Raw genomic sequence first — 53,713 nt, forward strand, 5'->3', positions numbered from 1 at the left:
AGTCGATGGACCCCGCGGTCGACACCAGGGCGACGGTCTGCAGGTCGCCGATCATCCCGTGCTCAGCGATCTCGGGGAATTCCGCCTCCATGCCGGTCTCCTCCCTCTCGTGCCGGATGCTAGCTCCGGCCGCGCGCGCGGCACCAGACCTGTCTACGTATCCGTGGCCTCCGGCACAGGCTCGGACTCGGGCTCCCGACCGATGACCTGTTTCGGGAGGTTGCGCGAGAAGAACACCGCCCCGAGCGAGACGATCGCGAGCGTCGTGAACGACAACCGCAGCGCCTCGAGTTGCGCCGCACTGTAGATCGAGGTCAGCTGACTGCTCTGGTCTGCTGTGAGGCCGGCGTCGCTCGCGATCTTCGGAACATCCGCGACGGGTACCACCGCGACCCCGCCCTTGGTCTCCGACTCGACCTGCTGCTGGACGCTCTCGGGCAGTGTGCTCGCCGCGACGGCACCCGTGAACAGCGTTGTCAGCGACGCGATCATCACCGAGCCGATCAGGGCCGTGCCGAGCGAGGAGCCGAGGTTCTGGAAGACGCCCTGCACGCCACCGGCCTCGCTCAGCTCGTCGTCGCCCACCGCCGACATGGTGACGTTCCCCAGCTGGGACGCGAGCAGGCCGAGCGCCGCCCCCGCCAGGAACATCCCGGTGCCGAAGATCCAGTTGTTGAGCTTCGTGTCCACCGACCCGAGCAGGACGAGGCTCGCGAGCACCAGCCCGAACTGACCGAGGCGCGCGATCAGCTTGGGCGAGAGCCGACGGGCGAGAGCGGTGCCCAGGATCGAGAACAGCACCAGCGCGACGGAGAGCGGGAAGATCCGCAGCCCGGTCGCGAGCGCGTCCAAGCCGAGCGAGAGCTGCAGGTAGATCGGCACGACGAAGAACAGTCCGGCGGTCACCGTGTACTGGATGCCGAGGCTGCCCACCCCGGCCCGCAGCTGCCGCAGCCGGAGGATGGCGGTGTTGAGCAGGGGCGCCCTGCCCTGCCGGATCAGGCTCCGCTGACGGAGGAAGAACCACCAGAGCAGCACGGCGCCGAAGCCGATGATGAACGGCACCGGGGAGATGCCGAGGATGTTGATGTCCTGCTGGGACGGCAGGATCCAGCCCCAGGTCTTGGTCTGCAGGAGGCCGAACACGATCAGCACGAGCGCGGCGGCCGAGAGCAGCACCGACAGCACGTCGATGCGGACGCGCGACCGTTCGCCGCTGTCCGACACCACGGTGCGGAACAACAGCACGATCGCCATGATGACGACCTCGCCGGCGAAGACATACCGCCAGCTGGCGTAGGTCGTGAGGAAGCCGCCGATCAGCGGCCCGACCGCGACGGCCACTCCGGAGGACGCTCCGATCACGGCGAACGCCGTCACACGGGCGTGACCGCTGTAGTTGTCGGCGATCAGCGCCGCGATCGCGGGGATCACGAGCACGGCGCCCAGCCCCTCGATCACCGACCAGCCGAGGAACAGCACGACGATGTTCGGCGCGAGCGCGGTGGTGCCCGACCCCACCGCGTAGACGATCGACCCGATCACCAGCGCCCGGCGCCGGCCCCAGACGTCTCCGAACTTCGCCCCGAGCAGCATGAACGCCGCCATCGTCAGCGTGTAGAAGGTGATGCACGCCTGCATCGCCGAGATCGTGGTGCCGAGGTCTTTCACGACCGTCGAGATGGAGACGTTCATGACGGTGCTGTCGAGTGTCATCACGAACTGCGCGGCGCCGAGCACGGTCACAGCGCCCCAGCGTCCCGCCATGCCCGCTCCCTCCGGCGAATCTGCCCGATGGTAGCCCGCTGCGAGCTCGCCGCACCAGACCCGCCCTCAGCGGTGGGCGCGTCGGTGGTGCACGTGTCAGCGCTGCAGGAGGCGCAACTCCTCCGGAGCGGGGAACGGAAGCGGGTAGTACAGCTGCTCGGCCCCGACGGCGCCGAAGTCGTCCTTCTTCGCCACGATGCGATCGGGCGACACCTCGGCCAGTCGCACCCGCAGCCATGAGCCGTCCGGCCGGCGCAACTCGTACAGCTCCGCCAGGTAGCCGATGCCCGTGCGCTCGAGCATCTCCTCGGCCTCCAGCCAGTCGACCGGACCGCTCAACTCCCGGCCGAGGAGGTCGACCGGGACGAACCGGTCGCCCGCCATCCGGATCCAGCCGATCCGCTCGCCGTCGTGGCGGCGATGCTCGATCCAGTCCGTGCGCTCCACGTCGACCACCCTAGCGGGACGGGAATCCCCGCACCCGCAGACGTCTGGCCACTCCGCCCCTGGCGGAGCTACCATGAGCGCCACCCAGGAGGTGCGTCATGACGGCCATCGCGATCCCGCTCAACGAAGAAGAGCTCTACGACGCGGGCCGGGCGGCCCGCTCCCAGGTGCCGCGTTCCAGCCAGGCCGACTACACCCCGCCTCCCGGGCGCGACCCGCTCGGGATCCTGCGCCGCCAGCACGAGAACCGGCTGCCGAACCTGGTGAAGCTGCGCGTCGAACGCATGGGCTCGTCGGCCTTCGCGTTCTACCGGGGCACCGCAGCCATCCAGGCCGCCGACCTGGCCGCGGGGCCGCGCGCCGGAGCGGACATCGTGATCTGCGGCGACGCCCACATCAGCAACTTCGGCATCTACCGCTCGCCCGAACGCTCGATGGTGTTCGACATCAACGACTTCGACGAGGCGGCGATCGGTCCGTTCGAGTGGGACATCAAGCGGATGCTGACCAGCGTCGTGCTCGCCGGTCGATCGCTCGGGCTGGGCGGCTCCACCCTCCGCTCGATCGTGCTCTCGTCGGCGGCGATGTACCGCAATTCGCTGCGCAACGCGCTGCAGTCGTCTCTGTACGGACGCTACTTCCGGGTGACCAGCCTGGTCGACAGGCAGATCCTCAGCCCCGACAGCGAGCGCATGATCAAGCGCACGCTGAAGGAGTCGGAGAAGCGCACCAGCGAGCGGGTCGCGAGCCGCACCCTCGAGGAGGGCGGGGAAGGTCTCCAATTCGTCGAGAACCCGCCCATCCTCACCCGGTTGGAGCCGGAGGTCCGCGTGCTCGTCGATCAGGTGTTCGAGGCCTACCGCACGACCGTGCCGACGAACATCGCCCTGATGCTCTCGCAATACGACGTCGTCGATGTCGCCCGCCGGGTCGTCGGCGTGGGCAGCGTCGGCACCCGGTGCTTCATCATCGCGCTGCGCGACGCGACCGGGGACATCCTCATCCTCCAGCTGAAGGAGGCCAACGAGTCGGTCGTGTACGAGTTCGGCGGCATGCCGTCGGTCGGCGGCTATCTGGACGCCGCCATCCTCGCCGAGCACCAGGGTTATCGTGTGGTCGGCTGCCAGCGCATCCTGCAGGCCGTCTCCGACCCGTTCCTCGGTTACCTGACGGTGGAGGGCCACAGCTTCTACATGAGGATCTTCCGCAACCGCAACGCGTCCTTCGAGATCGCGGACATGAACACGACCCAGTTCAGCGAGTACTCCCAGGCGTGCGCGATCGTGCTCGGCCGAGCGCACGCGCGCTCGCCGCAGGCGCAGTTCGTCTCCGGATACATCGGGACCGGCGGTGCGTTCGTGCGCGCGGTCTCGGAGTGGGCGCACGCGTACGCCGCCCAGGCGGAGGCCGACTACGCGACCTTCGTCGACGCCGCCCGCGCTGGGCACTTCGCGTAGGCGGGCCGCCGAGGGGCGCGTAATCGCCCCCAAAACGCGCATGTGAGGGCGTCAAGGCGCCCCTCGGCGGAGGGCAGAGCGCGAGCGCGGGTCAGTCGAGGTCGTGCGCGGTGCGGATGGTGCGCTCGGGGTCGTACGCCTGCTTGATCGCGCGCAGCCGCTCGAGCGTCGCGTCGTCCCAGAACCGGCCGGGGGCGGCGGCGACCTCGCGGAAGTTGGAGTAGTCTCGCTCGCTCGTCCACGGCGCGAGCGCCGTGCGCACCGCGGCGACCTCGGCGGTGAGCACCGGCACCAGGGCGGGGTCGGCGAGCAGACCGACCGCGTAGACCACGAACCTTCCCGGCAGGTGGTCGACGGCGCCGCCGCCCTCGGCCGGGCGACCCGCCGCGCCGCCGAGGTGACGCAGGTCGACCGCCAGCAGGGCGCTCCCGGACTCCGGCCCGACGACACCGAGCAGCGCGTCGATCGCGGTTTCGGGGAGGTCGTCGATGATCATCCCGTCGCCGAGGGCCGGCACCGGCTGCGGCGGGTCCATGTGCACGAGCCCGAGCTGGGATGCCGGGAGCACCCCGAAGGTGTCGATGGCCGGTTCGAGCGCACGCAGCGGCTCGAGGACCGCGGCGGCCTCGGCTTCTGGCAGGTCGATGGCGCCGTCGACGCCGACGAACGACTGACCGCGCAGGAAGTCGGGCAGGTCGGGCAGCGGCGGAATGCGCAGCAGGCGCACGCAGGTGGTCGCGTCCTCGGTCAGGTCGCGGGTCCACTCCTCGTACGCCCGCAGGACCTTCCCGGCTCGCGCCAGGGGGAAGAGCAGCATCCCGGCGTAGACGGTGGCGACGGGGAACACCCGGAACGTGAACGCGGTGACGATCGCCGTGGTGCCGCCGCCCCCGCGCAGCGCCCAGAACAGGTCGGGCTCGGTCTCCGCGGTGACGTGCCGCTGCCGACCGTCGGCGGTGACGACGTCGAACGCGGTGACGGCCGAGCAGCCCAGGCCGCGCTTGCGCGCCATCCAGCTGAAACCGGCCCCGAGGAGGTATCCGGCGACGCCGACGTCCGGTGACGAACCGGCCAGTGCGGCGAGCCCGTACGGCTCGAGCGCCGAGGTGACCTCGCCCCAGACGACGCCGGCTCCGACGCGGACGGTCTCGGCGGCGGGGTCGACCTCCACGCCGCCCAGCCGGGACGTGTGCAGCAGCACGGTGCCGCTGAGGTCGCCGAGCGGTGCGGCCAGGTGGCCGGTGCTCTGCGGGACGACGCGCAGTCCGTTGTCGCGGGCGAAGCCGACGACGATGGCGATGTCGGAGGCGTCGACCGGAACGACGACGGCCTCGGGATGCTGGTCGACGGCGAGGTTCCACGCCTGCCGCTCGGCGTCCCAGTCGGGGTCCGCAGTGGTGACGAGGCGCCCGGTGAGGCGGTCGGCGAGGTCGCGGAAGCGCTCCGGGACGGCGGTCTCGATAAGAGACATGGTGGTGCTCCTGTTCGGGTTCTCTGCTGGTTTCTGGTGTGCCGCCGGGCCTCGGGCGCTCGGCGACGCCCACAGGATGCTGCATCGGACCGGATGCGCACCAGTCTTTGCTGACGATTGCTCACTTGAGCACGGGTGTGTGCGCACGCGCAACCCCAAGCCTCCCGACTCATCGCCGAGGGGCTGGTCGTGCCCCTCGGCTGCCGGGAAAGGGGTTCAGGGGGTGGCGAGGAAGGCGCGGACGGCGGTCAGCACGGCGGGGGTGTCGAGATGGAGCCCGTGGCGGGCGTCGAACTCGAGCAGCCGCGCGCGCGGAATCGCCCCGGCCAGCAGCCGGGCCTGCCCGATCGGGGTGAGAGCGTCCGCACGCCCGTGGACCACCAGGGTCTCGGCGCGGATGCGGCCGAGCACCTCCCGCGCGTCATGGTCGCGGCTCGCGGCGAAGTGGCCGCGCAGCGCCGGGCGCGATGCGACCCGGTCGAAGAAGCCGGCCACGGCCTCCGGATTCGCCTCGGCCCAGTCGGCGTCGAAGAACAGCGGCAGCATGCGCGCACGGTCGCCGCTGAGCAAGTCGGCGACCACACGCGGATCGCGGCGCTGCTCCGCCTCCGCCGCCTCCGCCGCCCCCCCGGCGTCCCGCACGCGGTCGCTCGCGGTCGTGCCGACCAGCACCAGCTTGCGCACCCGGCCGGGATGGTCGGCGGCCAGCCACTGCGCCACGCGTCCTCCCATCGAGTGCCCGATGACATGTGCAGCCGCCACTCCGGCCGCGTCGAGCACGGCCAGACCGTCGTCGGCGAACAGGCGCGTGCTGTAACGGGCCGGGTCGCCCAGGCCGCTGTCGCCGATGCCGCGGTGGTCGAACACGATCACACGGTGCTCCGACGCCAGCGCGCGGGCGAACGGCCCCCAGCCGTTCATGCCGGTGGCCTGACCGGCGATCAGGAGGACGGGGACGCCCGTCCCGCGCTCCTCGAACGCGATCGGCACGCCGTCGTCGGCGGTCGCGAAACGGGGCACGGCGTGTGAGTCTAGCGGGCGGCACGCTAGCATCGCGGCATGCACGTGCGACTCCGCCCGCCGACGGCGGCCGACGCCGATGCCGCCTTCGCGATGATGCGCGACCCCGAGTCGGTGCGGATGGCCGCGTTCACGGCGGCCGACCCCGACGATCGGGAGGCGTTCGACGCGCGCTGGAGCCGGCATCTGGCCGACTCCGGCATCCTGATGCGCGCCGTCGAGGCGGACGGCGAGTTCGCCGGGACGGTCGCCGCCTTCACGATCGACGGCGACCGGGAGGTCACCTACTGGATCCGCCGCGCGCTCTGGGGCCGCGGCATCGCGACGGCGGCTCTGATGCTGCTGGTCGCGGCGGAGCCGACGCGCCCGCTGCACGCGCGCGTCGCCGAAGCCAACCTCGGTTCGCGGCGCGTGCTGGAACGAGCCGGTTTCACCCGGGCCGGCAGCGAGACCTCCTATGCAGCCGGTGCGGGGAAGCCCGTGGTGGAGCTACTGCTCGAGCTCCACTGACGGCCGTCCGGCCGGCCACGCGGGTCAGACGCGCGCCGAGCGCACCGCCCGGGCGCTCCACCGCCCGTCGGCCCGCTCGACCCGGATCGGATGCTCGAACGCCGTCGTCACGGTCTCGGTGGTCACGGCCTCCTCGATCGGTCCCGCGGCGACGATCCGGCCGTGGGACAGCAGCAGGGCGTGGGAGGTGGTCTCCGGCAGTTCCTCCAGGTGGTGCGTGACGAGCACGCTGGCGAGGTCGGGCGCCGAGGTCGAGAGACCGTCGATCGTCTCCAGCAACTGCTCGCGCGCCGCGACGTCGAGACCGGTGGTGGGCTCGTCGAGCAGCAGCAGTCGGGGATCGGAGATGAGCGCTCGGGCGATCAGAGCGCGGCCGCGCTCCCCCTGCGAGAGCGTCGGCCAGCGCGCGTCCCGGCGATCGTCGAGGCCGATGGCCGCGATCAGCTCGCGGGCACGCACCGACTCGCGGGGCGCGGCCTCCCAGCGCAGCGGCGGCTCGAGCGAACCGGTGAGCCCGGTGAGCACCACCTCGGTGACCGTCAGCGGCGACCGCACCGGATGCCGCGGATTGACGTGACCGATGTGCCTCCGCAGCTCCTGCAACTCCACCCGGCCGAGCCGCCGGCCGAGCACGTCGACCGTGCCTGAGGTCGGGAAGGCGACGGCCCCGCAGAAGCCGAGGACGGTGCTCTTGCCCGCGCCGTTCGGACCGAGCAGCGCCCAGTGCTCGCCTGCCCGCACCTCGAACCGGATGTCGTCGAGGATGTGCCGCCCCTCGCGCCGGAACGTCACGTCGCGCAGCTCCAGCACCGTCTCCATGGCTCCATACTGGCGCAGGTAACGGTTGGGTCTCGCACGGCACTTCGTCACCGGATGCCGAGGAACCGCTCAGGCTCGCTTCGTACGCTCGCCCGCTATGGGGATCCAGCCGCTCAGAATCGGACCGTTCGCGCGTCGCCGGCTGGAACGTCGCGCCCGGCAGGACGCCGAGGCGACGGGGTCGTCTCGCGACGCGGCGTCGGCAGAGGGCCTCCCCGCCGTCGCCACTCCCACGATCACCGCACTGCAGGCCCGCGCCAACGCGTATGCGCGCCGCGAGGAGCAGCGCTTCTTCGCCCGCTCCCGCCGCGACCTCGCCGAACAGCGCGGCCTCGCCCGAGCACTGGCCGCCGACCTGGACGCCTACGACGAGCGGCTCGACGGCCTCCCGCCCGACGAGCGGACGGCCTCCCGGATCGCCGAGGGCGACGGGGTCGCCTTCCAGGAGCTGCGCCGGCTGCGGCGCAGGATCGCACAGCGCAACGCCCGTGCCGAGCAGCTCGGCGCGAGCATCAACGCCCGGTTCACCGCCGCGCGCTTGCGGGCGAGCCGGCATTTCGACCGCTCGGACGAGAAGATCGCCGTCTACTGGCGTGCGTACCTGCGTGCCCTGACGCCGCCGCCCGGTGCCGTTCGAGCCCCCGCGTTGCACCGCGCAGACTCGCTCGTCGGGCGCGAGACCGCCGTGGACAGCTGGCGGCCCATCGAGCCGGTCGGAAGCGCCGAACCGGTCGCGAGGGCCGAACCGAACGAGCCCGTCGCAACCGTCGAGCACGTCGCAACCGTCGAGCCCGTCGCAACCGCCGAGCCCGTCGCAACCGTCGAGCCCGTCGCAACCGGCCGTCCCCGCGGAGCGTCGTCCGCACCACCCGTACCGTCCGTCGAACCAGGGAGCCCGAATGCGCGAACGTGACAGGATCACCGATTACCGGGTGCCGCCGACCCGCGGGCTGCGGCGCCGCCTGCTGTGGCGGTTGCGGCGCATGCGCGGCGCGGTCGACGTGGAGACGCTCGAGGTGTTCGAGCACGAGCTCGCCGCGTTCGAGCGTGCGGGCGTGGCCGACCTGGAGCGCCAGCGCACCCGCAACGTCGCCGCCTGCTCCGCGCGGCTCGCCGAGGCGCAGTCGCGGGTGGAGCTCGTCCGCCGTGCGCTCGAGCGCGCCGAGGCCGACATCCGCCGCGCCGAGCAGGACGCCGCCCGCCTGGACGCCAAGCTCGCCGGCGGCGACCCTGAACTGCACAGCTACGCCTAGGAGGACCCGTATGCCGAGGGACATCGTCACGAAGCCGCGCCGGGTCCGCCCGAGCGTCGGCCACCTCTCGCCACTGGCGCACGTGCTCGTGTACGTGCTGCTGGTGGCGATGCTCGCCGTCGACTACATCCTGCTCGCCCAGGCTCTGACGCTGCTGCTGCGCAACGACAGCCAGTACGGCTCGATCGGTCTGCAGATGTACGTCATCACCCTGGGCATCTCGCTCGCCGTGGTGTCGCTGCCGCACGTGGCCGCGATCCTGCTGCGCCGGGTGCAGGCACGCGTGATGCACCGCGGCTGGATCCCCGTCGCCGTGGGGCTGCTGCTGCTGTGGGCCGCCCTGCTCGCCGCGATCACGATCGCCCGGATCAAGGCCGGCATCGACGCCGCGGGCGCGGGAGGCCTCACCGGCCTGGTCGGCGGATCGACCTCCGCCGCGCCGGCGTTCTCGTGGTCGGCTCCGGACACGATCATGGCCTTCCTGATGCTGGGGGTCCTCGCGACCTCCGGAACGATCAGCTTCGTGGTCGCCTGGCTGACCACGCGCCCGCTGCTCGTCGCCGCCGAGAAGGCGCACGCGCAGGTGGGCCGCCTGCGGACGCATCGCGACCGGCTGCTCGCCGAGGCGGTCAGGGCGGAGGAGGGCGCGCGCCACGCCGCCGGCCTCGACGCGCAGGATGCGGTGCGCTTCGCCGGCGCCCACGCCACCTTCCACGCGCGGCTCGACGTGATCCGCGCGCGCATCGCCACCCGGCTGGCCCAGCGGGCACGCGACCCGGAGAGCACCAGCCAGATCATCCGCGAGCTGCGGGCGCGGCGCGTGGTCGAGGCGTCGACGCCGCCGGCGGCCGTGCCGGGCACCTCGGCGGCCGCTGCCGTCGAGCCGGCGACCGGAGGGCCGCAGCTCCGGGAGCCGGAGACCGTGCAGGCTCCCGCGGTCGACGGGTCGCCGACGACCTGGGGGTTCGAGCGGTGACCGGCCTCGCGAAGGCGGGTCGAGCCGGTCTGCTGCGCGCGGTGATGGCGGGGGCCGCTGTGCTCGTGGTCGGCGGCGGTCTCGCCGCCTGCACCTCGGCGACCGCCGCCGGCGGCGCCTGCGACCAGTCGCACAAGCGCAACCTGGGCGTCGTCGCCGGAAGCACCGCGAACGCGCCGGCGGTCACGGTTCCCGCCAGCGCGTCCGCACAGCTGAAGGCGGTCGGCGAGAGCAACGGCAGCGTGACCGTCGTCATCCCGTCGGGCACCCCGCAGACGATGGGGACCACCTCGATCGGGTCGAGCGCACAGGACGCCATCGTCTGCCAGAACGACCAGCGCACCAAGCTCACCCAGATCACGTCGTATCTCTCCGGGCTCAAGGCCGCGTCGCCGCAGGTCGACTTCCTCGGCGCCATCGACCAGGCCGCACGCGACCTCGGCTCGAATCCGCTCGGGGTGCTCGTCTTCGGCAGCGGCCTCCAGACGGCCGACCCGCTGAACTTCGCCGGGAGCGGCCTGCTCTACGCCGATCCGGCCCAGGTCGTCTCCGACCTGCGGTCGCGCAACCTGCTGCCGTCCGATCTGAAGGGCGTCACGGTCTACTGGTCGGGGATGGGAGACACCGCGGGAGCCCAGCAACCGCTGACCGTTCCAGCGCGCAGCAACCTCGCCGCGATCTGGACGGCCGTCATCAAGGCGGCGGGCGGCACGCTCTCCCTGCTGCCCGAGCCGGCCTCGGGAGGCGCCGAAGCCGGGCTGCCGGCCGTGACGCCGGTGCCGGTGGAGGCCGTGAGCACCAAGACGGACTGGTCGCGTCCGCTCGTCCTGCGCAACAGCGACCTGCGGTTCGTGAAGGACACGGCGACCTTCGCCGATCCGGCGGCGGCGCAGCAGCTGCTCGGCTCGCTCGCCCCCTCGATCGAGCAGAGCGGCGGAGTCATCACGATCACGGGCACGGCCTCCAAAGACCAGGCCACCGACAACACCGCTGACACCGCACTCTCGCTGCGGCGGGCGAACGCGGTCAAGGCCGCCCTGGTGGCGCTGGGCGTCCCGGACGCGAAGCTGGCGACCGCCGGCGTCGGCTACGAGTGGTGCGGCTTCACCAGCGAGACCGACGCCTCCGGCGCCTACTCGGACGCCCTCGCCGAGCAGAACCGCTCGGTCGTGCTCACCTCCGCGGGCGTCTCGCTCTGCGGCTGACGCCGCTCCCCGCGCGACATCGCCGCCGAGACGGCGCGAACTCGGCTCGGATCCGCCGGGAGGGTGGAGAATCAGCCGTCTCGCAGCCGGCGGTCACACGGTCGGGGCGGGCGTGGGCACGGGCGTGGAGGTCGTGGAGTGCTTGGCTGCGAGGTGGGCGATGCGCGTAGCGGTCACGCTGTCGCCGCTGCGCGCGCCGAGCACCGCGATGCGGTCGCCCACGGCGAACGAGGAGACGGTGGCCGGGCTCTTCGGCGTGCCGTAGGCCGTCGACGAATCGACCGTCACCGTGATGGTCGCGCCCGCGGCCGACCGGACGGTCCAGGTGTCGCCGGAGATCGCCGTCAGCGTTCCGACCGTGCCCTTGGCGTGCGTGCGGGCGCCGGCGCCCGTCGCGGCGTGCTTCGCCGTGCCGCGCAGCACCTGGTTCGAGGCGGCGGGGACCGCGGTGTTCGCGGCCGCGACAGCGGCGGAGACGCCCCACGCGGTTCCGCCGGCCACCACCACGACCGCGAGGACGGCCGCCGCCACCCCGAGGCCGAGCGTGTGGCGACGGACGAAGGACGGGCGCGTCTGCGACTCCCCCGCCTTCATTCCGTCGGTGACCGCCATCCCGGGCGCCGGGGTCGTGGGCGCCCAGGTCGTCGGGGCCGGCGTCGGCGCGGGTGCGGCGTGTTGCTGCGCAGCCGGCCAGGCCAACGGGGTCGTCGGGAGGCCGTCCGGTTCGTGGTGCGCGTCCTGCTCCCACGGCAGCGGGGTCGTCGGGAGGCCGTCCGGTTCGTCGTGCGCGTCCTGCTCCCACGGCAAGGGCGTCGTCGGCAGGTCGCCGTTGTCGCTGTGGTCCATCTGCTCGCTCTGGTCGTCGCGGTCGCGCGGCTCGTCGGTGTCCATGCGCCAACGGTCTCAGCGTCAGATCAGGAGCGCGCTCGGGACATGTCAGAGGAACGTAAAGTCACCCGGAAGACCGCTCCGCCGCCGTCCGCCGGTCCGGCGTCGATCGTCGCGCCGAGCCGGCCGGCGAGGCTGTGCGCGATCGAGAGTCCGAGCCCGGTGCCTACCGGACGTGCGCCGCGGTAGCGCGCGTGGAGGGCGCCGCGATCGAACGCCACCGGTGCGTCCTCGGCGCTCAGTCCGGGCCCCCTGTCGCGCACGGACAGCTCGACGAGCCCTGGGAGGCCGCGCGCGGTCACGACGATCTCCGACTCCGCCGGCGCGACCCGCAGCGCGTTCTCCACCAGCCCGTCGAGAATCTGCCGCAGCCGCATCTCGTCGGTGAGGACCCCGAGCGGAGCCGGTGGCAGGTCTGCCCGGAGTGCGACTCCGGCCCCGCCGCTCGCGCCCGACCAGGCCCGCAGCACCGCCGCGACGGTGTCGCGCGCGTCGAACTGCTGCGGCACGATCGTGAAGTCGTCGGCCTCCAGCCGCGCCAGCTCGAGGAGGTCGTCGACGAAGTGCCGCAGTCGCTCCGACTCCGCCGAGAGCGTCCGCCCGGCCTCCGCGACGCCGTCGGGCGGGATGACCCCGTCGGCGAGCGCCTCCGCGTACCCGCGGATCGCGGTCAGCGGCGTCCGGATCTCGTGCGAGACCGAGAGCAGGAACTCCCGCTGCCGGTCCTCGCTCGTCGCCAGGGCCGTGTCGAGCGTCCGCAGCGCCTGCGCGATGTCCTCGATCTCAGCGACCGGCTGCGCGTCGATCGGAACGCGCCGCCGCCCTCCGGCCAGCGCCCTGGCGCCGTCCGCGAGCCGTCGCAGCGGCCGGCCGAGGAGGCGCGCGAGCAGCACGCCCGCGGCCGTCGCGACCACGAGGCCGATGACCACGGCGAGCAGGATGCCGCGCAGCAGCTCGGCGTCGCCCGCGGCGATGTCGGCCACCTTGCGCACGCCGACGATGCCGCCGCCGTCCGCGCCCGGGATGCCGACCAGCACCGCGTCCCTGCCGTTCAGCGTCGTGGTCGTGGAGACCGCGCGTCCGGCGCGCAGCTCGCGCACCACGGCGGGGTCGACGAAGGCGCGCGCAGCGCCTGTGACCGCGCCGTCGGGCGAGACGACCGCGAACCGGTCGCCCACGACCGCCGGCCGAACGGCACCGGCCCGTCCGGATGCCAGCAGGGCGGCGGCCTGGGTCTTGAGCTGCTGGCGTGCCTGGTTCTCCTCCACGGTCTGCACCACCTGCACCGCGACGAGCGCCGTCACCAGCACGGCGATCAGCGCCACGGCGAACGTCACCAGCACGAAACGTCCGCTCAGCGAGCCGAGCAGGCGCCGCCGCGGCGCCGGCCCGGTCACGCTTCGTCCGCGACGCTGTAACCGACCCCGCGCACGGTGCGGACGATGCCTGCGGCGTCGCCGAGCTTGACGCGGAGCTGGGCGATGTGGACGTCGACGGTTCGGCTGCTGGAGTAGTCGGCGACCCCCCACACCGACGAGAGCAGCTGCTCCCGGGTGAACACCCGGCCCGGCTGGCTCATCAGCCGGTCGAGCAGGTCGAACTCGGTCGCGGTGAGATCCACGCGCCCTGCCGCGGTCTCCACCCGCCGCCGGGAACCGTCGAGGTGCACACCGCCCACGCTGCGGGTCGGGGCCGCGACGGGTCCGGCCGCCCGGCGCACCATCCCCTTGAGCCGGGCGACGAGCTCGCGCGGCGAGAACGGCTTGGTGAGGTAGTCGTCGGCGCCGAGCTCGAGACCGAGGATCCGGTCGACCTCGTCGTCGCGCGCGGTGACGAAGATGACCGGCGTCCAGTCGTCCCTGGCTCGGAGGGTGCGGCAGACCTCGATCCCGTCGAGCCCGGGGATGCCGACGTCGAGCACGATCGCGACCGGCCGCAGGCGGTCGATCGCGGCGAGCGCCTGCCGGCCGTCGGTCTCGACGTGGACGCCGAAGCCCGCACCTGTGAGGTACAGCCGCTCCAGTTCCACGATCGCGGCCTCGTCCTCCACGACGAGCACCAGACCTCTCTCCTCGCCCACCCGTCCATCTTGACGGTTCGGGCACCCGCGCCACGCCGTTTCCCTGCCGCCTTACCGATTCTTTACATTCCGCTCTCACACCCCGAACCCGGAGGAGGTCGGATGGGCGCATGATCTTCTCACTGCGTTCTCCCGCCGGCCTCGCCATCGCCTTCGGTGCGGCGCTCGTGCTCGCCGCCGGCACCGCCGCCGCGACGGCCGCGGGCGTGGCGGCGTCTGCGCCCGCACGCGTCGACACCGCGGGGTTCCCCTCCGGCGGCGCGAATCCCGGCATCTTCACCGACACCTGCACCCGGTCGAGAACCGCGCCGGACGATCCGATCATGATGCCGGGGATGACCGGGATGTCGATGCAGCACGACTTCTTCGGCAATCCGGCCGTGCGCGCGTCGTCGACCGCCGCGACGCTGCGGGGCGGGTCCACGACGTGCTCGACCTCCGCCGACGCCTCGGCCTACTGGACCCCGGTGGTCTTCCAGCACGGCCGGGCGCTCACCCCGCAGCGCACGCTGTTGTACTGGCGCTCGCCCGGCCCGATCGCCTCGTCGACGCGCTCGATGCCGGAGGGCATCAGCCTGATCGCGGGGAACGAGACGGCGACCGCGCCGCAGAGCACCTCGGTCGTGGACTGGACCTGCACGACGACGGCCGGCCAGCGGGCGCCGCGGGGCGATCTGCCGCACGACTGCCCGGCCGGATCGCAGCTGCGGCTGGTCATCACGTTCCCGGACTGCTGGGACGGGCACACGATGGACGGCCGCGACCGCTCGGGCGCGGTGTACTCGACGGCGTCCGGGTGCCCCGCGTCGCACCCGGTGCACATCCCGCAGCTCGTGCTGCATGTCAGCTACCCCACGAGCAGCGTTGACGGCATCACCCTCTCGACCGGGCCGCAGACGCAGGGGCCCCCGGTGACGGGGCATGCCGATTTCGTGAGCGGCTGGCAGCAGGGCCGCATGGATGCCGACACGGCCGCCTGCGTGACCGCTCAGGTGCGCTGCGGCCCGGTGAGCGGCGCACAGGCCGCGCCGCGCGGCGGCAAGCCCGGCGACCGGTGAGACGGACCCGGAATCCGTCGCACCGAAGTCTGTACATTTCCATAGAAACGCAACACAATGACATTACATGAGCCACCCTCATGTAATCCGGACACCCGATCAACGATTACGCATCTTCGTCTCGTCGACGCTGCAGGAGCTCGCCCCCGAACGCCGCGCCGCCAAGACGGCGATCGAGCGGCTGCACCTCGCCCCGGTGATGTTCGAGCTGGGCGCACGCCCGCACCCGCCCCGCGAGCTCTACCGCGCCTACCTCCAGCAGTCCGACGTCTTCCTCGGCCTCTACTGGGAGCGCTACGGATGGGTCGCCCCCGACGAGCACGTCTCCGGGCTGGAGGACGAGTACAACCTCTGCCCCGACGACGTGCCGCGCCTGCTCTACGTCAAAGCGCCGGCCGAGCGCGACGAGAGGCTCAGCCGGCTGCTGAACCGGATCCGCGACGACGACCGCGCCGCCTACAAGTACTTCGAGACGCCCCGAGAACTGGCGGAACTCGTGGCGGCCGACCTGGCCACGCTCCTGGCCGAGCGGTTCGACCAGAGCCGGTCCGACCTCCTCGGCGCCGGCGCGGCGGGAGGCGCGGACGACGCCGGCGGCGCAGGCGGTGCGCCCGCAGCGCTCGCGGAACCGCGCTCGGAGCCCGATCCGGCGGTCGCCGATCCGGTGCGCCTGCCGACACCGCTCACCGACCTGGTGGGCCGCGAGGCCGACATCGCCGAGCTCCGCAGGCTGCTGAGCTCCGGCGCGCGCTTCGTCACATCACCGAGAGGTCGAGCCCGCGCGCTTGATAGATGCCCTCGACGACTTCGAAGAGCCCGTGCTTGGCGACCAGCTTCGACTGACGCCAGAGGCTCGGGTTGACCGAGGTGGGAGCATCGCCGTCGACGAAGTCGTACGCCGACGCATCCCAGACCACGGTGCCATCGGCATCGCGGATCACCGGGTCGGCCAGCGTGCCGAGGAAACCGCGGTCGGCGTCGTCGAAGTCGGCGGTGTCGTCGAACGGCAGCGCGCCGAGAAGCGCGGCGTTGGCCTCGGCGACCGATGGCGTCGGATCGTTCTGCTTCATGACGAGCTTCTCCTCCACGTCCACACGGCCCTGCGTCGCACCGTTACCGCAGAGATTTCCGTAGGGGCGGGGGCGGCGTCAAGACCCCGAGGGCCGCCGGGCAGCAGTGGTCGTCGGCCGGGTCGGTCGACTCGGGATGGGCGGGCAGGCCGGCGGCGTCGAACTGCCGCAGGTTCTGTGCGAGCAGTCGTTGCCCGACTCCGCGATCAGCGGGAGGCGAGCAGCTCCAGGACCTCGCCGGTCGTGCCGAGCTCGCCCAGCTTGGGGAACTGGTAGGCGACCGAGGCGTCGTGCGCTTCGGCGACGTCGGTCATCGCGTCGGTGACGAACGCCACGTGGTAGCCGAGCTCGTACGCGGAACGGGCCGTCGACTCGACACCGGACGTGGTGGAGACGCCGGTCAGCACGATCTGCGTGGCGCCGGCCTCCCGGAGCCGGGCGTCGAGGTCGGTCGAGCCGAAGGCGCCGAGCGTGCGCTTGGTCACGGTGATGTCGCTCGGCTGCTGGTCGAGCTCGGGCAGCAGAGCGGTCGCCGCGGCGGGGAGGGTCTGGGCTCCGACCCGGCCGGTCGCCTTGCCGCGCTCGGTGCGGCCGGGCGCCGTCCCGTCGACGTTCACGAGCACGACGGGGAGGCCTGCGGCGCGGAAAGCGGCGGCGAGCCGGGCCGAGTTCGCGACGATCTGCTCGATCGGGTGCGCGGTGGGCTGACCGAGGATGCCGGTCTGCAGGTCGATGACGACGAGGGCGGGGGTCGCTTCGAGTTCGATGCTCATGATGGGTCCTCTGCGGTGATGCGTCCAGCGGGATGCGAACGTCAGTGGCCATAATAATCAGCTCAACTGATGGTTTGCTCACGCTATGATCGGCGCATGACCAGCACGACGCCCCCGGCCGCCGAGCCACTCGGCCCGCTCGTGAAGAAGGTGCACCTGAGGCTGCTGGAGCTCTCCGACGAGGCGCTCGCCCCGTCCGGGTTCGACCGGCGCGAGTACGCCGTGCTGCGCGCCCTCATCCCCCACGAGCCGCTGTCGCAGCAGGCCCTGGCGGCGCTGCTCGGCGTCGACCAGACGACGATGGTCGCCGTCATCGACTCCCTGGAGGCGAAGCAGGCCGTCACCCGCCGACCCGACCCCGCCGACCGCAGGCGCAACGCCATCGAGGCGACGCCGGCCGGCCGCGCGGCGTTCCGCCGTGCCGAGCACGACTTCCTGGCCGCCGAGCGCGCGTTCCTCGCGCCGCTGGGCGATGCCGGCGCCGAACGCTTCCGCGCGGCCCTCCACACCCTCCTCGAGAGTACTCCCGCCGCGCCGAAGGGCGCGTAAACGCCCCTAAAACGGCGTTTTAGGGGCGATAAGGCGCCCCTCGGCGGCCCCTCGGCGGCCCTTCGGCGGCCCCTCTACTGCGGGTGCGGCGTCTCCCCGCGTTCGAGCATCGCGATGAGCTTCGCGAGGCGGTTGCCGCGGCTGATCGCGCTCGGTGCGGTCATCAGACGATGCAGCACCGAGTACCGATTGGCCGCGTTCAGTGTGGCGAATGCGGCGGCGGCCGCCTCCGACACCTCGAGCGCGGCGGTCAGGTCGTCCGGGATCTCCGCGGTGCGCGGGCTCGCGTAGGCGCGCTCCCACCGGCCGTCGGCCTTCGCGCGCTCGATCTCGGCGTGGCCGCGTTCACGCATCCGGCCCTCGGCGATCAGTGCCTCCACGAGCCCGATGTTGCGCTGCGACCAGAGCGAGGCCGCCCGCCGCGGTGTGAACCGCTCCAGGAACGTGGTCTCGTCGCGGCTGCGTTTCTGCCCGTCGATCCACCCGCTGCACAACGATTCGTCGACCGCCTGCGCATAGCTGAGGGAGGTCGGCTGAGTCGTGCCCTTCTTGGCCAGCACCAGCCACACGCCGTCGGAGCTGTCTTCGTGCTCGTCGAGCCAGGCACGCCAGGCGGCGGCGTCCGCCACGATCAGTTCGTCCAAGCCCGGCTCCCCGCGTCGATCCCCATGCCCGAACCCTAGCGTCGGCGACCGACACCCGGCGGGCGGACACCATCATGCACGTCGGCGCACCGCCCGGCCTCACACGTGCAGCAGCACCAGCACGTGGTACACGACGAACGCCGGCCAGACGATCGCCTGCAACAAGCCCCAGACGACGCCCCAGAACGAGCCGTCGGAGACCGAGACGAAGTACACGGCCGCGCCGATGTACGCGATGAAGAAGAAGAACCCCCACTGCGCCGATTGCACGACCACTCTGCCACGACCGCTGTCACCCATGCCGCCTCCCCGATCCCGGGCTCCCCGGCCCGTGCCGCCAGGGTAGCGAGCGGAGGCCGAAGCGGCCACACCCCTGCGAGGCGACCGGGTCGCTGCGCGAAACGCGCAGGCTCGCGGATGTCACAGAGCACGCGGCTGCGTCGTCTGACGGTGTGACATCAGGCCAGACGGAAAGGGGCAGACGATGCGGGTACTCGTAGCGGGAGGAAGCGGCGTTCTCGGGAGGCGGCTGGTTCCTCAGCTCGTGCGCAACGGCCACGCCGTGACGGCCACGACGACGAGCGCGGCGAAGCTGCCGACGATCGAGGCGATGGGAGCCGAGGGCGTCGTCATGGACGGACTGGACGCGGCGTCGGTCGGCGGCGCTGTGGCGTCGGCGGAGCCGGAGGCGATCATCCACCAGATGACGGCGATCAACCCGGCGCACGCCGGCGATCCCGACCTCAAGCATCCCGACCGGTGGTTCGCCGACACGAACCGGCTGCGCACCGAGGGCACCGACCATCTACTGGCCGCCGCGCAGGCCCAGGGCGTGACGCGCTTCCTCGCGCAGGGCTACGCCAGCTGGAACGGCATCCGCGAGGGCGGCTGGGTCAAGACCGAGGAGGATCCGCTCGACACGTTCGCGGGCACGCCGACCGCCCCGGTCATGGCTGCGATGAAGCACGTCGAGGATGCGGTGACGGCCTACGGCGGCACCGTGCTGCGCTACGGCGCGCTCTACGGCCCGGGCGCGACGGACGACCAGGTGGAGATGGTCCGCAAGCGGCAGTATCCCCTCGTCGGCCGCGCGCAGGGCTACAGCTCGTGGATCCACCTGGACGACGCGGCGTCGGCCACCGTCCTCGCACTCGAGAAGGGCGCGACCGGGGTCTTCGACATCGTCGACGACGAACCGGCGCCCGCCAGCGAGTGGCTGCCGTACCTGGCGAAGGTCGCCGGCGCCAAGCCGCCCCGCCGCGTCCCGGTCTGGCTCGCCCGTGTCGCCGCTGGCGATCAAGCCGTCATGATGATGACGGAGGGTCGCGGCTTCTCCAATGCCAAGGCGAAGCGCGAGCTCGGCTGGACGCTGCGGTACCCGTCGTGGCGGCAGGGGTTCGAGGAGGGACTGCGATGACACGGCCGGACGAGAGTTTCGAGGACCTGCGGCCGCTGCTGTTCTCGATCGCCTACCGCATCCTCGGCAGTGTGACGGAGGCCGAGGACGCCGTGCAGGAGACCTGGCTGCGGTACGAAGCGGCCGGCGTGCGGCCGGCGTCGCTCAAGGCCTACCTCTCGACGATCGTCACGCGCGTGTCCATCGACGTCCTGGGGTCGGCCCGGGTGCGGCGGGAGACGTACGTCGGTCCGTGGTTCCCCGAGCCGCTGCTGTCCGATCCGTACCAGGATCCCGAGCGCGCAGCCGAGCTCTCCGACTCCCTCTCGATGGCGGCGCTCCTCCTGCTGGAGCGGCTCACCCCGCTCGAGCGGGCCGTCTTCGTGCTGCGCGAGGTCTTCGCGTTCGACTTCCCGGAGATCGCTGCGGCGGTCGGCCGGTCGGAGGCGGCGTGCCGCCAGCTCGCTGTGCGCGCACGACGGCACATGGACGAGGGCCGGCCGCGCTTCGACGCCGACCGTGCCGAGCGGGAGGCCCTGGCCGGCCGGTTCTTCGACGCGTTCCGCGCCGGAGACGTCGAGGCTCTGCGCGCCCTCCTCGTCGCGGACGTCGACATGGTGGGCGACGGGGGCGGCAAGGCTCCGCAGTGGGCGCAGCGGATCGTCGGCATCGAGAACGTCGCCCAGGTGCTGGTGGCGATGTCGGGACCGTTCCTCACGATCGGCGGCACCGTCGAGCCGACCACGATCAACGGCCAGCCGGGCGCCGTGTTCCGCGACCGCGACGGCGGCGTCATCAACGCGATGACGCTCGACATCGTCCCGGAGGGCATCCAGACCATCCGCAGCGTGATCAACCCGGACAAGCTGAGTCACGTCGGAGCCGTGGGCGACGCCTGGTCGGTGGTGCGGGAGGCCAATCGAGCCAGGCTCGCCGCCGGCGGCGACCCCCTGCCTCCGCTGGCGAAGCGACGCGTCTCGGAGTGAGCCCGGCACGATCCCGCCACGAACGCTGGCGTGGGTCGTTCCGCCCGGACCGCTGCCCCCGCTACTCTCGCCTCATGGCCTCCGTACCGCTCTCCGACGCCCAAGTGCGCGAGCTGCGCGAGAAGTACGCGTCCGGTGCGCGGCAGGTGCAGCTGGCAGAGGAGTACGGCGTGCGCCAGAACACCGTCTCGAGCCTGGTCACGGGCCGGTCGCGGCTGGAGGCCGGCGGTCCGATCCTTCCGGGCAAGTCGCGCAAGGTGACCAGCGAGGAGGTCGTCGCGATCCGGGAGGCCGTGGCCGCCGGCAACCCCCGTTCCGAGGTCGCGGCACTCTACGGGATCTCGCATCAGATGGTGTCGAACATCGCCTCCGGCCGCGCTTTCGCCGACGTCGGCGGTCCGCTCACGAGCGCGACACCCTCCCGGGCGCGGCCGCTGACGGTCGACCAGGTCGAGGCGATCCGCGAGCGGCTGGCCGCGGGCGACGACCGCGCGGAGGTGGCGAAGGCGTTCGGCGTCTCGCACTGGACCATCTCGTCGGTGGTGCGGGGCGCCACGACGGGGGTGACCGAGACCACCGACGACGACGTCGTGCAGATGCGCAGGCTGCACTCCGAGGGCGTCTCGCAGACCGAGATCGCCCGGCGGTTCGGCACGAGCCAGCAACGGGTCAGCCTCATCGTCCGCGGGAGCAGTCACGCGGCACACGGCGGCCCCATCGCCGAGGCGCACCGCCGCCGGCTCGGCGACGACGAGGTGCGGAGCATCCGCGAGGCGTACGCGTCGGGTGCGTCGCTGGCCGAGCTGGCCGAGCGGTACGACGTGGCCGCCGCGCTGCTGCGTTTGGTGGTCACCGGCCGCACCTACGCCGACCGTCCCGGTCCGATCGCTCCCGCCGAGCGCCCGCCCGAGGCCGGGCGGCGATGATCGCGGGCTCCCGCGCAACGCGTTCAGGCGGCTGGACGCTGCCGCTGCTGCTCGGCGGCGCGCTGCTGCTGACGGGGTGCACGGGGACGACGGCACCCCGGGCGACGGCCGAGGCGAAGGAGGTGGCGGGCACGAGCCACCGGGCCGCTCCGGTGTCCCCCGCCCGGACCACCCCCGCGGCACCGCCGACCGCGAGCGCCTTCGCCGACGCGTTCCAGTACCTCCCGCCCGCCGGCACCGTCATGGGCACGGGAACGCTCACCGACGTCGACGGCCACGCCCGCGGCGATGTCACGGTGAGCGTCGCCGCCGACCTGCGCTTCCAGGTCTCGATCGACGGCTTCGCCACGACCTCCGGTCCGGGCCTGGTCGTGGCGCTGAGCGTCGACCGGTTCGGGCCCGCGGCCGGGGAGCCGACCGTGCCGGCGGTCGATGATCCCGTGGGAACGCTGCAGGCGACGTCCGGCGACCAGGTGCTCCCGTTCGACTCCAGCGGTCGGCGCGACCGCGGTGACCTGTCGTACTTCAACAGCGTCGAGCTGGTGAGCGACGGCGACGTCATCGCGGAGGCGCCCATCGCGTGGACGATCCCCGCCTTCTACCCGGGACTCACGCTGAAGGACTCCGGGCCGGCGCCGTACGCGCGCGGCACGGTCACCTCGTTCGACGGCCTGCCGGCGAGCTACACGGTGTGGGGGAACGACAACTCGCAGGCGGTGGCCACGCGGTTCGGGATCACCCTCGATCAGCTCTTCTACCTCAACCCGCAGCTGCGGCGCGGCGACACGGAGCTCCTGCGGGACACCCGCCTCAACCTCAGCGTCGCCTACCGCTGAACACGCATGAAGCACGGTACCGCCGATCGAGCGGCTCAGCGAGCGGCCGGCGGGGAGACCACCGCCCGCGCTCGGCGGTCATGCGGCCGACGCTCCTGCGTCCGCGTCACGGATTCGCGTCGCGGTTCCTGATCGTGAAGACCAGTTGCGCGGACGGTCCGAAGACCGGGAGCGCACGCGCGGCCGCGGGAAGCGGCAGCACCGCCCGGATGACGTCGCGGTCCGCCGGATCGGGGCTCAGGGTGAGTTCGTCCGTCATCTGCCCGAGCTGGTTGATCGCGCCCGGCACGGCGCTGTTCCAGCCGGTCCACGCCCCGAACCGGCCGTCGGCCGACCGGCCGATGTCGACGATGAGCACGTCCTGCCAGTCGCCGACCTGCTCCAGGTTGCTGCTGAAGTCGAACACGCCGTTGCGGGTGATGACCTGGTAGACGCGCAGGGTGAGGGCGTAGCGGGAGAGGCCTTCGCTGAGCTTCGCGTACTCGCTGCCGTCGCCGGCGTGCGCGGCGGCGGTAGCGAGGTCGTGGGCGACCGACGCGACCGTCGCCGCGGCGACGTCGGGCAGTGTGGGATCGAGCGGGTTCTGCAGGGATCCGTCCATAGAGCCGCCGGAGGCCGTCCCAGCGCGCTCCTCGTCGCCCGCGCCGAACGACTCCACGAAGCGCTGCCACCACCCGGCGTGCGCCGGCCGGAACGCTGGGTCGCCGTCCCGTGACTCGGCCGGCCCGATCGGGGTCGCGGCCGCCGGAACCGGGTCGTCGCCCACTCCCGGGGTCACGTTCGTCGGCGGGAGGTCGCTCGGCGGCTCTTTCGAGAACAGGAACGTCCCCACCAGCGGGATCGGGGCATCGACGGTGTCGTCGCCGGGCGCCCCCGGCGCGTGCTGGGCGATCTCCGCGTTGAGCTGCACCGGGTTGTAGTGCGCCGCCTTCTGCTCGGTGATCAGCACCGACAGGCCGCGGATCGCGAGCTGGAGGTCGGCCTGCCAGGCGATATCCGGGTGCGCGGCGATCGCCGATGCCGGAGGGAGCCCGCTCAGCTCCACCTGCACCGACCAGTGCCCGAACAGGAACCGGGCCAGGTTCTGGTAGCCCTCCTCCGAGTTGACCTCGCCGTACGGGCCGGAGTGCGATTTGTAGACGAAGGCGCGATGGGCCCCTTTGACGTAGGCGTTCTCGATGAGCACGAGGCCGTCGCTGCGCGGTCCGACACCGAGCTTGGCCAGGTTGTAGTCGGCAGAGTCGGTTCCGATGATGCAGAACACGTCGTCGACGTCGAACACCTCCGGTGGGATGACGCGCGGGTCCCAGGTCTTCCCGATCGGCCGGTCGCCGAACGTCTTGCCCGGCGTCAGGTAGCCGTACATCTTAGGCGGCGAGAAGATGTCCGACCCGGCCGGACCGAACGTCTCCATCAGCCAGTTCAACAAGCCGCCCGTGAAGACGATGCCGCCGTGCGGTGTGGCGTAGGTGCAGAACTTGGCGACCAGCTCCCTGGCCGGGATGCGGCCGTCCTCCTGGCAGACCTTCTGCATCATGCAGCGCGCCACCAGCCCGCCCATCGAGTGCGCGACCAGGAAGACCTTCGGCGCGCCGGTCTTCTCACGCACCTGGAGGACCAGGTCGTAGAGCTCCCGCGCCGCCTGCTCGATGTCGAACCCTTGCGCGCTGGTGTGCTCGCGCACGAGATCCTCCGTCCACGCGATCGCCCGGTCGAACAAGCTCCCGGTGCGGGGCGTCGGGGCTGCATAGGTGGTCGCGGCCTCGTCGTAGAAGCGATGGATCCAGATCGACTTCTGCGGCAGTGTCCCGTCGGGAGCCGTCGCGAGAAGCTCCTTCTGGCTGCCGCGCACCAGCACTCGGTAGTCGCGCTCGCCCAGGAGCCGCAGCAGCGGCCCCTCGAACTGGTAGAACTTGGGGTCGCCGTCGCCGTTGACGCGGGTGTGGGTGGCGCCTTCGTTGAAGCCGTAGAAGGGATCGTTGACCGTGGAGTCGATCTGACTGGTCGGGCCGGCATACCCGCGGCAGTAGACGATCGGAAGCTCGTTCACGGTGTCACTGTCGCGCACGGCGCCCGCCGCGGCAAGACCACGCCGTCCACCACCCCTCCCTCGCGACGGGATTCGTCACGAATGTCGACATTCGTGGCACGAAACGTGAGATTCGTGACGAATCCCGCGCGAGAGGGCGGCTCAGCCGCCGATGCGGATGAGCTTCTTGTTGACGAACTCGTCGGCGCCGAAGCGACCGAGCTCGCGGCCGGAGCCGGAGCGCTTCACGCCGCCGAAGGGCAGCTCTGCGCCGTCGGCGAGGACGACGTTGACGAAGACCATGCCGGCTTCGATCTGGTCGGCGACCCGCAGCGCCTGCTCCTCGTCGGTGGTGTAGAGGTACGAGCCGAGACCGAACGGGGTGTCGTTCGCGATCCGCACGGCGTCCGCCTCGTCCTTCGCACGGAAGACCTGAGCGACCGGGCCGAAGAACTCCTCCTTGGAGGCCGGGTTGTCCGGCGTCACGTCGGTGAGCACGGTGGTCTCGAAGAACGCGCCGTTGCGGCCGCCGCCGCGCACGAGGGTCGCGCCGGCCGCGACGGCCCGCTTGACCTGGTCGTCGAGACCTTCGGCCGCCTTCAGCGACGACAGGGGGCCGAGCGCCGAGCTCTCGCTCGTCGGGTCGCCGGCCTCCACTTCTGCGAGCTTGGCGGTGAACTTCGCCAGGAACGAGTCGTAGAGCTCGTCGGCGATCACGAACCGCTTGGCGGCGTTGCAGGACTGGCCGCTGTTGTCGAGCCGCGCGTCGACCGCGTTCTGCACGGTGGCGTCGAGGTCGTCGGTCGACAGCAGGATGAACGGGTCGGAACCGCCCAGCTCCAGCACGACCTTCTTGAGGTTGCGGCCGGCGATCTCGGCGACCTTCGCACCGGCACGCTCGGAGCCGGTGAGCGAGACCCCCTGGACGCGCGGGTCGGCGATGACCGTCTCGATCTGGTCGTGCGACGCGTAGATGTTGACGTAGGCGCCCTCCGGGAACCCGGCGTCGAGGAACATCTTCTCGATCGCGGCGGCCGACTCCGGGCACTGCTCGGCGTGCTTGAGCAGGATGGTGTTGCCGATGATCAGGTTGGGGCCGGCGAAGCGGGCCACCTGGTAGTACGGGAAGTTCCACGGCATGACCCCGAGCAGCACGCCCAGGCCCGAACGGCGGACGATCGCGGAGCCGGTGCCGTCGAGCAGCTGGATCGGCTCGTCCTTGAGGAACTCGGTCGCGTTGTCGGCGTAGTACTCGTAGATCGCTCCGGCGAAGTCGACCTCGCCCAGCGCCTGCTCGACCGGCTTGCCCATCTCGCGCACGATGATGTCGGCCAGCTCCTGGCGACGCTCGACGTGCAGCTGACCGACCCGGCGCACCAGGGCAGCGCGCTCCTCGACCGTGGTCTTCTTCGACCAGGTGCGGTAGGCGTGGTCGGCCGACGCGATCGCTGCTTCGAGATCGGCGTCGGTGATGGTGTCGAAGGTCTTGACCGTCTCGCCCGTGGCGGGATTGGTCACGGCGTAGCTCATGTTGCTCCTTATTCCTACAGTGACGGGGTCGTGGCCCTGGGTGATCGTGGTGGGAGGCCCTCGGGAGAGTGCCCCGTAAAGACCCTACGGGTCCGCCGCGGCTCGCGCTACGAGGGGCGTCCCCTCACCGGAAGATCCACGTGACCAACGCGGATCGAAGGGCGCGTAAACGCCCCAAAAAGGGCGCTTTAGGGGCCCCAACTCGCCCTTCGAGGGCAGTATGCGGCCCTCACGTCAGATCCGGGTGCCGCGGCGACAGGGGTGGGAGGCCGCGGCACCCGTGGTCGGTGGCCGGACGCCGGCTAACCGAGCGCTCGGGCCTTCAGATGGTCGAACTCCTGCTGCGTGATCGCTCCGGAGGACAGCAGCTGCTGCGCTTTGGCGATCTCGTCCGCCGGGCTGGTCGACGACGTCACATCGCGGATGTGCGCGTCGACGGCGGCCTGGGTGTCGGCGGCCTCCTTCATGTTGCGCTCCGCCATCCCGCGTCCGCGGGCGATGAGGTAGACCAGCGCGGTGAGGAACGGCACGAAGACCAGGAAGATGATCCACACCGCCTTCCACCAGCCATTGAGCTTGTGGTCACGGAACAGGTCGCCGATGATCGCGAACAGCGCGAACAGATACGCGACGAACGCGAAGCACCAGAAGAACGTCCACACCACGCTCCAGAAGTTGTTCATGATGGCCCTCCCCACTGCGGCCGGCCAACTGCCGGCGACGGGAATGTAACTCCTCGGCCCACCGTCTGGCTACACCCGATCGCGTGGAGCATCCTGTTCGCCTGTCCGACCCGGCCGGCGGTAGCTTTGGACCATGGCCGACCTGCCCGACGCGCTCCCCGCCGATTACGATCCCGCGCACGTCTTCCGCGTCGTGGCGATGCCCGTCGAACGCGGCTGGGGCATCTGGCTCCGGGCCGCCGACGACGGCATCATCCACAGCTTCGGGCTGGGGGTACCGCCGGAGAAGCCGTTCCGGCCGGATGTGCTCGACGTCCTGGGGCCGATCCTCAACCTGCAGTACCGCCTCGCCTACATGGACGACGCGGCGTGGGATGAGATCGACAACCACTGGTCGGCGGTCGTGTACGAGTACACCCCGCGCTGAGGCGCGTCAGTCGACCCACCTGCGAAGGGCAGGCGGCGAGTGGGAGGATGACACCGTGACCGAATCGATCCTCCTCATCACCGGCACCTCGTCCGGCATCGGCCTGGCCTCGGCCGTGGCCGCCGCCCGCGCCGGGTTCACCGTCGTCGCCACCATGCGCGATCCCGACCGCTCCGACGCCCTGCGCACCGCGGCCTCCGCCGCCGGTGTGACGCTCGACATCCAGCCGCTGGATGTCACCGATCCGGCCTCCGTCGCGGCGGCCGTCGACTATGCGGCCTCGACGTACGGCCGGTTGGACGCCCTGCTCAACAACGCGGGGGCCGGTCATCTCGGCACCATCGAGCTCGAGTCGGTGGACGACGTGCGCGGCGTCATGGAGGTCAACTTCTTCGGCGTCGTCGCGATGACCCGCGCCGCCATGCCGCTGCTGCGCGCGAGCGGCGGCCGGGTGCTCACCGTGTCCAGTGTGGGTGGCGTGGTCGGCCAGCCGTTCAACGAGGCGTACTGCGCGGCGAAGTTCGCCGTCGAGGGCTTCATGGAGTCGCTGGCCCCCGTCGCGGCGACGGTCGGCGTGCGGGTGAGCGTGATCGAGCCGGGCGCGGTGACGACCGAGTTCGTCGCGAACGTCGGCGGCCGCCGCTCGGTCGAGGGCACACCGTACGCGGGCGCCCTCGACGCCTACCTGGAGCGCACCGCTGCCGCGTTCGACCCCGCGAACGCCCAGACGCCCGAGGGGGTGGCCGACGTCGTCGTGGAGGTGCTGACCTCTGCGAACCCGCCTGCCCGCGTGCAGACGTCGGAGGCCGCGCGGCGGTTCGCGGGTGTGAAGCTCGCGGATCTCGACGGTGCGCACGTGCAGGCGGTCACCCGGCACTGGGTGAGCCCCGAGCCGAGCAGCGCCTGAACACCCCGGGACCCGGCGGCGGTCACCGCCGCCGGCCGCCGAACAGGGTGTAGAGCAGAGGCAGCACCGACACGCTCATGAGTACGATCGCGAGCGGCGGCACCGTCGGCAGCAGCACTGAGCCCGCGACGAGCAACGCACTGAACAGCACCGCCCCGATCAGCCGGCGCGTCACCCGTTCCAGCCGCGCGATGCGGCGGTCGAGGTCGGGCGTCTTGACCGCGAAGTCGCCCTCTTCGATGCGCGTGATGACGTTGTCCAGCCGTTTCGGAAGCCGCACGGCGACGCCCGCGATCGAGACGGCCTCCTTCAGCGCATCCTGCACCACGTTGCCGCTCTCGTCGCGCAGCAGCTGCGACGCGTAGGGCTCGATCGAGTCCCACAGGTTGAAGTCGGGGTCGAGCGCACTGCACACCCCGGAGGTCAGCGACATCGCCCGGATGATGAGCAGGAAGTGCTCGGGCAGCTGGAACGGCAGCGACCGGATCACGTCGCCGAACTGCACCGCGAAGTCGCGGAACTCGCGTTGGTCGACCTCCCTCAGCTCGGCGAAGCCCATCCCGCCGAACCGTGCGAACAGCTGCGTCATCGCCCGTTCGAGCTCGCTCGTGTCGGAGCTCGGCAGCAGCACCCCCACGTCCCGCATGGCGTCGACCAGGCCTTTGCCGTTGCGGGAGGCCGCCGCGATGAGGAGCTTGCGCAGCCCGCTGCGGGTGCTGTCGGGCACCTCCCCCATCATCCCGAAGTCGATGAACGTGAGCTTCCACGGGTGCGCTGTGCTCGCATCCATCGCCTCGGCGGGGTCGGCGACGTGGGGTGTGACGAAGATGTTGCCCGGGTGCGGGTCGGCGTGGAAGAACCCGTTCGTGAACAGCTGGTCGAACATCACCGAGGCGAAGACGGGCGCCACGTGCGCCGGGTCGATGCCGGCGGCGCGCAGCGCGGCCGCGTCGGTGATCTTGATCGCCGTCACATCCTCGAGCGTCAGCACCCGGCGCGTGGTGCGCTCCCACACCACCTCCGGGTTGGCGACACGAGGATCGTGCGCGAAATCGTCGGCGAACCGCGCGCAGCTGCGAGCCTCATGGAGGTAGTCGATCTCCTCCAGGCAGGTCACCGAGAACTCCTCGACGAGCGCCGGCATGTCGACGCGGTCGGCCACCACGCGCACCCGCCGGAGCCAGCCGCCCACGCGGCGGAGCGCCGCCAGGTCCACGTCGACGATCGCGTCGATCCCGGGCCGCTGCACCTTGACGACGACCGTCTCGAGCCCGGTGTCGTCCCTGTCGCCCTGTGCGAGCCTCGCCCGGTGCGCCTGACCGAGGGAGGCCGCCGCGAGCGGGACCGGGTCGATGCTCTCGAACACGCGGTCCAGCGGCATCCCAAGTTCGCGTTCCGCCAGTGCCCGGATGGCCTCGAACGGGACGGCGGGCACCTCGTCCTGCAGCCCTTCGAGCTCTTTCGTGATCTCCGGGGGCAGCACGTCGAGCCGGCTCGACATGAACTGCCCCACCTTGATCATCAGGCCGCCGAGGTCGACCGCGAGGTCGTGGAACCGCCGCGCGAACGCCGTGAGCCGCTTGGTGCGCCCGCGCTCGCTGAACCGGGCGAGCCCGATCCGCGGCAAGAAGAGGTCGTACCACCAGATGTGCAGGAGGTTCCGCGCTGCGAAGCGCAAGATGCGGCGGTAGCGGGCGCGGGTGTTCCCCGCGCCCGCCGTATCGTGGTGCGCTTTCGGCGACGCCACCCGCTCAGTCCTGGGCGAGGATCGAGTAGAGCTTGCGGCGGGCGTCGTCGAGGACGGTCACCGCCTCCTTGATCTGCTCGGGCGTGCCCGTGCGCCGCACTTGCGCGGCCGCCTGGGCGAGAGCCATCCCGGCCTTCGGGAGGTCGCCGTCGAACGGGTTGTGGCCTCCGAACGGGCCGCGGTTGCTGCCGGCTCCGCTCGTGTCGGCGTCCGAGTCCCACGGCGCCGGCCCGGCCTCTTCGGCCGCAGCCCTGCCCTCCTCGGTGAGCGCGTAGGTCTTGCGCCCATTGGACTCCTCGGCCGAGATCAGCCCCTCATCGGCGAGCAGCTGCAGGGTCGGATAGACGGACCCTGCCGACGGCTTCCAGCTGCCGCCGCTGCGCTCCTCGATCTCGCGGATGATCTGGTAGCCGTGCATCGGCTTCTCGGCGAGCAAGGCGAGAACGGCCGACCGGACGTCGCCCCGCCCCATCCGCGTGCCGACCTTCTTCTCGAACTGCGACCGCAGCTGATCGAACGCCTGCCACAGATTGTCGGGGTTCATGTTGGCGCCCCAGCCGCCACCACCACTGAAAGTTCCGCTCATGATGTCCTCCTCGGGAGAAGCGGTAAACGATAGTTCACGATATATCGTTCGTGGCCGGGGTGGGAGAGGGTCGGGGAATTCGCAGGGAGGTTTGAGGAGGGTGACATGTTTCGCCCTCAGGCAGAGACGCGGACCCGGCGCCCCTCGAACTCGACGACGTCGCCGACCTGCAGCTGCCGCCCGCGGCGGCGGTCGACCTCGCCGTTCACGGTGACGTAGCCGTCGATGATCGCCTCTTTGACGTCGCCTCCGGAGTCGAGGAGTCCGGCGAACTTCACGAACTGACCGAGACGGATGCCCTCGCCCCCGATGGGGACGTCTTCGATCGGAGCGGAGTCGGCCATTCCGAAATCGTAGTACGGTCCGGGGAGGACGCTCCGCGTGAATCGAAGGAGAGAGCGCGATGAGACCGCTTCGCTACGCCATCAATGTCACGCTCGACGGGTGCGTCCACCACGAGGCCGGGCTCGCTCCCGACGAGGAGTCGATGCGCTTCTGGACCGCCGAGTTGCAGCGTCCCGATGCGCTGATCTTCGGGCGCGTCACCTACGGCATGATGGAGGCGGCCTGGCGCAGACCGGCCTCCGGCCTCTGGCCCGAGTGGATGGACGAGCCGCAGTCCGCTTTCGCCGAGGCCATCGACGGGGCGAAGAAGTACGTGGTCTCCAACACGCTGAGCGGCGTCGACTGGAACGCCGAGCTGCTACGTGGCGATGTGGGCGAAGCCGTGCGGCGGCTGAAGCAACAGGCGGGCGGGAGCCTGTACGTCGGCGGCGTCACGCTCCCGCTGGCTCTGGCGGAACTCGGGCTGATCGACGAGTACCTGTTCGTCGTGCATCCCGTCCTGGCCGGTCACGGGCCGACGCTGCTGGCCGGCCTGCGCGAGCGCATCCGACTCGAACTCGTCCATCGTCAGGAGTTCTCGGCGGGAGCGACAGCGCTGTTGTTCCGGCCCAGCGCGTAGCCGTCACGATCGAACAGACGGCGCTCGGGGAGGCGGGCCGCGCCTCCCCGAAACCGGATCGGGCTCAGGCCGTCGCAGTCGCGCTGGTGTCGCTCATCTGTTCGAAGGCGGATTCGAGCGCATCGTGCTCGGCGTCCTTCTCATCCGTGACCCCGGTCTTCACGACCTTCTTCTCGGCTCTCGTCAGTAGCGCACCGATGTCCAGCCCCTTCGGATCCACGGCGATGATCAGGAGGCCGGCCTGACCGGCGGTCAGCGTCGCCCCCATCTCCTCGACGGTCTCCTTGGGCACGTTGCGATAGAAGTGACCGATGATCGGGCCGAAGGTCCCTCCTCGTCGGACGGGAACCACAGCCCGGCGACGGTGGCTCCGAGCGCGACGAGGCGTGCGTTGCCGGGCGCGCGCCCAGGGGACGTTCGGCCTTGAGCCGCGGCCCTTTCGCGTTCTAGCGTCGTGAGCCCAGCAGCACGCAACAGGAGTTCGGCGACAGGAGCGCGACCATGACGAATCCCGCGTCGGCCACGGCGCCGGCCCTCTCCGTGGTCATCCCCTGCCTGAACGACGCCCCGATGCTCTCGCAGTGTCTGGAGGCGCTCGCCGCCCAGACCGTGAAGGCTGCCGAGGTGATCGTGGTCGACGGCGGCAGCTCCGACGACAGCCGCGACGTCGCGGCGCGGGGCGGCGCCCGCATCGTCACCGCGACAGGAGGGATACCCGACGCGACGGCCGCCGGACTCGATTCCGCCCGCGGCGACATCCTGGCCCGCATCGACGCGGACTCGCGCCCGTCGCCCGACTGGTCGCAGCGCCTGGTGGACGACTTCGCGTCGGGTCCGTGGAGCGCGGTCACCGGAACCGGCCGCTTCTACGGAACAAACGCCCTTCTCGCCTGGGCCGGCCGGACCCTGTACCTGGGCGGGTATTTCCATGCGGTCGGCCTGATGCTGGGCCACCCGCCCCTGTTCGGCTCGAACTTCGCGATCCGCCGCGCCGCATGGTCGCGGATGAGCCCGCTGGTCCACCGCGACCGGAGCGACATCCACGACGACTCCGACCTGAGCATCCAGCTCGCCCCCGACATGAGCGTGCTCTACGACCCGACCCTCGTCGTCGGGGTGTCGGGGCGCCAGCTCACCTCGTGGTCGTCATTTCGGCGACACATCGCGTGGTCCGTCAACACGTTCGCGCTCAACCGCACGGAGCTGACGCTCCGAGAGCGACGCCGGAGGCGGCGTGCGTTGCAGCGGGGGCAGTGACGCTCCGGCGCCTTCCTGAGTCCCGCGACGCGCAGCGCCCGGGTCAGCCGACGGCCGGCACGTTGACGCTGAACGGCACGCGCAGCGTGTCGGCGAAACGCTGGAACAGCGCGGGATCCCCCTCGAGCTGGACAGCGCCGGTCGCGATCGCCGTCGGCGCGTCCAGCTCGCCCGCGAGCACGTCGCGGATATGCGGCCCTGCCGCGATGACCAGGTCCGGCTTTTCCACGGGTCCGGCTCCGACGACGATGACGCCGTCGGACATGATCACGTGCGCCGTCACGTCGCCGACGCGCACCTCGTACGTGGTGTCCCAGTCGTCCGGAACGACACCGTCGCCGGCCGCCACCCGCAGTGCGGCAGTGATGGATGCAGTGGTGACGATCTCGCCCGCGCGAGGCGTGCGCATGCCGCCCGCTCCCCACCGGGAGAGGGCGTCGAGCGCCGGGCCGAGCTCCTCGCCGCGCGGCGTGAGCGCGTAGACGGTGGAGCGTTCGGCGCCGGAGGGGAGCGTTCGTTCGACGATGCCCTGGTCCTCGAGCTCCTTGAGTCGCGAGGCCAGGGTGCCCGTCGGGATGCCGGGAAGGCCCGCGACCAGCTCCGAGTAGCGCCGTGGACCGACGCTCAGGTCTCGCAGGATCAGCAGCGTCCATCGCTGCCCCACGATCTCCGCGGCACGAGCGAGGCCGCAGAACTGCCCGTAGTGCTGGTTCGTCATGGATCACAGATTAGCACTTGACTTCATTAATTGCAGTGTGCTTTATTTTGTGAAGCAGCCCCACTTCATTTTTTGCAGCGACTCCGATGAAGGAGAAGGACATGACCGACACCATCGCTCGAAACGCGGCGGACATCGCGGCCGACATTCCGGCCGACATTCCGGCCGACATCCGGGCCGACGCCGAGCAGACGAACGCCGAGCCCGTCGCCGACCGGCCGGCACGCGGGCTCGAGAGCCGCAACCGCACCGCCCTCCGGCTCCTGCTCGCTGCCGTCTTCGTCGTCTTCCTGAACGAGACGATGATGGCCGTCGCGCTCCCCCGCATCCAGGAGTCCCTGCACATCGACGCGACCAAGGGCCAATGGCTGACGACGGCGTTCGCGCTCACGATGGCGGTCGTCATCCCGATCACCGGATGGCTGATGCAGCGCCTGCAGACCCGCACGGTCTTCACCATCGCGATGTCGAGCTTCGTGGCCGGCACCCTGATCGCCGCTCTGTCGCCGGTGTTCGAGGTGCTCGTCGCCGGACGCGTGGTCCAGGCCGTCGGCACCGCGATCATGATGCCGCTCATGATGACGACGGTGATGACGATCGTGCCCGCGGAGGAGCGCGGGCGGGTGATGGGCCGGGTGTCCATCGTCATGTCCGTGGCGCCTGCGGTCGGCCCGATCGTCTCCGGCGCGCTCATCCAGGTGCTGCCGTGGCAGGGGCTGTTCTGGGTGATGCTCCCGATCGGCCTCACGATGCTCATGATCGGGATGCGCCGGGTGCCGAACGTCTCGGAGACCCGGAGGGTTCCGCTGGACACGGCCTCCGTCATCATGTCGGCTCTCGGCTTCTCGGCTCTCATCTTCGGGCTCAGTCAGATCGGCGCGGCCGCGGTGGGCGAGGCGGCGGTCCAGCCGTGGATCCCGGTGGCGGTCGGACTCGCGACGCTCGGGCTCTTCGTGTGGCGGCAGCGCGTGCTGCAGCGGACGGACTCGGCACTGCTCGACCTGCGCACGTTCCTCTCGCGGGACTTCGCCGTCTCGGTCGGGATGATGACGATGGCCATGATCGCCCTGTTCGGCACGTTCATCGTGCTGCCGCAGTTCGCCCGCTACACCCTCGGCCTCGACCCGCTCTGGGTCGGCGCGATCCTGCTTCCGGGCGGCCTGCTCATGGGGCTCGCCGGGCCGACCGTCGGGCGGCTGTTCGACCGCTTCGGCCCGCGCCCGCTGGTCGTCCCCGGCTCGATCGGCATGGCGGTGGCGCTGTGGACCATGGCACTCGGCCTCGGCGAAGGATCCTCGTGGATGGTGCTGCTCGCCGCGCACATCCTCCTGATGCTGTCGCTCGCGTTCTTGTTCACGCCCGCGTTCAGCGCCTCGCTCGGCTCTCTGCCTCAGCGTCTGTACTCGCACGGCAGCGCGACCATCGCCACGCTGCAGCAGGTCGCCGGCGCGGCGGGCACCGCGATCTTCATCGCCCTCTATGCGGCAGGCGTCGCGTCGATCGGCGCCGCGAACCCCGACTTGCCGTCGCCGGCCGCGGCCGCGGCGGGTGCCCACCTCGCGTTCCTCGCCGGGGGCATCCTGTCGCTGGCCGTCATCGTCCTCGCGGTGTTCGTGCGGAAGCCGCCGGCGCCCGCCGACTCGTCACACTGAAACGAAGAAACGAAGGAGGGGACACGATATGAAACTCACCATCAGCCTGCAGGTCACCGTCGACGGCGTCGCCCAGGCGAACGGCGGCAACAATGAGGAGCTGGACCCGGGCTTCACCCGCGGTGGCTGGGCGATCGGCGTCGGGGACACCGAGGCCGGCCGCTACATCCTCGACACCTGGCGACGACCCGATGCGTTCCTGCTCGGACGCAGCACTTTCGATCTGTTCGCAACCTACTGGGGCGCGCGCAGCGACGACGGCGGCTTCGGGGAGGCGATCAGCTCGAAACCCAAGTACGTCGTATCGAACACCCTGACCGAGACGACCTGGGAGCATTCGACGGTCATCTCGGGAGACCTCGCAGCACGGATCCGTGAGGTGAAGGCGGGGGCCGACGGAGAACTGCTGCTCGTCGGCAGCGTCGCCCTTGCACGCTGGCTCCTCGAGAACGAGCTCGTGGATGAACTGAATATGATCCAGTTCCCCGTCATCGTGGGGCAGGGTGAGTCGTTCCTCCCGCGCACCGGTCGCGACTTCGCCCTCGACCTCCGGGACTCGCGCGTCTTCCCGAGCGGGATCGTGGCCCTGAACTATGCGGTCGGCGGCCGACCGCAGTACGCATGAACGACTCATCCGCTCAGACGGAGTAGCGATGCCAACGGTGTGGGTGCTGCGCGCCCGAGCGGCGACCACACCCCAATACAGGTGCACTCGCCACCCAAAGCTTACGATTCGGTAACGATGGCGATAGCCTCAGGCAACCCGAATGTTCTCGACGAGGAGCCCGATGAGCCAGTTGCCGCCTCCCGGCTGGTACCCCGACGCCGACAGCCGCTACCAGCGGTGGTGGGACGGGCAGCGGTGGACGGAGTCGCTGCAGGCGATTCCCTCGCACGCGCCCGTGCTGCTCGCGCAGAGCAACGGCCTTGCGACGGCGGCGCTGGGCGGCGGCATCACCTCCGCCGCCATCGCGGCACTCGCGCTCATCACGGCGATCGGAATCGACCCGCTGCTGATGTTGCTGATGGTGGCGGGAACGGCGACCTCCGTCGCGTCCGGCATCCCCGCGCTCGTCCGCGCGAACCGGATGCAGCCGCACGTCGGCAAGGCACGCGCGGTCTGGGGCGTCGTCCTCGGGGGCGGTTCGCTCGTGGTGGTGGCCGCGGTCGTCACCCTCGCGCTGCTCACGTCGACCGGTGGCACGACCGTGACCGGCGCCTGACGATCCGATCGGCCTCAGTACCCGATCACCCCGGTGAAGTCCGGCGACCCGTCGGGCTTGGCGGGAAGCGGCGTGCCGTTGATGTAGCGCGGCCACTCGAGGCGGAGGCCTCCCGTCGATGTGGCGACGTTCGGGTAGGCGGAGGGCGGAGCAGCGGGCGTGAAACCAGCAGGCGCAGCAGGAGGCGCGTACGCCGCCACAGTGACGCCGGCCCCTGCAACTCCGGTCGCAGCACCGGATGCACCCGCCGGCGCCACCGGCGACGCGTACTCCGGCAAGCCGGCTCGCTGCGCCTTCGGCCCCCGCGCCTCCTTCGGCCCGAACAGCGTGTACGTCAACGGGATGAGGATGGTCCCCAGCGCGTCCAGAATGGCGATCGCCCCGACGAACCTCCAATACCCCTCGGTGAAGTCGGCCGCGGTGAACACGAGCGGCGCGGCCAGCGCGACGGTCAGCACGCCGACCAGGATCAGCGTCACCAGGGTCACCTTCGACATGATCGGCCCGGTGAACCGGCGCTGCGTGTTCAGCACCAGGTGGAGGTGGAGGAGGCCGAGCCGCGTGACGGCCACGAGCAGAATCCACGAGAAGAAGCCCCACGATGCGACGCCGGAATCGTGCGGGGCGTCGACCGTGGGCGACCAGATCTTCCAGAGCCCGTCCAGCAGCAGGAACGCGGACAGCGCGACCGACACCGCGCCGAACCAGGGGGCGCGCCGGGCGGACACGTCGGCGTCGTACCAGGAGACGAGCGAGAAGAACACCAGCAGCACGATCGTGCCGATCAGCCGCCAGCAGGTCTCGTCCCACCGGCCGATGATCACCGCGTAGACGCCCACCAGAGCCGCGGCGATCAGTGCTCCGATGACGATGCGCGGCAGCAGCTTGCGCACCCAGCCGAAGCGGTTGAAACCGGGTGCGGGCACGGTGGCCTCCGACATGACTCTCCGATCCGTACGTCAGCGGCGTTCGCCGGCAGCCCCTCGGGATGGAGCCGCACTTCGCACGCTATCGGCGCCGTCGCGGGCGCAAATCCGTGGAGATACGGATTCTCAGACCGACGCGGGAGGCATGCTCGGCCCCTCCCGGCGCAGGGAGCGCCGTCCGATCGCGAACCACAGGATCGCACCCACGAGCGGGATGAGCGTCACGATGACGACCCACGCCACTACGGGGCCGGCAGCCGCCTTCGACTGGGCGATCTGCACGAGCGCGATCACCCACAGCACGAAGGGCACGACCCAGAACGACAGCAGGATCAGCACGTGCCAGCCGGCGAGTCCGAAGAACATGTCTGACACCATACCGTCCGGTCGGCTCCAGCCTGTGGGGTGCGGGTTGCGGGAGGCCGCAATCGTGGGAGGCCGCAATCGTGGCACGCTGGACGTGTGGCCCTCACTCCCCCGCCTCCCGCCGCGATCGTCATCGCGGGTGGGCGTTCGACGCGGTTCGGCAGCGACAAGCTTCTCGCCGAGGTCGGCGGTCGCACCCTCCTCGAGCGCACGATGCGGGCCGTGAGCGCCTGCGCCCCGATCGTGCTGGTCTCGGGGGCGGACGCGAGCGTGACGAGCGGCGTCGTCGCGGTGTCCGAGTACCCCCGCTGGGGCGGACCGTGCGCGGCGATCGCCGCCGGGCTGGCGCCGCTCGGTTCGGATGTGGACGACGCGCTCATCCTCGCGGCCGACCTGGCGCATCCGGAGGCCGCGGTCGCCGCACTGCTGGCGATCGGGTCCGGTGTGCTCGCCGATCGGAGCGGGCAGCCGCAGTGGCTGCTGGCGCGCACCCCGGTGGCCGCACTGCGCGACCGCGTCGCCGAGTTGGAGGCCGCGGGCGGGGCGGCCGGAAGGCCCGCGCGCGCGATCATCGGTGAGCTGGGCCTCCGGCTCGTCGCCGCGGACGCCGACGCGATCGCGGACATCGACGTACCGGACGACCTCGACCAGACGGCGCAGACCGGACGACGCCGACCAGATGACGCCGACCAGATGACCTCGACAGAATGAAGGAGCCCCGATGACCCCCGAAGAACTCGACACCTGGGCGGGAGCCGCCGCACGACGCCTCGGAGTGACGCTCGAGCCCGGGGACGTGGCGGCTCTGCTCGACCTCGCGAAAGACGCCGCGCACGGCGTCACGCGCCCGGCCGCGCCGCTCACCGCGTACATCGCGGGTATGGCCGTCGGCAGCGGGCGCACGCTCGACGATGTCTCGCGCGAGCTGCGAGCGGCGATCGCCGAGGCGGAGCCCGGCGAGGCGTGAGTAATCGCGGGAATCCGGGCTCGGATTCCCGCGATTACTCACGTCTCGGCGCTCCCGTTTCAGCGCTCACATGGCGCACATGAGGAGGACTCCGACGGCCATGCCGGCGACCTCCCCGATGCCGCGGAGGTCGCGAGCGCGGCTGCGCGCGCGACCGGAGGCAGCGGCCGGGCGCCGGTTGCGCGCCATGGCGACCAGCAGCCAGGCGCTGTAGCCGAGGTACCCGACGACGAACGCGACGGCGATCGCCACCAGCGGCACGCCGTGCGCGTGCCCGGACACCGCGCCCGCACGCCCCGTCGCCGCCATCCCGAGCGACAGCGAGACGAGCGCCGCCATCGTCACCCCGCCGAGCGCTCGATGGAGCGTCATCGGGGAGACCCGCCCGTCGCGCCGCTGGAGGGCGAACCCCGCCGAGGCCAGCGACAGCACGATCGAGAGCAGGCCGAGACCGGGCGCGACGGACGCCAGCACGCAGCCGAGCATCGCCAGGACCATGAGCGCGGCCGAGATCCACACCCGGCGCGGACGCGGCGAGCCGAGCAGGCAGCACGCGGAGACCGTGGAGGCTCCGAGCGCGCCCACGTCGAGCATCATCAGTGCCCGCAGGTGCAATCCGGGCCACAGGCGGCGGCCGCGCCAGCACCCGAGGCGTCCACACCCGAGGCGTCCGCACCCGACGTGTGGCAGGACGACGCCGACCGCGGCAGGTCCAGCGTCGGGTTCCGGTCGAAGAACCCGTAGGGCTTGAGCGAGAAACCCGCGTAATCCACGGGCATGATCGGCCAGTCCTCCAAGCGCGGGAAGTGCGTCAGCCCGAACGTGTGCCAGACGACGATGTCCTCGCCGTCGATCGGCCGGTCCTGGGCGACGTATGCAGGCAGGCCGGCGCCACCCGGGTGGAGGTTGACGGCGTAGCCGGCCGCCCAGAGCTCGGAGGGCTCGTACTGCGTCACCCACAGGTGGTGCGCGGCGAACCCGGCCCTGCGGCGCTGGTGCGCCTCCTCGGCGCTGAACAACGCCGGAGCCGACTCGGGGTGCAGCACGTACGAGGTCGGGCGCCCGACCCGGTTGGTCCGCTCGGCGCTGCTGATGCTCCAGACACGGCCGACGCTCCCGTCGGCATCGCGCACGGCGCCGCCCTCCGTCTCGAGCCGCGTGATCGTCCGGCCGATGGCGCTCCCCCACGGGTTGGCGTCCGACACCGGCACCCGGGCGACGTCGATCTCGTCGACGCTGTTCGCGACGCCGTCGACGGTCATGTCGAGACGCGCGCAGAACATGTGCTGATGCACCGGAGCGCCGAGGCCGGGAGCGAGCGGCGTGGAGTACGGGTCGTCGCCGCCGTCGTGCGCGCCGGTGAAGACGATGCCGGTGGCTTTGGCCTCCACCTCGAACGTGCCGTCGAGGTAGAAGTAGAAGTAGAAACCGTAGTCGTAGTTGCCGACCGTCGTGAAGAACGAGACGACCAGGCGGCGCTGGCGGCGCGCCTCCGACGTGTGGCTGAACTCGTCGGTGTGCTTCCAGAGGATGCCGTAATCCTCCTCGTGGATGCAGATCGCGTTGGTGATCGTGCGCGGGCGGCCGAAATCGTCGGCCACGACGGCGTCGAGGTAGAAGATCTCGCCCAGGCAGTCGCAGCCGAGCTCGAGGGAGTTGGCGAGGCGGCCGAACTGGTACTCGCCCGCGTCGTAGTAGTTCTGCCAGCCGTGGATCGGCGTCGGGTCGGCGTAGTTGACGACCATCTCGGAGATGGAGGCCCGGTAGAGGATGGGGCGGCGTTCCTGCTGGTACGTGAACGCGACGTCGTGCAGGGTCAGGCCCTCGCGGCCGTTGAAACCGACGCGGAGGTCCCAGTTCTCCCAGCGCAGCACGCCGTCGTCGTATGTGAAGCTGACGCCCTCCGGCTGGCGGATCTCGATGGGCTTGAGGGAGGTGCGCAGCGGCCCCGTCAGCTCAGGGTCGAGGTAGTCGCCGGACTCCATCGGGACCGTGTCGATCGGCGTCTCCACGAGGCGGATGACCGAACGCGACAGGGTGTCGACGTGGGCGACGATGCCGTCGATCGGGTGCGCCCAGGCGAGATCGGCCTGATCGGCCTGGTAGAAGGCGAGCACCCGGAACATCCGGCGCCCCTCCTCGTCGTCGTAGCCGAAGTGCCCGGCGGTGAGCGGGCAGGTGCGCACGTTCTCGATGTCGTGGATGCCGCGGCGAGCGAGCGCGGCCGCCCAGCCGGCGTCGGCCTTGACGATCTCGTCCACGAGCGCGAACTCCTCGTCGAGCACAGGCGCGGTGCCGTCGGTGACGGGGTCGAGCTCGCGCGTGCTGACGACGTCGCCGTCGGTCACATCCACGACCACCTGCGTGACCGCGCCCGTCGAGAAGTCGAGCAGCAGCGTCTCCACCTGGCGGTGCAGACCGGCCGCACGCTCGGGGTCGAGCACGTCGCGCTTGTGCGGCTCGCGCAGCAGCACATAGGTGAAGCGCGTGTGCTCGGTGACCAGACCGGCTGCGGTGATGATTTCGCGCGCGCGGTCGATCTCGGCGCCGGTGAGCGCGGCGAGCGGATGGGTCGTCGTGGCGGTGGGTGCGGTCAGGGACATTCCAAAACTCCTTCGTCGGCGTTCCCGATGGTTATTGACTCTAGCGTCAAAATCCGGCAGGCGGAAGAGCGAGTTGCATACGGAGCGGATCTCCTCCGCTACCGGCGACCGCGAGAACGTCGGGCAAGATGGAGGGCGTGCCCAAGATCGTCGATCACGACCAGCGCCGCCGCGACATCGTCGAGGCGTACCTGCGCGTCCTCGCGCGCTCGGGCGTCGCGGGCACGCACGGCAGGTCGGTCGCGGCCGAGCTCGGTGTCGTGCCGGGCACACTGTGGCACTACTTCGACTCCGTCGAGCAGATCGCGGAGGCTGCGGCCCAGCGGGGTATCGAGCGCACGCTGGCGCGCATCGACGAGCGCGCGGGCGACCTCCGCGGGCTCGCCGCGCTGCTCGCGATCGCCGAGGAGATCCTCCCGACCACAGAGGTCACCCGGGAGGAGGCACGCGTCGTCGTGGCCTTCTGGGGCCAGGTGCTGCCCGACGCGGCCACGCGCTCCGCGTTCGGCCGGCCGCGCGAGTTCACCGACCGTACGCGCGTTGCCCTGACCGACGCGGTCGCCGACGGCGACCTGCTCGCGGACACACCGATCGAGCCGCTGGTCCGCCTCCTCGACTCCGTCTACGCGGGCGAGCAGGTCATCTGGGCCGCCGAGTCCGTCGACGACGACCCCCGCCAGGCCCGCCGCTCGTTCGCGACCGCTGTCGCCCCCTGGCTCGGCGCGGCCGCCTCCCCCGCCGCCGACACCCTCCGCACCTGGCTCAGCTGAGCCCCGCGCCGCCGAGCCCCCTCGCCCGAGCGCGCCGAAGGGCAAGCGAAGGGCAGCCGAAGGGCGCCTTGAAGCCCCTAAGATCCGCATTTGAGGGCGTCTACTCGCCCCTCGCCCGCCCTTCGCGATCCCGCCTTCGGGGTCTGGCGGAGGGAGCGGCGGTGCCGGTGAGGAGGCGCGGGTCGGTGATCGCGTCGTACTCCTCGGCGCTGAGGAGGCCGCGGCCGACGATCGCGGTGCGCACGTCGCACCCGGTCTCCAGCGCCTCGTGCGCGATCTGCGCCGCGGTCGAGTAGCCGATCCGTGGCGTCAGCGCCGTGACCAGGCCGATCGACGACGCGACGCGCGTGCGCAGCAGCTCGGCGTCGGCCCGGATGCCGTCGATGCAGTTCACCCGCAGCGTGCGGCACGCGTTGGTCAGCCAGGTGATCCCCTGCAGCAGCGAGCTCGCGATCAGCGGCTCGAAGGCGTTCAACTGGAGCTGGCCGTTGTCGGCGGCCATCGTGATGGACACGTCGGCCCCCGCGATCGCGAACGCCACTTGGTTGACGACCTCCGGAATCACCGGATTGACTTTGCCCGGCATGATGGACGACCCGGCCTGGCGGGGCGGGAGGTGCAGCTCCCCGAACCCGAACTGCGGGCCGCTGGCGAGCAGCCGCAGATCCGATGCGATCTTGGACAGCTTGATCGCGGCGCGTTTCAGCGCGGCAGAGACCAGCATGAACACTCCGGTGTCCGAGGTCGCCTCGATCAGGTCGGCGGCCGTGACCAGCGGGAGGCCGGTCGCCGTCGCGAGGTGACGCACGACGGCGGCGGCGTACCCGGGTGACGCGGTGATACCGGTGCCGATCGCGGTGGCGCCGAGGTTGATCTCGGCGAGCAGCGGGATGGTCTCCCCGAGCCGGAGGCCGTCCTCCTCCATCGTCACCGCGAACGCCGTGAACTCCTGCCCGAGCGTCATCGGCACGGCGTCCTGCAGTTGCGTGCGCCCGATCTTCACGTGGTCGCGGAACTCCGCGCCCTTCGACCGGAACGCCGCAGCGAGCAGCGCGTGCTCGGCGATCAGCCGCTGCAACCCGGTGGTGAGCGCGAGTTTCACGGCGGTCGGATACACGTCGTTGGTGCTCTGGCTGCGGTTGACATGGTCGAGCGGGTGGATCACGTCGTAGCGACCGTGCGCACGCCCGAGGCGCTCGAGCGTGCGGTTGGCGATGACCTCGTTCGCGTTCATGTTCGTCGAGGTGCCGGCGCCGCCCTGGATCAGGTCGACGACGAACTGGTCGTGCAGGCTCCCGTCGGCGATCTCCTGGCAGGTCGCGTCGATCTCGGCGGCGATCGCGGGGTCGAGCACGCCGATCTCGGCGTTCGCCCGGGCTGCCGCTTGCTTGACGAGCGCGAGCGCCGCGACGAGTTCGGGGTACGTCCCGATCCCGCGTCCGGAGATCGGGAAGTTCTCGAGCGCACGCTGCGTGTTCGCGCCCCAGTAGGCGTCGGCCGGCACTTCGACGGGGCCGAGGGAGTCGTGCTCGACGCGGGTCGCGCTCACGACGAAGCCCGAACGACGTCGACGACGGTCTGCGCGAGCGCGACCGCGGCATCCCGCAGCGCCTTCTCGGCGTGGGGCCCGACGCACGCGGCCGCGAACTCCGGCTGGTGGTTGGTGGCCGGGAGGCTGTTCACGCCGATGTAGGGGTGGATGGCCGGTACGACCTGCGACACGTTCCCCATATCGGTGGATGCACGATTCATCGCGCCCGAACCCGACGTGTCGAACACCCGCCCGAGCGCGCCGGCGTTGGCGCGGTAGAAGGCGAGCGCCCGCTCGTCGTTGCGGAACTCGGAGTAGGGCTTGCTCTCGGGCGTGATGGTGAGCGCGGCTCCGGAGGCGAGAGCGCCCGCTTCGAAGCACCGGTTCACCTTCTCCTCGATGCCGGCCAGCTCCGCCAGCGTCTCGGCGCGCACGTACCAGCGTCCTTCCGTGCGGTCGGGGATGGCGTTGGGAGCCTGCCCTCCGACGGTCTGGATGCCGTGCACGCGCGCCGAGTGCGGCAGCTGCTGGCGCAGCAGTCCGATCGCGACCTGGGCGACGACGAACGCGTCGTTCGCGTTGACGCCCTCCTCGGGGTACGCGCCGGCGTGCGCGGCCTTGCCGTCGTACCGCACGTGGGTGTGCGCGACGGCGAACGGGCGCGCCTCGGCGACGTCGACCGGCCCCGGATGCGCCATGACCGCGAGATCGAGGCCGGCGAAGGCGCCGCGGTCGAGCAGTTCGATCTTTCCGCCGCCGCCCTCCTCCGCGGGAGTGCCGTAGACCTCCAGCGTGATGCCGAGCCGGTCGGCCACCGGAGCGAGCGCCGAGGCGACGCCGACGGCGATCGCGGCGATCAGATTGTGGCCGCAGGCATGCCCGAGCCCGGGCAGCGCGTCGTACTCGGCGCACACCCCGATGCGCACCGGGCCGGAGCCGGCGGTCGCCAGGAACGCGGTTTCGAATCCCAGATAGCGGGGCGTCACCGCCAGGCCGCGGTCGGCGAGGGCATCGCAGAGCCGGGCGGCCGAGCGATGCTCGTCCCACGCGGTCTCGGGGTCGGCGTGCAGTGCCTCCGACAGGGCGACGAGCCGCGGGAGGTCGCCGTCGACGAGCTCCCGCACGCGTTCCTTCAGCGCCGTGACGTCCGAGACGGCGGGCGGCTCACTCATCGCCGGGCACACCGTAGCTGGGCGCGCCGGCCGGCATCAGACCGCGCATGACGTACGCGTCGCGCTGCGGCAGCCAGGTCTCGACGAGGATCTCGTCGAGCAGCGCCACGGGATCGTCGGCCCAGTCGACGCGCAGGTCGGTGACCCGCCAGCCGGCGTCGCGCACGACCGCGACGCCGGCCGAGTGCACCGGGCCCTCCTCGCCGCCCGCGGCGACGGCGGCCTTCAGCGCGGCCAGCAGGCGCACCTCCAGGTCGCCCTCGGCCGCCTCCAGCGCATCCACCATCAGCTGCGGGAGGTCGGCTCGCGCGAGCATGTTCCCGGCGGCGACCGCGTGCGCGGACTGCGCCTGGCCGTGCTCGCCGAGCACGTGTGAGCCCGAGTGGATGGCGGAGCGGCCGTCGCGGTCGATCACCAGGAGCTGGCGGTAGTCGATGTCGGGCGTGGAATCCACGACCCACGCGAGGACCTCCTCGACCGGGCGCCCGTCGCGCAGCCCGTCGACGAGCCGGGGGCCGAGGCGGGGATCGGTGACGTTCTGCGAGTGAGCGCCGCCCACGCCGTCGGCGAGGGTGACGCAGCGTGCGGCGACGGCCGGCGACGAGGAGCAGATGGCGGAGCCGATGGCGCCGCTGTCGTCGACGGCGAGGATGGAGAAGGTCATCGCGACGCCTCCGAGCCCGCGGCCGACGAGCGCGCCTCCGAAGAGATCACGGCCGTCGCGTCGATCTCCACCAGCCACTCCGGTCGGGCGAGCGCCGAGACGACGAGGCCCGTGGAGACCGGGAAGACGCCTTTCAGCCAGCGTCCGACGACCCGGTAGACGGGCTCCCGGTAGCGCGGATCGATGAGGTAGATCACGACCTTGACGATGTCGTCGAGGCTCGAACCGGCCTCCTCCAGCAGCATCGCGATGTTCGCCATCGCCTTCTCGGCCTGGGCCTCCACGTCGCCGACGCCGACGGACTCGCGGGTCTCCAGGTCTTGCCCGATCTGGCCGCGGAGGTAGACGACGCCGTTCGCGACGACGGCTTGGCAGAGGTCGTTGTCGAGCTTCTGCTCAGGGTAGGTGTCCTTGGTGTTGAACGGGCGGATCCGGGTGTGGGTGGGCATCAGAGGACTGCTCCTTCCGCCGCGAGCGCGGCCTGCTGGTCGTAGGCGAGGTAGCCCCGCTGGATCTGGATCTGGTCGGCGATGTGGCGGGCGTCGTGCCAGACGCCCCAGATGAAGCTGGAGCCGCGGCGCGACTGCCACGGGAGGCCGAGGAAGTAGACGCCGGGCTCGGTGGAGACGCCGCGCTGGTGGGCGGGCCTGCCGTCCTCGTCGAACGCGTCGACCTGCAGCCAGCTGTAGTCGGTGCGGAAGCCGGTGGCCCACACGATCGTCGAGATGCCGGCAGCTGTCAGGTCGAGCTCCCGGATAGGGTCGGTGAGGCTCGCGGGGTCGGCGCCGAGGAGGCGCGCCTCGGGCTCCTCGGGGAGGTCCAGGCCGTTGCGGGCGACGTAGGCGTCGGCCTCGTCGAGCAGCGCGAACAGGTTGGCGTCGCCCGCGGCGACGTTGCGGGCGAGGTCGGCCGCGAATCGCATCCGCCCGTCGGCGAACGCGTCGGTGCGGCCGACGAGGGTGATCCCGCCGGCTGCGAGTTCGCGGAAGTCGACCGTGCGGCCGCCGTCGGCGCCGCTCACCGCGATGGTGACGTGCTCGGCGCCCTGCGGGGGCGCGGCGAGGTCCCACTTGCCGAGCACGCCCAGCCACCAGACGAAGTCGCGACCGCGATAGCGACGCGGTGGTCGGTCGTGCGGTCCGACGGACAGCCAGACCTCGCGTCCGGAGTGGCGCAGCTCGTCGGCGATCTGCACACCGGACGATCCGGCACCCACCACCAGCACGCCGCCGTCCGGCAGCTGTGCCGGGTTGCGGTAGTCGCTGGAGTGCAGCTGGGTCACGCCGGCGTCGTGCGGGACGATCGCGGGGATGACCGGCACCTGGAACGGCCCGGTCGCGGCGACGACGTAGCGGGCCTGGTATTCGCCGTCGGAGGTCTCGACCGTGAAGCCGGGCCGGTCGCTGTTCCTCACGACGCGGGTGACCTCCACCCCGGTGCGGATGGGCGCGTCGATGAGTTTCGTGTATGCGACGAAATAGTCGGCCACGTCCTCCTTGGGTGCGAAGTCGTCGGCGCCGACGGTTTCGAACTCGAGTTTGGGGAAGCGGTCGTGCCAGGCGGGGCCGTTGGCGACCAGCGAGTCCCAGCGCCCCGAGCGCCAGCGCTCGGCGATCCGGCCCTTCTCGAGCACCAGGTGCGGGATGCCGCGGTCGGTCAGATGATCGCTCATCGCCACACCGGCCTGGCCCGCCCCGACGACGAGGACCTCGATTTCCTGGCTCGACATGCTGATCTCCTTCGCTGATCCGTGAGCGGTCCAGCCATTGTCGGCAGCGCCGCCCGGATCTGTAAAACAATGAGAATCGCCGAATTGAATCTGTTGAAGTGATGCTTCGCGTGCGTTTCGCGCGTGTGAACATTTCTTGCATTGATCACTCTTGCGTCGCGCGAGAATCCATAAATCACATGATTCGATGCACTTCAACGCTTTTCTCCGCTCGTTTCGATGCACAGGTGATGCGTACTCTTCCGGCATGACGATCGACACAACCGTCCGCATCGACGGCAGGGCACTCATCGACGGCGACCGGGTCGGCGCCCGCTCGGGCGAGACCTTCGTCACGGTCAACCCGGCGACCGGCGCGCCACTCGCCGAGGTCGCCCGAGGCGGCCCAGCCGACGTCGACCACGCCGTGGCCGCCGCCCGCTCGGCCTACGAGCGCCGGGCCTGGAGCGGCCTCGGCGCGGCCGACCGCGGCGCGGTGCTCCGCCGCCTCGCCGACCTGATCGAGCGCGACGCCGAGGAGCTCGCGCTCCTCGAGTCGCTCGACATGGGCAAGCCGCTCTCGCAGACGCGCGCCGTGGACGTGCCCGGCACCGCGGCGACCTTCCGCTGGTACGGCGAGCTGGCGGACAAGCTGAGCGACGAGGTGCCGGCCACTCCCCCGGGCTCGACCGCGATCGTCCGTCGCGTCGCGCTGGGCGTCGTCGCGGCCATCGTCCCCTGGAACTACCCGCTCGACATCGCCGCCTGGAAGCTCGCACCCGCGCTGGTCGCCGGCAACAGCGTCGTGCTCAAGCCCGCAGAGACGACGAGCCTCACGGCCCTCCGGCTCGGCGAGCTGGCCCTGGAGGCCGGGCTCCCCGCCGGCGTGCTGAACGTCGTCCCCGGGCCGGGCTCCGTGATCGGCCGCGCGCTCGGACTCCACCCGGACGTCGACGCGCTCACCTTCACCGGATCGACCACGGTGGCCAAGAAGCTGCTGACCTACGCCGGCGAATCCAACATGAAGCGGCTCAGCCTGGAGGCGGGCGGCAAGAGCTCCAACCTCGTCTTCGCCGACGTGGCGGACCTCGCCCTCGCCGCGGAGAAGGCCGCTTTCGGCGCGTTCTACAACCAGGGCGAGGTCTGCTCGGCCAACTCGCGCATCTTCGTCGAGCGACCGGTCTACGACGAGTTCGTCGGGCTCCTCACCGCCTCCGCGCAGGCCTACCGGTCGGGCGACCCGCTCGATCCGGCGAGCGGCAACGGTGCGCTGGTCTCGGAGTCGCACGCCGACGCCGTCGCCGAGGCGATCGCGACGGCGGCCCGCGACGGCGAACTGATCGGGGGCGAGCGTCGCGAGCGCGACGGCTCGACGGCGTTCATCGACCCGGCGATCGTCGCCGGCCTCCCGCTGTCGCACCCGCTGCACCGCGACGAGATCTTCGGGCCGCTGGTCGTGGTCCAGGCGTTCGACCGGGAGGACGACGCCGTCCACGCCGCCAACGCGACCGACTACGGACTCGCCGCGTCGGTCTGGACCTCGAACCTGTCGCGCGCCCACCGCGTCTCCGAGCGGCTCGTCGCCGGCACCGTCTCGGTGAACACCGTGGACGCGCTCGGCTCGACCACGCCGTTCGGCGGGTTCAAGCAGTCGGGCTTCGGCCGCGACCTGTCCCGGCACGCCATCGACAACTACGTCGGCCTCAAGACCACGTGGTTCCAGCACGACTAGGAGCACGGCGATGACCCTGCAGCTCGACCTCCCCGCCGCCGGGGCCCGCGTCCCGGCGGACGTCGCCCGAACCTGGCTGCTGATCTCGGCGGCGCGACTCGACGCGGTCGCCGTGACCGGTTCCAGCGCGGACGCCGTCGTCATCGACCTGGAGGACGCGATCGACGCCTCCCGCAAGGCCGTCGAGCGCGAGCGCGTCGCGCGCTTCCTCGAGACCGGTGGCGAGGCCTGGGTGCGCATCAACGACCGCACGACGCCGTTCTGGCAGGACGACATCGATCGGCTTCGCGGCCTCCTCGGCCTGCTGGGCGTTGTGCTCGCGAAGACCGAGGAGGCCGCGCACGCGGCCGAGACGGCCGAGCGGCTCGGCGGTCGGACCCCTGTCGTCGCGCTCATCGAGTCGGCCCTCGGCGTGGAGAACGCCGCTGCGATCGCCCAGGCCCCTGGAGTCTTCCGGCTCGCATTCGGCAGCGGCGACTACCGCCGCGACACGGGCGTCGCGGGCAGCGAGCTCGCCCTCGCCTACCCGCGCTCGCGGCTCGTCGTCGCCAGCCGGGTCGGCGGCCTCCCCGGTCCGATCGACGGGCCGTCCGTCGTCGACGGCGTGCCGGTCGTCACCGAGCAGTCCCGTTCGGCAGCGGCGCTCGGCCTCACCGGTCGCCTGTGCCTGCGCGAGGCGCAGGTGGCGATCGTCAACGAGGTGATGGCGCCCTCGGCCGAGGAGGTCTCGTGGGCGAGCGGCTTCCTGGAGGAGTTCGACCGAGCGGGCCGTGTGGTCCGCGACGGCAGCGACCTCCCCCGCCTCGGCCGGGCCGAGCGGATCATGCACCTCGACCGCACGTTCAGCCCGTCATCCCACCCCACCCCACACGAATGCAGGACGAAGGAGTCCCGATGAGTTCATCCACCCGGAACGACGCGAAGCTCGCGACGTCGAGCATCCGCGCCCAGCGCTTCCACAAGACGCTCGGCCGCCTCGACATCGTCTTCCTCTCGATCGGCGCCGTCATCTCCATCGACACCGTGGCGCAGATCGCGGCAGGCGGCGGCGCCGAAGCGTTCACCTGGACCGCCGTGATCGGCATCACCTTCCTGTTCCCCTACGCGCTCGTCATCTCCGAGCTCGGCAGCACCTTCCACGACGAAGGCGGTCCCTTCGTCTGGGTGCGGCTCGCGTTCGGCAAGCTGACCGGGGCGATCGCGACGCTGTTCTACTGGATCACCAACCCGCTCTGGATGGGCGGCTCGCTGGTGTTCATCTCCGCTGCGACCTGGGGCGCCTACATCGCGCCGCTGCCGGAGGGCAGCGCGGGCGACATCGTCTTCAAGCTGGTGTTCATCTGGCTGGCCATCGGCACCGCGATCATCGGCCTCCAGTACGGCAAGCACATCGTCGCGGCGGGTGCGGTCGTGAAGATCGCGCTGTTGCTGGTCTTCGTCGTCACCGTGGTCGTCTACGCGCTCAAGAACGGCGTGCACGGCTACGCCGCAGGCGCCTTCTCGCCGACGCTCGGCGGCTTCCTCGCGGTGACGCCGGTCATCCTCTTCGCGGTCGTCGGTTTCGAGGCGCCCAACGGCGCGGCGGAAGAGATGCGCAATCCGCAGAAGGACGTCCCGAAGGCGATCACCTCCTCGGGCATCATCTCGATCCTGTGCTACCTCGTCCCGATCTTCGCCATCCTCGCCGTGCTCCCCGCCGACAAGGTGCAGGGCGCCAGCGGCCTGCTCGACGCGTTCAAGGAAGTGTTCTCCGTCTACGGCATCGCGACAGGGCCGGTGATGTTCATCGCAGCCCTGCTGTTCGTGTTCGTGGTGCTGACGCAGGCGAGCGCGTGGATGATCGCCTCCGACCGCGTGCAGGCCGCCGCCGGCGCCGACGGCGCGTTCTTCCGCTACTTCGGCGTGTTCTCGAAGAGGTTCGGCACTCCGGTGCGCATGAACCTGCTGTCGGGGATCGTCGCGACGGTCTTCTGCATCGCTGCGACGCTGCTGCTGAAGGGCAGCACCGCCGCGGTGTTCACGGTCGTGCTGACGGTCGCGATCTCGACCCTGCTGCTGTCGTACCTGGTGATCTTCCCGTCGATCATCCGCCTGCGCCGCAAGTACCCGGACATCGAGCGCCCGTTCCGTGTCCCCGGCGGCAAGGCCGGTCTGTGGACGGCCGTCGTCGTCATCTACGCCTGGGTGCTGCTCGGCTCGTGGGTGGCGGTGTTCCCTGGCACGCTGGAGTCGCTGCTCGGCCTCAGGTACGACTTCGTCGACACCTGGGGCGTCGACCGCGCGACCTTCGAAGGCTTCACGGTCGGGACGCTCATCGTCATCACGATCCTGGCGCTGGCGGGCTACTTCTGGCAGCAGGCGCGCGACCGCCGCATCGCTCCGGAGCCCGAGCAGCTGCTGGAGCCGGTGCGTGACTAGCGCTCGCTGTTAACGGAGGAGATCCCGGCCCACCAGGCCGGGATCTCCTCCGTTAACCGCGATTTCGGACTAGGCGACAGCGAATCTCCGCCGTTGCCCACTCGCCGCGATCAGCTCCGCCGCCCGCTCCGCGACCATCATCACCGTGATGACCGGGTTCACCGAGGTCAGCGTCGGGAACACCGACGCGTCCGCGATCCGCAGCCCCTCGATCCCGCGCACGCGCAGCGACGGGTCGACCACCGCGAGCTCGTCGTCCGGCGCGCCCATCCGGCAGGTGCCGCTCACGTGGTAGACGGTCTGATGGATGCCGCGCTGCACCGCCGACAGCTCCTCGTCCGTCTGCACCTCCGGGCCGGGGAAGATCTCCCGCACCAGGTGCCGGCGCATCGGTTCGGCCTCGGCGATCCGCCGGGCCAGACGCACGCCGGCGACGAGCATCCGCTCGTCGTGGCCCGCGGCGTCGGTGAAGTAGCGGTAATCGATCACCGGCGGCTCGGCCGGGTCGGCGGAGGCGATCGTGACGCGGCCGCGGCTGTGCGGCTTCGCGACGTTGGGGGCGATGGCCACGATGTTCGGCGGAAAGCCGACCCCGCGCGCCCGCGGGTGGTCCACGACCGGCACGACCGGGAAGTGCATGAGCACATCCGCCTTGGCCGGGTCGCCGTCGACGCCGACCATCGCGCCGGCGTCCCAGCCGGAGGCCGAGATCGCGGGCGGGGCCGACACGGCCTCCCACACCACGAGACCTTCGGCGTGGTCTTGGAGGTTCTCGCCGACACCCGGCAGCTCGACGACGGGCTCGATCCCGGCGGCCTCGAGCACATCGACAGGGCCGATCCCCGAGAGCAGCAGCAGCCGCGGCGTGTCGATCGCCCCGCACGCCAGCACGATCTCCTGCCGCGCGCGCACGGTGCGGACGACGCCGTCGTCGGAACGGCAGACCACGGCGACCGCCCGGCCGTCCTCCACGACGAGGCGCTCGGCGCGCGCACCGGTGATCACCTCGAGCGATTCCCGGGAGTCCATCACGTCGTGGAGGTAGTGGATCGAACTCGACCCGCGCACGTTGGTCTCAGGGTCGTAGCCCACCTCGAAGAACCCTACGCCGCGGGCGAGAGTGTCGGTGCGGCCGTCGTTCCAGCGCTCCTGCAGCGGGAGGTCCAAAGCGGCGGCCGCGGCGGCGACGACGTCTGCGACGAACGGATTGCGATCGGCGGGGGCGACGGGGTGGATGGGGATCCGCAGCCGGTCGAAGTACGGCTGGAAGCTCGCGGCGTCCCACCCGGCCGCTCCGGCCGCCACCCACTCGTCGAGATCGGCGGCCGGCGGACGCCAGGCGATCATCGTGTTGGCCGTCGAGCACCCGCCGAGGATGCGCATGCGCGATTGCCGGATGCTCGAGTTACCGCGCTCCTGCGGAACGCTGCGGTAGTCGAGGTCGTACTCGCTCTCGATCATCTCCTCCCACCGGCGGATCGAACGCGCACGGCCCTCGTCGCGATCGCTCGGCCCCCACTCCAGGAGGCCGACCGTGACGTCCGGGTTCTCGGAGAGGCGCGCGGCGACGATTCCACCAGCGGTGCCGCCGCCGACCACGACATAGTCGTACTCGGCGGCGGCAGCGGCGGTGCTGAGGGTGTCGGCGGTGCTGTCGGTCATTCTGCTCCTGCGGTCGGGATGGAGGTGGCCAACGGGCCGGCAGCCGACTCGGCGAGCGCCGGCGGCTTCGACGGCGCCCACTTCATGAGCGCGTAGTAGAGCGGGCAGATCACGGCAAGGCCGACGATCCAGGAGATGTCGACCCCGCCGAGCGCGGTGGCGATCGGACCCGTGTAGAAGGCGGTGTTGAGGAACGGCAGTTGCACCAGGATGCCGAGCACGTAGCAGATCACCGCGTTGCGGTTGACGCGGCCGTAGATGCCGCCGTCCTGACGGAACAGCGAGGCGATGTCGTATTTGCCGTGCTTCACCGCGTAGTAGTCGACCAGGTTGACGGCGGTCCACGGGATGAGCACGCACAGCAGCAGGATCATCAGGTTCGACAGGTTGACCAGGAAGTTGGCCGAGAAGGCGAAGCCGAGGACGAGCGCGACGAGGAACAGGAGGACCGCGATGGCCCCGCGCGTGACCGCCCGCGGGATCCACTTCGGGAACAGCGTCTGGCCGATGGTGATGATCGCGAGACTGCCGCAGTAGAGGTTCATCCCATTGCTGACGCTGATGCCGACGCCGAAGACCAGCATCGCGAGCCCCGCGATGCCGGGGACGAGGGCGCTCAGGCCGGTCGCCACGTCGTCTTTCGGAAAGGCGGCCCCCACGATCGATCCGAGCACCATCGGGATCACCGAGCCGAGCACGCAGCCGGCGAAGGTCGCCCAGAACGCGGCGCGCACGCCGGTGTCCTTGGGCATGTAGCGCGTGTAGTCCGAGACGTAGGGCGCGTAGGCGATCTGCCAGAGCGCGGCGACCGAGATGGTGCCCATGATGCCGGTGGCGGTCACCGAGCCGTAGCCGAGCGCACTTGCGGGCAGCGTTCCGGCCGCGAAGATGTAGACGAAGACGAGCGCGATGGTGAGGCCGGCGACGACGCTCATCACCGTGCCGAAGACGTGCAGCAGGCGGTAGCCGAAGACGGCGCCGAAGACGCTGATGAGGCCCACGATCACCGTCGACCAGAAGTCGCCCAGGTGGGTCAGCGAGTCGAGGGCCTGGCCTCCCAGGATGACGTTGGACGCGAAGAACGCCACGTACATCCCGACCACGATGACGACGACCAGCAGGCTGCCGTAGGAGCCGAACTGGGCGCGGGTCTGCAGCATCTGCGGCACGCCCATCTGCGGGCCCTGCGCGGCGTGCAGCGCCATCACGACGCCGCCGACCAGGTTGCCGACGACGAGCGCGAGGATCGCGGCCCAGATCGGGAGGCCGTAGACGGCCGTCGCGAGCAGCCCGGTCGCGATCGACAGCATCATGATGTTGCCGCCGAACCAGATCGTGAA

General features: G+C 71.1%; 57 protein-coding genes (1 of these 57 cut by a window edge). 26 read left to right on the forward strand and 31 right to left on the reverse strand.

Annotated features, from left to right (window positions below):
• Positions 1-153: 153 nt before the first annotated feature.
• Entirely contained in the window at positions 154-1,767 is a 1,614-nt protein-coding gene (locus tag Q0Q23_RS08045) for an MFS transporter (protein ID WP_295121826.1), read from the reverse strand.
• A gap of 96 nt (positions 1,768-1,863) precedes the next feature.
• Entirely contained in the window at positions 1,864-2,214 is a 351-nt protein-coding gene (locus Q0Q23_RS08050; RefSeq protein ID WP_295121828.1) for a hypothetical protein, read from the reverse strand.
• A 98-nt stretch (positions 2,215-2,312) separates the two neighbouring features.
• Here Q0Q23_RS08050 and Q0Q23_RS08055 point away from each other — a divergent pair, with 98 nt between their 5' ends.
• The gene (locus tag Q0Q23_RS08055) at positions 2,313-3,671 is read left to right on the forward strand and encodes a DUF2252 domain-containing protein (RefSeq protein ID WP_295121830.1); all 1,359 of its coding nucleotides are present in this window, start codon (positions 2,313-2,315) and stop codon (positions 3,669-3,671) included.
• 91 nt (positions 3,672-3,762) lie between these two features.
• Here the strand turns inward: Q0Q23_RS08055 and Q0Q23_RS08060 are convergent, their stop codons facing one another.
• Positions 3,763-5,142 carry an FAD-binding oxidoreductase gene (locus tag Q0Q23_RS08060; protein ID WP_295121832.1) on the reverse strand — a complete coding sequence of 460 codons (1,380 nt, stop codon included), beginning with the start codon at positions 5,140-5,142 and terminating at the stop codon, positions 3,763-3,765.
• 216 nt (positions 5,143-5,358) lie between these two features.
• Positions 5,359-6,162: an alpha/beta fold hydrolase gene (locus Q0Q23_RS08065; protein ID WP_295121834.1), complete on the reverse strand. Its 804-nt coding sequence runs from the start codon at positions 6,160-6,162 to the stop codon at positions 5,359-5,361.
• Positions 6,163-6,201: 39 nt separating this feature from the next.
• Here Q0Q23_RS08065 and Q0Q23_RS08070 point away from each other — a divergent pair, with 39 nt between their 5' ends.
• The gene (locus Q0Q23_RS08070) at positions 6,202-6,672 is read left to right on the forward strand and encodes a GNAT family N-acetyltransferase (protein ID WP_295121837.1); all 471 of its coding nucleotides are present in this window, start codon (positions 6,202-6,204) and stop codon (positions 6,670-6,672) included.
• Between the two features lie 24 nt (positions 6,673-6,696).
• Here Q0Q23_RS08070 and Q0Q23_RS08075 read toward each other — a convergent pair whose 3' ends face one another.
• Entirely contained in the window at positions 6,697-7,491 is a 795-nt protein-coding gene (locus Q0Q23_RS08075) for an ABC transporter ATP-binding protein (RefSeq protein WP_295121839.1), read from the reverse strand.
• A gap of 97 nt (positions 7,492-7,588) precedes the next feature.
• Here Q0Q23_RS08075 and Q0Q23_RS08080 point away from each other — a divergent pair, with 97 nt between their 5' ends.
• Genes Q0Q23_RS08080 through Q0Q23_RS08095 form a run of 4 tightly spaced genes read left to right on the forward strand, consistent with a single transcriptional unit; the run spans position 7,589 to position 10,925 of the window.
• Positions 7,589-8,404: a hypothetical protein gene (locus Q0Q23_RS08080; RefSeq protein ID WP_295121841.1), complete on the forward strand. Its 816-nt coding sequence runs from the start codon at positions 7,589-7,591 to the stop codon at positions 8,402-8,404.
• A complete protein-coding gene (locus Q0Q23_RS08085) occupies positions 8,391-8,744 on the forward strand; it encodes a hypothetical protein (protein ID WP_295121843.1) in 354 nt (117 codons plus the stop codon). The genes Q0Q23_RS08080 and Q0Q23_RS08085 overlap by 14 nt, the downstream gene beginning before the upstream one ends.
• Positions 8,745-8,754: 10 nt before the next feature.
• Positions 8,755-9,720: a hypothetical protein gene (locus Q0Q23_RS08090; RefSeq protein WP_295121845.1), complete on the forward strand. Its 966-nt coding sequence runs from the start codon at positions 8,755-8,757 to the stop codon at positions 9,718-9,720.
• On the forward strand, positions 9,717-10,925 hold the full coding sequence (locus Q0Q23_RS08095; RefSeq protein ID WP_295121848.1) for an OmpA family protein: 1,209 nt from the start codon (positions 9,717-9,719) through the stop codon (positions 10,923-10,925). The genes Q0Q23_RS08090 and Q0Q23_RS08095 overlap by 4 nt, the downstream gene beginning before the upstream one ends.
• 93 nt (positions 10,926-11,018) lie before the next feature.
• Here Q0Q23_RS08095 and Q0Q23_RS08100 read toward each other — a convergent pair whose 3' ends face one another.
• The 3 genes from Q0Q23_RS08100 to Q0Q23_RS08110 are packed head-to-tail and all read right to left on the reverse strand — an operon-like array spanning position 11,019 to position 13,893.
• On the reverse strand, positions 11,019-11,816 hold the full coding sequence (locus Q0Q23_RS08100; RefSeq protein WP_295121850.1) for a DUF5666 domain-containing protein: 798 nt from the start codon (positions 11,814-11,816) through the stop codon (positions 11,019-11,021).
• 23 nt (positions 11,817-11,839) lie between these two features.
• The gene (locus tag Q0Q23_RS08105) at positions 11,840-13,210 is read right to left on the reverse strand and encodes a sensor histidine kinase KdpD (protein ID WP_295121852.1); all 1,371 of its coding nucleotides are present in this window, start codon (positions 13,208-13,210) and stop codon (positions 11,840-11,842) included.
• Entirely contained in the window at positions 13,207-13,893 is a 687-nt protein-coding gene (locus Q0Q23_RS08110; RefSeq protein ID WP_295121854.1) for a response regulator transcription factor, read from the reverse strand. The genes Q0Q23_RS08105 and Q0Q23_RS08110 overlap by 4 nt, the downstream gene beginning before the upstream one ends.
• Before the next feature lie 110 nt (positions 13,894-14,003).
• Here Q0Q23_RS08110 and Q0Q23_RS08115 point away from each other — a divergent pair, with 110 nt between their 5' ends.
• Positions 14,004-14,951 carry a DUF1996 domain-containing protein gene (locus Q0Q23_RS08115; protein WP_295121856.1) on the forward strand — a complete coding sequence of 316 codons (948 nt, stop codon included), beginning with the start codon at positions 14,004-14,006 and terminating at the stop codon, positions 14,949-14,951.
• A 67-nt stretch (positions 14,952-15,018) separates the two neighbouring features.
• Positions 15,019-15,813: a DUF4062 domain-containing protein gene (locus tag Q0Q23_RS08120; RefSeq protein ID WP_295121858.1), complete on the forward strand. Its 795-nt coding sequence runs from the start codon at positions 15,019-15,021 to the stop codon at positions 15,811-15,813.
• Here the strand turns inward: Q0Q23_RS08120 and Q0Q23_RS08125 are convergent.
• Both Q0Q23_RS08125 and Q0Q23_RS08130 read right to left on the reverse strand, forming a co-directional pair.
• The gene (locus Q0Q23_RS08125) at positions 15,707-16,021 is read right to left on the reverse strand and encodes a hypothetical protein (protein WP_295121860.1); all 315 of its coding nucleotides are present in this window, start codon (positions 16,019-16,021) and stop codon (positions 15,707-15,709) included. The two genes, Q0Q23_RS08120 and Q0Q23_RS08125, sit on opposite strands and share 107 nt — an antisense overlap.
• A gap of 206 nt (positions 16,022-16,227) precedes the next feature.
• Positions 16,228-16,794 carry an isochorismatase family protein gene (locus Q0Q23_RS08130; RefSeq protein WP_295121862.1) on the reverse strand — a complete coding sequence of 189 codons (567 nt, stop codon included), beginning with the start codon at positions 16,792-16,794 and terminating at the stop codon, positions 16,228-16,230.
• Between the two features lie 96 nt (positions 16,795-16,890).
• Between Q0Q23_RS08130 and Q0Q23_RS08135 the strand changes: the two genes are divergently transcribed.
• Positions 16,891-17,343: a MarR family winged helix-turn-helix transcriptional regulator gene (locus Q0Q23_RS08135; protein WP_295121864.1), complete on the forward strand. Its 453-nt coding sequence runs from the start codon at positions 16,891-16,893 to the stop codon at positions 17,341-17,343.
• 74 nt (positions 17,344-17,417) lie between these two features.
• On the opposite strand, the gene Q0Q23_RS08140 is transcribed toward Q0Q23_RS08135, so the two are convergent.
• Both Q0Q23_RS08140 and Q0Q23_RS08145 read right to left on the reverse strand, forming a co-directional pair.
• The gene (locus tag Q0Q23_RS08140) at positions 17,418-17,987 is read right to left on the reverse strand and encodes a YdeI family protein (protein WP_295121866.1); all 570 of its coding nucleotides are present in this window, start codon (positions 17,985-17,987) and stop codon (positions 17,418-17,420) included.
• 99 nt (positions 17,988-18,086) lie between these two features.
• A complete protein-coding gene (locus tag Q0Q23_RS08145; RefSeq protein ID WP_295121868.1) occupies positions 18,087-18,287 on the reverse strand; it encodes a hypothetical protein in 201 nt (66 codons plus the stop codon).
• A 184-nt stretch (positions 18,288-18,471) separates the two neighbouring features.
• Here Q0Q23_RS08145 and Q0Q23_RS08150 point away from each other — a divergent pair, with 184 nt between their 5' ends.
• The 4 genes from Q0Q23_RS08150 to Q0Q23_RS08165 all read left to right on the forward strand — a co-directional run bounded on the left by Q0Q23_RS08150 (position 18,472) and on the right by Q0Q23_RS08165 (position 22,131).
• Positions 18,472-19,404 carry an NAD(P)-dependent oxidoreductase gene (locus Q0Q23_RS08150; RefSeq protein ID WP_295121871.1) on the forward strand — a complete coding sequence of 311 codons (933 nt, stop codon included), beginning with the start codon at positions 18,472-18,474 and terminating at the stop codon, positions 19,402-19,404.
• Positions 19,401-20,369 carry an RNA polymerase sigma-70 factor gene (locus tag Q0Q23_RS08155; protein ID WP_295121873.1) on the forward strand — a complete coding sequence of 323 codons (969 nt, stop codon included), beginning with the start codon at positions 19,401-19,403 and terminating at the stop codon, positions 20,367-20,369. Before Q0Q23_RS08150 ends, Q0Q23_RS08155 begins: the two co-directional genes overlap by 4 nt.
• A gap of 74 nt (positions 20,370-20,443) precedes the next feature.
• Positions 20,444-21,295: a hypothetical protein gene (locus Q0Q23_RS08160; RefSeq protein WP_295121875.1), complete on the forward strand. Its 852-nt coding sequence runs from the start codon at positions 20,444-20,446 to the stop codon at positions 21,293-21,295.
• Positions 21,292-22,131, forward strand: coding sequence for a hypothetical protein (locus Q0Q23_RS08165; protein ID WP_295121877.1), 840 nt, complete (start codon positions 21,292-21,294; stop codon positions 22,129-22,131). Before Q0Q23_RS08160 ends, Q0Q23_RS08165 begins: the two co-directional genes overlap by 4 nt.
• Positions 22,132-22,237: 106 nt before the next feature.
• Here Q0Q23_RS08165 and Q0Q23_RS08170 read toward each other — a convergent pair whose 3' ends face one another.
• The 3 genes from Q0Q23_RS08170 to Q0Q23_RS08180 form a co-directional block, all read right to left on the reverse strand.
• The gene (locus Q0Q23_RS08170) at positions 22,238-24,181 is read right to left on the reverse strand and encodes a hypothetical protein (RefSeq protein WP_295121878.1); all 1,944 of its coding nucleotides are present in this window, start codon (positions 24,179-24,181) and stop codon (positions 22,238-22,240) included.
• Positions 24,182-24,322: 141 nt separating this feature from the next.
• Positions 24,323-25,690 (reverse strand): NAD-dependent succinate-semialdehyde dehydrogenase, encoded by a 1,368-nt coding sequence (locus Q0Q23_RS08175; RefSeq protein WP_295121880.1) that lies wholly within the window; start codon positions 25,688-25,690, stop codon positions 24,323-24,325.
• 302 nt (positions 25,691-25,992) lie between these two features.
• Positions 25,993-26,373 (reverse strand): SHOCT domain-containing protein, encoded by a 381-nt coding sequence (locus tag Q0Q23_RS08180; RefSeq protein ID WP_295121883.1) that lies wholly within the window; start codon positions 26,371-26,373, stop codon positions 25,993-25,995.
• A 133-nt stretch (positions 26,374-26,506) separates the two neighbouring features.
• On the opposite strand from Q0Q23_RS08180, the gene Q0Q23_RS08185 reads away from it, so the two are divergent.
• Together Q0Q23_RS08185 and Q0Q23_RS08190 are read left to right on the forward strand one after the other, a co-directional pair.
• Complete coding sequence (locus Q0Q23_RS08185; RefSeq protein ID WP_295121885.1) at positions 26,507-26,800, forward strand: hypothetical protein; 294 nt, start codon at positions 26,507-26,509, stop codon at positions 26,798-26,800.
• 55 nt (positions 26,801-26,855) lie between these two features.
• Positions 26,856-27,707 (forward strand): SDR family oxidoreductase, encoded by an 852-nt coding sequence (locus Q0Q23_RS08190; protein WP_295121887.1) that lies wholly within the window; start codon positions 26,856-26,858, stop codon positions 27,705-27,707.
• Positions 27,708-27,729: 22 nt separating this feature from the next.
• Here Q0Q23_RS08190 and Q0Q23_RS08195 read toward each other — a convergent pair whose 3' ends face one another.
• The 3 genes from Q0Q23_RS08195 to Q0Q23_RS08205 form a co-directional block, all read right to left on the reverse strand.
• On the reverse strand, positions 27,730-29,454 hold the full coding sequence (locus Q0Q23_RS08195; RefSeq protein ID WP_295121889.1) for an AarF/ABC1/UbiB kinase family protein: 1,725 nt from the start codon (positions 29,452-29,454) through the stop codon (positions 27,730-27,732).
• 4 nt (positions 29,455-29,458) lie between these two features.
• Entirely contained in the window at positions 29,459-30,040 is a 582-nt protein-coding gene (locus Q0Q23_RS08200) for a PadR family transcriptional regulator (RefSeq protein WP_295121891.1), read from the reverse strand.
• A gap of 116 nt (positions 30,041-30,156) precedes the next feature.
• Positions 30,157-30,384, reverse strand: coding sequence for an RNA-binding S4 domain-containing protein (locus Q0Q23_RS08205; RefSeq protein WP_295121894.1), 228 nt, complete (start codon positions 30,382-30,384; stop codon positions 30,157-30,159).
• Positions 30,385-30,443: 59 nt separating this feature from the next.
• Between Q0Q23_RS08205 and Q0Q23_RS08210 the strand changes: the two genes are divergently transcribed.
• Positions 30,444-31,004 (forward strand): dihydrofolate reductase family protein, encoded by a 561-nt coding sequence (locus Q0Q23_RS08210; RefSeq protein ID WP_295121895.1) that lies wholly within the window; start codon positions 30,444-30,446, stop codon positions 31,002-31,004.
• A gap of 64 nt (positions 31,005-31,068) precedes the next feature.
• Here Q0Q23_RS08210 and Q0Q23_RS08215 read toward each other — a convergent pair whose 3' ends face one another.
• Complete coding sequence (locus Q0Q23_RS08215; RefSeq protein ID WP_295121897.1) at positions 31,069-31,296, reverse strand: hypothetical protein; 228 nt, start codon at positions 31,294-31,296, stop codon at positions 31,069-31,071.
• A gap of 209 nt (positions 31,297-31,505) precedes the next feature.
• On the opposite strand from Q0Q23_RS08215, the gene Q0Q23_RS08220 reads away from it, so the two are divergent.
• Complete coding sequence (locus Q0Q23_RS08220) at positions 31,506-32,261, forward strand: glycosyltransferase family 2 protein (RefSeq protein ID WP_295121899.1); 756 nt, start codon at positions 31,506-31,508, stop codon at positions 32,259-32,261.
• 43 nt (positions 32,262-32,304) lie between these two features.
• Here Q0Q23_RS08220 and Q0Q23_RS08225 read toward each other — a convergent pair whose 3' ends face one another.
• On the reverse strand, positions 32,305-32,979 hold the full coding sequence (locus Q0Q23_RS08225; protein WP_295121901.1) for a winged helix-turn-helix transcriptional regulator: 675 nt from the start codon (positions 32,977-32,979) through the stop codon (positions 32,305-32,307).
• A 101-nt stretch (positions 32,980-33,080) separates the two neighbouring features.
• On the opposite strand from Q0Q23_RS08225, the gene Q0Q23_RS08230 reads away from it, so the two are divergent.
• From Q0Q23_RS08230 to Q0Q23_RS08240, 3 genes are all read left to right on the forward strand, one after another.
• On the forward strand, positions 33,081-34,631 hold the full coding sequence (locus Q0Q23_RS08230) for a DHA2 family efflux MFS transporter permease subunit (RefSeq protein ID WP_295121903.1): 1,551 nt from the start codon (positions 33,081-33,083) through the stop codon (positions 34,629-34,631).
• A 28-nt stretch (positions 34,632-34,659) separates the two neighbouring features.
• The gene (locus tag Q0Q23_RS08235; RefSeq protein ID WP_295121905.1) at positions 34,660-35,256 is read left to right on the forward strand and encodes a dihydrofolate reductase family protein; all 597 of its coding nucleotides are present in this window, start codon (positions 34,660-34,662) and stop codon (positions 35,254-35,256) included.
• A 163-nt stretch (positions 35,257-35,419) separates the two neighbouring features.
• A complete protein-coding gene (locus tag Q0Q23_RS08240) occupies positions 35,420-35,854 on the forward strand; it encodes a DUF2510 domain-containing protein (RefSeq protein ID WP_295121907.1) in 435 nt (144 codons plus the stop codon).
• A gap of 14 nt (positions 35,855-35,868) precedes the next feature.
• On the opposite strand, the gene Q0Q23_RS08245 is transcribed toward Q0Q23_RS08240, so the two are convergent.
• Both Q0Q23_RS08245 and Q0Q23_RS08250 read right to left on the reverse strand, forming a co-directional pair.
• Positions 35,869-36,795 (reverse strand): hypothetical protein, encoded by a 927-nt coding sequence (locus tag Q0Q23_RS08245; protein ID WP_295121910.1) that lies wholly within the window; start codon positions 36,793-36,795, stop codon positions 35,869-35,871.
• 111 nt (positions 36,796-36,906) lie between these two features.
• Entirely contained in the window at positions 36,907-37,146 is a 240-nt protein-coding gene (locus Q0Q23_RS08250; protein WP_295121912.1) for a PLDc N-terminal domain-containing protein, read from the reverse strand.
• 96 nt (positions 37,147-37,242) lie between these two features.
• Between Q0Q23_RS08250 and Q0Q23_RS08255 the strand changes: the two genes are divergently transcribed.
• Together Q0Q23_RS08255 and Q0Q23_RS08260 are read left to right on the forward strand one after the other, a co-directional pair.
• Positions 37,243-37,857 carry a molybdenum cofactor guanylyltransferase gene (locus Q0Q23_RS08255; protein WP_295121914.1) on the forward strand — a complete coding sequence of 205 codons (615 nt, stop codon included), beginning with the start codon at positions 37,243-37,245 and terminating at the stop codon, positions 37,855-37,857.
• Positions 37,858-37,867: 10 nt separating this feature from the next.
• On the forward strand, positions 37,868-38,113 hold the full coding sequence (locus tag Q0Q23_RS08260) for a DUF6457 domain-containing protein (protein ID WP_295121916.1): 246 nt from the start codon (positions 37,868-37,870) through the stop codon (positions 38,111-38,113).
• Positions 38,114-38,179: 66 nt separating this feature from the next.
• On the opposite strand, the gene Q0Q23_RS08265 is transcribed toward Q0Q23_RS08260, so the two are convergent.
• Both Q0Q23_RS08265 and Q0Q23_RS08270 read right to left on the reverse strand, forming a co-directional pair.
• Complete coding sequence (locus tag Q0Q23_RS08265; RefSeq protein ID WP_295121918.1) at positions 38,180-38,710, reverse strand: hypothetical protein; 531 nt, start codon at positions 38,708-38,710, stop codon at positions 38,180-38,182.
• Positions 38,710-40,716 (reverse strand): primary-amine oxidase, encoded by a 2,007-nt coding sequence (locus tag Q0Q23_RS08270; protein ID WP_295121920.1) that lies wholly within the window; start codon positions 40,714-40,716, stop codon positions 38,710-38,712. The genes Q0Q23_RS08265 and Q0Q23_RS08270 overlap by 1 nt, the downstream gene beginning before the upstream one ends.
• A 137-nt stretch (positions 40,717-40,853) precedes the next feature.
• On the opposite strand from Q0Q23_RS08270, the gene Q0Q23_RS08275 reads away from it, so the two are divergent.
• Positions 40,854-41,486 carry a TetR/AcrR family transcriptional regulator gene (locus tag Q0Q23_RS08275; RefSeq protein WP_295121922.1) on the forward strand — a complete coding sequence of 211 codons (633 nt, stop codon included), beginning with the start codon at positions 40,854-40,856 and terminating at the stop codon, positions 41,484-41,486.
• Positions 41,487-41,586: 100 nt separating this feature from the next.
• On the opposite strand, the gene Q0Q23_RS08280 is transcribed toward Q0Q23_RS08275, so the two are convergent.
• The 5 genes from Q0Q23_RS08280 to Q0Q23_RS08300 are packed head-to-tail and all read right to left on the reverse strand — an operon-like array spanning position 41,587 to position 46,582.
• Positions 41,587-43,035: an aspartate ammonia-lyase gene (locus Q0Q23_RS08280; protein ID WP_295121924.1), complete on the reverse strand. Its 1,449-nt coding sequence runs from the start codon at positions 43,033-43,035 to the stop codon at positions 41,587-41,589.
• Positions 43,032-44,189, reverse strand: coding sequence for a M20 family metallopeptidase (locus Q0Q23_RS08285; protein ID WP_295121927.1), 1,158 nt, complete (start codon positions 44,187-44,189; stop codon positions 43,032-43,034). Before Q0Q23_RS08285 ends, Q0Q23_RS08280 begins: the two co-directional genes overlap by 4 nt.
• On the reverse strand, positions 44,182-44,853 hold the full coding sequence (locus Q0Q23_RS08290; RefSeq protein WP_295121929.1) for a DUF1028 domain-containing protein: 672 nt from the start codon (positions 44,851-44,853) through the stop codon (positions 44,182-44,184). The genes Q0Q23_RS08285 and Q0Q23_RS08290 overlap by 8 nt, the downstream gene beginning before the upstream one ends.
• Positions 44,850-45,302: a RidA family protein gene (locus tag Q0Q23_RS08295; RefSeq protein WP_295121931.1), complete on the reverse strand. Its 453-nt coding sequence runs from the start codon at positions 45,300-45,302 to the stop codon at positions 44,850-44,852. Before Q0Q23_RS08295 ends, Q0Q23_RS08290 begins: the two co-directional genes overlap by 4 nt.
• Positions 45,302-46,582 (reverse strand): NAD(P)/FAD-dependent oxidoreductase, encoded by a 1,281-nt coding sequence (locus tag Q0Q23_RS08300; protein ID WP_295121933.1) that lies wholly within the window; start codon positions 46,580-46,582, stop codon positions 45,302-45,304. The genes Q0Q23_RS08295 and Q0Q23_RS08300 overlap by 1 nt, the downstream gene beginning before the upstream one ends.
• A 247-nt stretch (positions 46,583-46,829) precedes the next feature.
• On the opposite strand from Q0Q23_RS08300, the gene Q0Q23_RS08305 reads away from it, so the two are divergent.
• The 3 genes from Q0Q23_RS08305 to Q0Q23_RS08315 are packed head-to-tail and all read left to right on the forward strand — an operon-like array spanning position 46,830 to position 50,711.
• Positions 46,830-48,293: an aldehyde dehydrogenase family protein gene (locus Q0Q23_RS08305; RefSeq protein WP_295121935.1), complete on the forward strand. Its 1,464-nt coding sequence runs from the start codon at positions 46,830-46,832 to the stop codon at positions 48,291-48,293.
• A 10-nt stretch (positions 48,294-48,303) separates the two neighbouring features.
• Positions 48,304-49,191 (forward strand): CoA ester lyase, encoded by an 888-nt coding sequence (locus Q0Q23_RS08310; RefSeq protein ID WP_295121937.1) that lies wholly within the window; start codon positions 48,304-48,306, stop codon positions 49,189-49,191.
• On the forward strand, positions 49,188-50,711 hold the full coding sequence (locus Q0Q23_RS08315) for an APC family permease (RefSeq protein ID WP_295121939.1): 1,524 nt from the start codon (positions 49,188-49,190) through the stop codon (positions 50,709-50,711). The genes Q0Q23_RS08310 and Q0Q23_RS08315 overlap by 4 nt, the downstream gene beginning before the upstream one ends.
• Before the next feature lie 69 nt (positions 50,712-50,780).
• Here Q0Q23_RS08315 and Q0Q23_RS08320 read toward each other — a convergent pair whose 3' ends face one another.
• Both Q0Q23_RS08320 and Q0Q23_RS08325 read right to left on the reverse strand, forming a co-directional pair.
• Positions 50,781-52,373, reverse strand: coding sequence for a GMC family oxidoreductase (locus Q0Q23_RS08320; protein WP_295121941.1), 1,593 nt, complete (start codon positions 52,371-52,373; stop codon positions 50,781-50,783).
• Positions 52,370-53,713 carry the 3' portion of a cytosine permease gene (locus Q0Q23_RS08325; protein WP_295121943.1) on the reverse strand. 108 nt of this gene lie beyond the right edge of the window, so 1,344 of the gene's 1,452 nt are visible here — the last part of the coding sequence; its start codon lies off the right edge, out of view; the stop codon is at positions 52,370-52,372. Before Q0Q23_RS08325 ends, Q0Q23_RS08320 begins: the two co-directional genes overlap by 4 nt.

It is taken from the genome of uncultured Leifsonia sp., from assembly GCF_945957465.1.
In the GTDB taxonomy this organism is placed as follows: Bacteria; Actinomycetota; Actinomycetes; order Actinomycetales; family Microbacteriaceae; genus Leifsonia.

Excerpts from the sequence above, each read along its gene's own strand:
- Q0Q23_RS08045 (WP_295121826.1), bottom strand. The coding sequence starts at position 1,767 with ATGGCGGGACGCTGGGGCGCTGTGACCGTGCTCGGCGCCGCGCAGTTC.
- Q0Q23_RS08055 (WP_295121830.1), top strand. The coding sequence starts at position 2,313 with ATGACGGCCATCGCGATCCCGCTCAACGAAGAAGAGCTCTACGACGCG.
- Q0Q23_RS08060 (WP_295121832.1), bottom strand. The coding sequence starts at position 5,142 with ATGTCTCTTATCGAGACCGCCGTCCCGGAGCGCTTCCGCGACCTCGCC.
- Q0Q23_RS08070 (WP_295121837.1), top strand. The coding sequence starts at position 6,202 with ATGCACGTGCGACTCCGCCCGCCGACGGCGGCCGACGCCGATGCCGCC.
- Q0Q23_RS08075 (WP_295121839.1), bottom strand. The coding sequence starts at position 7,491 with ATGGAGACGGTGCTGGAGCTGCGCGACGTGACGTTCCGGCGCGAGGGG.
- Q0Q23_RS08080 (WP_295121841.1), top strand. The coding sequence starts at position 7,589 with ATGGGGATCCAGCCGCTCAGAATCGGACCGTTCGCGCGTCGCCGGCTG.
- Q0Q23_RS08085 (WP_295121843.1), top strand. The coding sequence starts at position 8,391 with ATGCGCGAACGTGACAGGATCACCGATTACCGGGTGCCGCCGACCCGC.
- Q0Q23_RS08090 (WP_295121845.1), top strand. The coding sequence starts at position 8,755 with ATGCCGAGGGACATCGTCACGAAGCCGCGCCGGGTCCGCCCGAGCGTC.
- Q0Q23_RS08100 (WP_295121850.1), bottom strand. The coding sequence starts at position 11,816 with ATGGACACCGACGAGCCGCGCGACCGCGACGACCAGAGCGAGCAGATG.
- Q0Q23_RS08115 (WP_295121856.1), top strand. The coding sequence starts at position 14,004 with ATGATCTTCTCACTGCGTTCTCCCGCCGGCCTCGCCATCGCCTTCGGT.
- Q0Q23_RS08120 (WP_295121858.1), top strand. The coding sequence starts at position 15,019 with ATGAGCCACCCTCATGTAATCCGGACACCCGATCAACGATTACGCATC.
- Q0Q23_RS08125 (WP_295121860.1), bottom strand. The coding sequence starts at position 16,021 with ATGAAGCAGAACGATCCGACGCCATCGGTCGCCGAGGCCAACGCCGCG.
- Q0Q23_RS08130 (WP_295121862.1), bottom strand. The coding sequence starts at position 16,794 with ATGAGCATCGAACTCGAAGCGACCCCCGCCCTCGTCGTCATCGACCTG.
- Q0Q23_RS08135 (WP_295121864.1), top strand. The coding sequence starts at position 16,891 with ATGACCAGCACGACGCCCCCGGCCGCCGAGCCACTCGGCCCGCTCGTG.
- Q0Q23_RS08145 (WP_295121868.1), bottom strand. The coding sequence starts at position 18,287 with ATGGGTGACAGCGGTCGTGGCAGAGTGGTCGTGCAATCGGCGCAGTGG.
- Q0Q23_RS08150 (WP_295121871.1), top strand. The coding sequence starts at position 18,472 with ATGCGGGTACTCGTAGCGGGAGGAAGCGGCGTTCTCGGGAGGCGGCTG.
- Q0Q23_RS08155 (WP_295121873.1), top strand. The coding sequence starts at position 19,401 with ATGACACGGCCGGACGAGAGTTTCGAGGACCTGCGGCCGCTGCTGTTC.
- Q0Q23_RS08160 (WP_295121875.1), top strand. The coding sequence starts at position 20,444 with ATGGCCTCCGTACCGCTCTCCGACGCCCAAGTGCGCGAGCTGCGCGAG.
- Q0Q23_RS08165 (WP_295121877.1), top strand. The coding sequence starts at position 21,292 with ATGATCGCGGGCTCCCGCGCAACGCGTTCAGGCGGCTGGACGCTGCCG.
- Q0Q23_RS08175 (WP_295121880.1), bottom strand. The coding sequence starts at position 25,690 with ATGAGCTACGCCGTGACCAATCCCGCCACGGGCGAGACGGTCAAGACC.
- Q0Q23_RS08180 (WP_295121883.1), bottom strand. The coding sequence starts at position 26,373 with ATGAACAACTTCTGGAGCGTGGTGTGGACGTTCTTCTGGTGCTTCGCG.
- Q0Q23_RS08185 (WP_295121885.1), top strand. The coding sequence starts at position 26,507 with ATGGCCGACCTGCCCGACGCGCTCCCCGCCGATTACGATCCCGCGCAC.
- Q0Q23_RS08200 (WP_295121891.1), bottom strand. The coding sequence starts at position 30,040 with ATGAGCGGAACTTTCAGTGGTGGTGGCGGCTGGGGCGCCAACATGAAC.
- Q0Q23_RS08205 (WP_295121894.1), bottom strand. The coding sequence starts at position 30,384 with ATGGCCGACTCCGCTCCGATCGAAGACGTCCCCATCGGGGGCGAGGGC.
- Q0Q23_RS08210 (WP_295121895.1), top strand. The coding sequence starts at position 30,444 with ATGAGACCGCTTCGCTACGCCATCAATGTCACGCTCGACGGGTGCGTC.
- Q0Q23_RS08220 (WP_295121899.1), top strand. The coding sequence starts at position 31,506 with ATGACGAATCCCGCGTCGGCCACGGCGCCGGCCCTCTCCGTGGTCATC.
- Q0Q23_RS08225 (WP_295121901.1), bottom strand. The coding sequence starts at position 32,979 with ATGACGAACCAGCACTACGGGCAGTTCTGCGGCCTCGCTCGTGCCGCG.
- Q0Q23_RS08230 (WP_295121903.1), top strand. The coding sequence starts at position 33,081 with ATGACCGACACCATCGCTCGAAACGCGGCGGACATCGCGGCCGACATT.
- Q0Q23_RS08235 (WP_295121905.1), top strand. The coding sequence starts at position 34,660 with ATGAAACTCACCATCAGCCTGCAGGTCACCGTCGACGGCGTCGCCCAG.
- Q0Q23_RS08240 (WP_295121907.1), top strand. The coding sequence starts at position 35,420 with ATGAGCCAGTTGCCGCCTCCCGGCTGGTACCCCGACGCCGACAGCCGC.
- Q0Q23_RS08245 (WP_295121910.1), bottom strand. The coding sequence starts at position 36,795 with ATGTCGGAGGCCACCGTGCCCGCACCCGGTTTCAACCGCTTCGGCTGG.
- Q0Q23_RS08250 (WP_295121912.1), bottom strand. The coding sequence starts at position 37,146 with ATGTTCTTCGGACTCGCCGGCTGGCACGTGCTGATCCTGCTGTCGTTC.
- Q0Q23_RS08260 (WP_295121916.1), top strand. The coding sequence starts at position 37,868 with ATGACCCCCGAAGAACTCGACACCTGGGCGGGAGCCGCCGCACGACGC.
- Q0Q23_RS08265 (WP_295121918.1), bottom strand. The coding sequence starts at position 38,710 with ATGATGCTCGACGTGGGCGCGCTCGGAGCCTCCACGGTCTCCGCGTGC.
- Q0Q23_RS08270 (WP_295121920.1), bottom strand. The coding sequence starts at position 40,716 with ATGTCCCTGACCGCACCCACCGCCACGACGACCCATCCGCTCGCCGCG.
- Q0Q23_RS08285 (WP_295121927.1), bottom strand. The coding sequence starts at position 44,189 with ATGAGTGAGCCGCCCGCCGTCTCGGACGTCACGGCGCTGAAGGAACGC.
- Q0Q23_RS08290 (WP_295121929.1), bottom strand. The coding sequence starts at position 44,853 with ATGACCTTCTCCATCCTCGCCGTCGACGACAGCGGCGCCATCGGCTCC.
- Q0Q23_RS08295 (WP_295121931.1), bottom strand. The coding sequence starts at position 45,302 with ATGCCCACCCACACCCGGATCCGCCCGTTCAACACCAAGGACACCTAC.
- Q0Q23_RS08300 (WP_295121933.1), bottom strand. The coding sequence starts at position 46,582 with ATGTCGAGCCAGGAAATCGAGGTCCTCGTCGTCGGGGCGGGCCAGGCC.
- Q0Q23_RS08305 (WP_295121935.1), top strand. The coding sequence starts at position 46,830 with ATGACGATCGACACAACCGTCCGCATCGACGGCAGGGCACTCATCGAC.
- Q0Q23_RS08310 (WP_295121937.1), top strand. The coding sequence starts at position 48,304 with ATGACCCTGCAGCTCGACCTCCCCGCCGCCGGGGCCCGCGTCCCGGCG.
- Q0Q23_RS08315 (WP_295121939.1), top strand. The coding sequence starts at position 49,188 with ATGAGTTCATCCACCCGGAACGACGCGAAGCTCGCGACGTCGAGCATC.
- Q0Q23_RS08320 (WP_295121941.1), bottom strand. The coding sequence starts at position 52,373 with ATGACCGACAGCACCGCCGACACCCTCAGCACCGCCGCTGCCGCCGCC.